This is a genomic window from Flavobacterium dankookense (assembly GCF_004362665.1).
In the GTDB taxonomy this organism is placed as follows: Bacteria; Bacteroidota; Bacteroidia; order Flavobacteriales; family Flavobacteriaceae; genus Flavobacterium; species Flavobacterium dankookense.
Map to the genome: position 1 here is coordinate 230,687 of NZ_SNXR01000013.1, position 57,671 is coordinate 288,357.

At 32.9% G+C, this 57,671-nt stretch carries 47 protein-coding genes and 1 other RNA gene (2 of these 48 running past the window's edge); 24 read left to right on the plus strand and 24 right to left on the minus strand.

What is annotated here, in order from left to right; translation table 11 throughout:
• The 7 genes in view from creD to BC748_RS07665 are tightly spaced (at most 53 nt apart) and all read right to left on the minus strand, a layout consistent with a single transcriptional unit that may run on beyond the window.
• Positions 1–1,106, minus strand: partial view of a cell envelope integrity protein CreD gene (creD, locus tag BC748_RS07635; protein ID WP_133532887.1) — the 5' portion only. Its footprint begins 250 nt before the window's first position; 1,106 of the gene's 1,356 nt are visible here — the first part of the coding sequence; it begins with the start codon at positions 1,104–1,106; its stop codon lies off the left edge, out of view.
• Positions 1,107–1,127: 21 nt separating this feature from the next.
• Positions 1,128–1,439: a hypothetical protein gene (locus tag BC748_RS07640; RefSeq protein WP_133532888.1), complete on the minus strand. Its 312-nt coding sequence runs from the start codon at positions 1,437–1,439 to the stop codon at positions 1,128–1,130.
• A gap of 7 nt (positions 1,440–1,446) precedes the next feature.
• Positions 1,447–2,097, minus strand: a complete 651-nt coding sequence (locus BC748_RS07645) for a DUF1361 domain-containing protein (RefSeq protein WP_133532889.1) — start codon at positions 2,095–2,097, stop codon at positions 1,447–1,449.
• A 1-nt stretch (position 2,098) separates the two neighbouring features.
• Positions 2,099–2,554 carry a hypothetical protein gene (locus BC748_RS07650; protein WP_133532890.1) on the minus strand — a complete coding sequence of 152 codons (456 nt, stop codon included), beginning with the start codon at positions 2,552–2,554 and terminating at the stop codon, positions 2,099–2,101.
• Positions 2,555–2,607: 53 nt separating this feature from the next.
• The gene (locus BC748_RS07655; protein ID WP_133532891.1) at positions 2,608–2,904 is read right to left on the minus strand and encodes a winged helix-turn-helix domain-containing protein; all 297 of its coding nucleotides are present in this window, start codon (positions 2,902–2,904) and stop codon (positions 2,608–2,610) included.
• A 3-nt stretch (positions 2,905–2,907) separates the two neighbouring features.
• On the minus strand, positions 2,908–3,570 hold the full coding sequence (locus BC748_RS07660) for a YiiX family permuted papain-like enzyme (RefSeq protein ID WP_133532892.1): 663 nt from the start codon (positions 3,568–3,570) through the stop codon (positions 2,908–2,910).
• Positions 3,571–3,574: 4 nt separating this feature from the next.
• Positions 3,575–4,198 carry a hypothetical protein gene (locus BC748_RS07665; protein WP_133532893.1) on the minus strand — a complete coding sequence of 208 codons (624 nt, stop codon included), beginning with the start codon at positions 4,196–4,198 and terminating at the stop codon, positions 3,575–3,577.
• A gap of 84 nt (positions 4,199–4,282) precedes the next feature.
• Here BC748_RS07665 and BC748_RS07670 point away from each other — a divergent pair, with 84 nt between their 5' ends.
• Entirely contained in the window at positions 4,283–4,633 is a 351-nt protein-coding gene (locus BC748_RS07670; protein WP_133532894.1) for a DUF1801 domain-containing protein, read from the plus strand.
• Between the two features lies 1 nt (position 4,634).
• On the opposite strand, the gene lpdA is transcribed toward BC748_RS07670, so the two are convergent.
• Both lpdA and BC748_RS07680 read right to left on the minus strand, forming a co-directional pair.
• The gene (gene lpdA / locus BC748_RS07675) at positions 4,635–6,038 is read right to left on the minus strand and encodes a dihydrolipoyl dehydrogenase (RefSeq protein ID WP_133532895.1); all 1,404 of its coding nucleotides are present in this window, start codon (positions 6,036–6,038) and stop codon (positions 4,635–4,637) included.
• A 95-nt stretch (positions 6,039–6,133) separates the two neighbouring features.
• Positions 6,134–6,592, minus strand: a complete 459-nt coding sequence (locus BC748_RS07680) for an Lrp/AsnC family transcriptional regulator (protein WP_133532896.1) — start codon at positions 6,590–6,592, stop codon at positions 6,134–6,136.
• A gap of 164 nt (positions 6,593–6,756) precedes the next feature.
• Here BC748_RS07680 and BC748_RS07685 point away from each other — a divergent pair, with 164 nt between their 5' ends.
• From BC748_RS07685 to BC748_RS07700, 4 genes are read left to right on the plus strand one after another with little or no spacing between them, the layout of a single operon-like run.
• Complete coding sequence (locus BC748_RS07685) at positions 6,757–7,959, plus strand: aminotransferase class I/II-fold pyridoxal phosphate-dependent enzyme (protein ID WP_133532897.1); 1,203 nt, start codon at positions 6,757–6,759, stop codon at positions 7,957–7,959.
• A 55-nt stretch (positions 7,960–8,014) separates the two neighbouring features.
• Positions 8,015–10,516 (plus strand): DUF7619 domain-containing protein, encoded by a 2,502-nt coding sequence (locus BC748_RS07690; RefSeq protein ID WP_133532898.1) that lies wholly within the window; start codon positions 8,015–8,017, stop codon positions 10,514–10,516.
• Between the two features lie 4 nt (positions 10,517–10,520).
• Positions 10,521–11,855, plus strand: coding sequence for a T9SS type A sorting domain-containing protein (locus tag BC748_RS07695; RefSeq protein WP_133532899.1), 1,335 nt, complete (start codon positions 10,521–10,523; stop codon positions 11,853–11,855).
• Positions 11,856–11,888: 33 nt separating this feature from the next.
• A complete protein-coding gene (locus BC748_RS07700; RefSeq protein ID WP_133532900.1) occupies positions 11,889–13,175 on the plus strand; it encodes a hypothetical protein in 1,287 nt (428 codons plus the stop codon).
• Positions 13,176–13,220: 45 nt separating this feature from the next.
• Here the strand turns inward: BC748_RS07700 and BC748_RS07705 are convergent, their stop codons facing one another.
• Positions 13,221–14,891, minus strand: coding sequence for an amino acid permease (locus BC748_RS07705; RefSeq protein ID WP_133532901.1), 1,671 nt, complete (start codon positions 14,889–14,891; stop codon positions 13,221–13,223).
• A 197-nt stretch (positions 14,892–15,088) separates the two neighbouring features.
• On the opposite strand from BC748_RS07705, the gene katG reads away from it, so the two are divergent.
• The 4 genes from katG (at position 15,089) to BC748_RS07725 (ending at position 19,014) form a co-directional block, all read left to right on the plus strand.
• Positions 15,089–17,275, plus strand: a complete 2,187-nt coding sequence (katG, locus tag BC748_RS07710) for a catalase/peroxidase HPI (protein ID WP_133532902.1) — start codon at positions 15,089–15,091, stop codon at positions 17,273–17,275.
• A gap of 347 nt (positions 17,276–17,622) precedes the next feature.
• Positions 17,623–18,258: a peroxiredoxin gene (locus BC748_RS07715; RefSeq protein WP_133532903.1), complete on the plus strand. Its 636-nt coding sequence runs from the start codon at positions 17,623–17,625 to the stop codon at positions 18,256–18,258.
• A 93-nt stretch (positions 18,259–18,351) separates the two neighbouring features.
• Positions 18,352–18,660 (plus strand): thioredoxin family protein, encoded by a 309-nt coding sequence (locus BC748_RS07720; RefSeq protein ID WP_133532904.1) that lies wholly within the window; start codon positions 18,352–18,354, stop codon positions 18,658–18,660.
• A gap of 96 nt (positions 18,661–18,756) precedes the next feature.
• Positions 18,757–19,014 carry a DUF6952 family protein gene (locus BC748_RS07725; protein WP_133532905.1) on the plus strand — a complete coding sequence of 86 codons (258 nt, stop codon included), beginning with the start codon at positions 18,757–18,759 and terminating at the stop codon, positions 19,012–19,014.
• Between the two features lie 249 nt (positions 19,015–19,263).
• Here the strand turns inward: BC748_RS07725 and BC748_RS07730 are convergent, their stop codons facing one another.
• On the minus strand, positions 19,264–20,157 hold the full coding sequence (locus tag BC748_RS07730; protein ID WP_133532906.1) for a DUF4349 domain-containing protein: 894 nt from the start codon (positions 20,155–20,157) through the stop codon (positions 19,264–19,266).
• A gap of 201 nt (positions 20,158–20,358) precedes the next feature.
• On the opposite strand from BC748_RS07730, the gene BC748_RS07735 reads away from it, so the two are divergent.
• The 5 genes from BC748_RS07735 (at position 20,359) to BC748_RS07755 (ending at position 27,694) form a co-directional block, all read left to right on the plus strand.
• The gene (locus BC748_RS07735; protein ID WP_133532907.1) at positions 20,359–21,645 is read left to right on the plus strand and encodes an anthranilate synthase component I family protein; all 1,287 of its coding nucleotides are present in this window, start codon (positions 20,359–20,361) and stop codon (positions 21,643–21,645) included.
• 76 nt (positions 21,646–21,721) lie between these two features.
• The gene (locus BC748_RS07740) at positions 21,722–22,462 is read left to right on the plus strand and encodes a hypothetical protein (RefSeq protein ID WP_133532908.1); all 741 of its coding nucleotides are present in this window, start codon (positions 21,722–21,724) and stop codon (positions 22,460–22,462) included.
• A gap of 13 nt (positions 22,463–22,475) precedes the next feature.
• Positions 22,476–23,810 (plus strand): tRNA lysidine(34) synthetase TilS, encoded by a 1,335-nt coding sequence (gene tilS, locus BC748_RS07745; RefSeq protein ID WP_133532909.1) that lies wholly within the window; start codon positions 22,476–22,478, stop codon positions 23,808–23,810.
• Positions 23,811–23,813: 3 nt separating this feature from the next.
• Positions 23,814–25,814, plus strand: coding sequence for a protein-disulfide reductase DsbD family protein (locus BC748_RS07750; RefSeq protein WP_133532910.1), 2,001 nt, complete (start codon positions 23,814–23,816; stop codon positions 25,812–25,814).
• A 113-nt stretch (positions 25,815–25,927) separates the two neighbouring features.
• The gene (locus BC748_RS07755) at positions 25,928–27,694 is read left to right on the plus strand and encodes a carboxypeptidase-like regulatory domain-containing protein (protein ID WP_133532911.1); all 1,767 of its coding nucleotides are present in this window, start codon (positions 25,928–25,930) and stop codon (positions 27,692–27,694) included.
• A 52-nt stretch (positions 27,695–27,746) separates the two neighbouring features.
• On the opposite strand, the gene ssrA is transcribed toward BC748_RS07755, so the two are convergent.
• Positions 27,747–28,144: a transfer-messenger RNA gene (gene ssrA, locus BC748_RS07760) on the minus strand.
• A 92-nt stretch (positions 28,145–28,236) separates the two neighbouring features.
• The gene (locus BC748_RS07765) at positions 28,237–28,614 is read right to left on the minus strand and encodes a hypothetical protein (protein WP_133532912.1); all 378 of its coding nucleotides are present in this window, start codon (positions 28,612–28,614) and stop codon (positions 28,237–28,239) included.
• Between the two features lie 279 nt (positions 28,615–28,893).
• Between BC748_RS07765 and BC748_RS07770 the strand changes: the two genes are divergently transcribed.
• On the plus strand, positions 28,894–32,463 hold the full coding sequence (locus BC748_RS07770; RefSeq protein ID WP_133532913.1) for a T9SS type A sorting domain-containing protein: 3,570 nt from the start codon (positions 28,894–28,896) through the stop codon (positions 32,461–32,463).
• A gap of 143 nt (positions 32,464–32,606) precedes the next feature.
• On the opposite strand, the gene BC748_RS07775 is transcribed toward BC748_RS07770, so the two are convergent.
• The 6 genes from BC748_RS07775 to BC748_RS14350 all read right to left on the minus strand — a co-directional run bounded on the left by BC748_RS07775 (position 32,607) and on the right by BC748_RS14350 (position 37,868).
• Positions 32,607–33,911: an Ntn hydrolase family protein gene (locus tag BC748_RS07775; protein ID WP_133532914.1), complete on the minus strand. Its 1,305-nt coding sequence runs from the start codon at positions 33,909–33,911 to the stop codon at positions 32,607–32,609.
• A gap of 342 nt (positions 33,912–34,253) precedes the next feature.
• Entirely contained in the window at positions 34,254–35,492 is a 1,239-nt protein-coding gene (locus BC748_RS07780; RefSeq protein WP_133532915.1) for a T9SS type A sorting domain-containing protein, read from the minus strand.
• 259 nt (positions 35,493–35,751) lie between these two features.
• Positions 35,752–36,357 carry an XAC2610-related protein gene (locus tag BC748_RS07785; protein ID WP_133532916.1) on the minus strand — a complete coding sequence of 202 codons (606 nt, stop codon included), beginning with the start codon at positions 36,355–36,357 and terminating at the stop codon, positions 35,752–35,754.
• A 210-nt stretch (positions 36,358–36,567) separates the two neighbouring features.
• Complete coding sequence (locus tag BC748_RS07790; protein ID WP_133532917.1) at positions 36,568–36,879, minus strand: hypothetical protein; 312 nt, start codon at positions 36,877–36,879, stop codon at positions 36,568–36,570.
• A 243-nt stretch (positions 36,880–37,122) separates the two neighbouring features.
• Positions 37,123–37,539 carry a hypothetical protein gene (locus BC748_RS07795; protein ID WP_133532918.1) on the minus strand — a complete coding sequence of 139 codons (417 nt, stop codon included), beginning with the start codon at positions 37,537–37,539 and terminating at the stop codon, positions 37,123–37,125.
• 206 nt (positions 37,540–37,745) lie between these two features.
• On the minus strand, positions 37,746–37,868 hold the full coding sequence (locus BC748_RS14350; RefSeq protein WP_281275073.1) for a hypothetical protein: 123 nt from the start codon (positions 37,866–37,868) through the stop codon (positions 37,746–37,748).
• Here BC748_RS14350 and BC748_RS07800 point away from each other — a divergent pair.
• A complete protein-coding gene (locus tag BC748_RS07800) occupies positions 37,868–38,203 on the plus strand; it encodes a ribosomal eL19 family protein (protein WP_133532919.1) in 336 nt (111 codons plus the stop codon). The genes BC748_RS14350 and BC748_RS07800 overlap by 1 nt on opposite strands.
• Before the next feature lie 376 nt (positions 38,204–38,579).
• On the opposite strand, the gene BC748_RS07805 is transcribed toward BC748_RS07800, so the two are convergent.
• The 5 genes from BC748_RS07805 to BC748_RS07825 form a co-directional block, all read right to left on the minus strand.
• Entirely contained in the window at positions 38,580–39,041 is a 462-nt protein-coding gene (locus BC748_RS07805; protein WP_133532920.1) for a GNAT family N-acetyltransferase, read from the minus strand.
• A gap of 172 nt (positions 39,042–39,213) precedes the next feature.
• Complete coding sequence (locus tag BC748_RS07810; protein ID WP_133532921.1) at positions 39,214–39,780, minus strand: DUF6705 family protein; 567 nt, start codon at positions 39,778–39,780, stop codon at positions 39,214–39,216.
• Between the two features lie 24 nt (positions 39,781–39,804).
• The gene (locus tag BC748_RS07815) at positions 39,805–41,247 is read right to left on the minus strand and encodes a hypothetical protein (protein ID WP_133532922.1); all 1,443 of its coding nucleotides are present in this window, start codon (positions 41,245–41,247) and stop codon (positions 39,805–39,807) included.
• A gap of 914 nt (positions 41,248–42,161) precedes the next feature.
• Complete coding sequence (locus BC748_RS07820; protein WP_133532923.1) at positions 42,162–42,413, minus strand: hypothetical protein; 252 nt, start codon at positions 42,411–42,413, stop codon at positions 42,162–42,164.
• Positions 42,414–42,514: 101 nt separating this feature from the next.
• A complete protein-coding gene (locus tag BC748_RS07825; protein ID WP_133532924.1) occupies positions 42,515–43,717 on the minus strand; it encodes a serine hydrolase domain-containing protein in 1,203 nt (400 codons plus the stop codon).
• Between the two features lie 160 nt (positions 43,718–43,877).
• Here BC748_RS07825 and BC748_RS07830 point away from each other — a divergent pair, with 160 nt between their 5' ends.
• The 8 genes from BC748_RS07830 to bglX all read left to right on the plus strand — a co-directional run.
• Positions 43,878–45,080 carry an NAD(P)-dependent oxidoreductase gene (locus BC748_RS07830; RefSeq protein ID WP_133532925.1) on the plus strand — a complete coding sequence of 401 codons (1,203 nt, stop codon included), beginning with the start codon at positions 43,878–43,880 and terminating at the stop codon, positions 45,078–45,080.
• A 59-nt stretch (positions 45,081–45,139) separates the two neighbouring features.
• Positions 45,140–47,887 (plus strand): helix-turn-helix and ligand-binding sensor domain-containing protein, encoded by a 2,748-nt coding sequence (locus BC748_RS07835; RefSeq protein ID WP_133532926.1) that lies wholly within the window; start codon positions 45,140–45,142, stop codon positions 47,885–47,887.
• A gap of 249 nt (positions 47,888–48,136) precedes the next feature.
• Positions 48,137–51,106, plus strand: a complete 2,970-nt coding sequence (locus BC748_RS07840) for a SusC/RagA family TonB-linked outer membrane protein (protein WP_133532927.1) — start codon at positions 48,137–48,139, stop codon at positions 51,104–51,106.
• A gap of 10 nt (positions 51,107–51,116) precedes the next feature.
• Entirely contained in the window at positions 51,117–52,580 is a 1,464-nt protein-coding gene (locus BC748_RS07845; protein ID WP_133532928.1) for a RagB/SusD family nutrient uptake outer membrane protein, read from the plus strand.
• Positions 52,581–52,615: 35 nt separating this feature from the next.
• The gene (locus BC748_RS07850) at positions 52,616–53,524 is read left to right on the plus strand and encodes a LamG-like jellyroll fold domain-containing protein (protein ID WP_133532929.1); all 909 of its coding nucleotides are present in this window, start codon (positions 52,616–52,618) and stop codon (positions 53,522–53,524) included.
• Between the two features lie 81 nt (positions 53,525–53,605).
• Complete coding sequence (locus tag BC748_RS07855; protein WP_211338551.1) at positions 53,606–54,976, plus strand: glucoamylase family protein; 1,371 nt, start codon at positions 53,606–53,608, stop codon at positions 54,974–54,976.
• Between the two features lie 13 nt (positions 54,977–54,989).
• The gene (locus tag BC748_RS07860) at positions 54,990–55,688 is read left to right on the plus strand and encodes a carboxylesterase family protein (protein ID WP_133532930.1); all 699 of its coding nucleotides are present in this window, start codon (positions 54,990–54,992) and stop codon (positions 55,686–55,688) included.
• 6 nt (positions 55,689–55,694) lie between these two features.
• Positions 55,695–57,671, plus strand: partial view of a beta-glucosidase BglX gene (gene bglX, locus BC748_RS07865; RefSeq protein ID WP_133532931.1) — the 5' portion only. The gene runs 324 nt beyond the window's last position; 1,977 of the gene's 2,301 nt are visible here — the first part of the coding sequence; its start codon is at positions 55,695–55,697; its stop codon lies beyond the right edge, outside the window.

Below are 57,671 nucleotides of genomic sequence, written 5' to 3' on the forward strand. Positions count from 1 at the left end.
TGTTCGGTAATTGAAATCAAGAGCGTGTAAAACATAATCAATGCAATTCCAATCATGGAATACTGAAAAATGTGGATATTGATTTTGCTAATCGACTGAATTAAGAAGAAAATCAAGAACGTTAAACCAATAACAAGGAAACCATACTTAGAAACGCGTTCATTTTGCTGATATTCGTCCACTGTTTCAATTAATTTTACGCCAAAGAGATAATCATCCAAATCAGGTAAAACGTTGCTGTATTGCTGCGAAAACGTTCTGTTGATGTCTAAAACTTTCCAATCGGCGTAAAAACCTGTTGCAGAAATACTTTTTGTAGTATCATTTGAGGCAAAAGTTCCTTCAAAACTTGGCGATTGCCAATCAGAATCGATAGAAACGTTTGTTACTTTCCCAATTGGGACAAATTTCAAGCTGTTGCTTCCGTTGTAAACAATGTTGAAATTAAAGTTGATTTTGTCATTGTTTGCCAAATTTTTATAATCAAAAACCGATGTCGAAAGCAAACTATAGTCGGTTTTGTCGTTGTTTTGAGGTTCGAACGAAAGTTTTTGATTGTTTAGTTCTACTTTCAATTCACTTTTGATACTTTTTAAATTGGTTGTTTTTACGATAATTGAGGCTTTATCCCAAAGTATATTTTCGGGAGCAATATTCAACTTTGCAAAATCGGGCGACGTGAAATTCCCTTTAAAATTCATATTTGCCGTAAAGACAATTGGGTTAAAAATACCTCGTTTCAGCGACTCACTCTTCATCACTTTGGACGAATTGGTCAGTTCATTTGGAAAAAAGTAGGCATAATTGGTCGTTGCTTTCTTCTGAATGGTTGTTGCGCCGGTTTTGGTATCGGTAACATTGTAATTGTCATATGAAGTATAAGGAATTTTTAAAATCGGACCATAAAATTGAATATCGCTTCCCCAAAGATTAGAAACTTCTCGTGTGACTTCGTTTTTTCGTTGCGAACGTTCTGTTATTAAATCTTGCACAAAAAATAGCGGAATGAGCAATACTAGGGTTAAAAAACCTACCATAATCATTTTGGCAGTGGTCGATTGAAAGAATGTTTTTGGTTCTTGGTTTTGAATTTCTTGATTTTCCATGATGTTGAGTTTTATAATTGATTAAAATTTGTTAAATACGATGTAGAGATATAAAAGTGCGATTGGAATATTAGCCAACATAATCAGCATTTTGATGGTTAAATCTTCGCGCTCATTAGGTTTGATAAAAAACAGAAAGAGTAAATTCAGAAATACCAGCAGATTGATGAAAAAAGCTAAAATCAAATAGAAATACCCAATGAAATAGAGCAATCCATATTCGGGAAGAGCAAAATGCAATAAGAATAAAAGCGTTCCAATGCCAAAAGAACTAATCGCTAAATAGGTTGAAAATCCGGCAGATTTTTGATTTTCGTGTGAAAATGTTTCCATGAGTGAATTATTTAGAAGTGATATTTTTTTTAATCAAAAAGGCGAAATAGATGAAAATTCCAAACTGAATAGAGAAGAATAACGACGTTTTAGAAGTTGCCGCAGTAAAAAGGTCAACGATTAAATCGAACGGATTGCTAATGATATCCCAACTGTTGTAGCGAAGAATTCGTCCAACATAAATTCCGAAACCGCATAAAAACGAAATACAAAAAAGTGTTATAGAAGCATATTTTTTTGAAATAATCGTTTGGAGTGTTTTTTCAAAATGAGTAAGCGATAACAATCCCAATCCAAAACCAATCAAAGCATACGAACTGATAATGATTAAATCCAACCAAAAAATAAATCCATCCGAATTGTCCAAATGCACCAAATCGGTAATGATGTAAAATGAATTTGGGATAAACAAAAGCCAAATTATCAATAAAGCATAGCGTTTTAATTTGGAATTGTTTTTTGCATCCAATGATTGAAAATAAGAACTCATAACATAGGGAACAAAAGCAAGAAACAGATTCCAAATCAGGAAAAACAAATAGACAGATTGGGTAATTTTGGCTCTTATCAAAAGCAATGAAAGACAATAAATGATGTACAGAAAAAGCGTTTGATTTACTTTTTTGTCTTGATGATACAGTTTTAAGGCAAAGTTCATGTTATCGAATATTAAAGATGAATTGAATTTCTCTCAGCGATTTGTAAAGCATTTTGTCAAAAGCCAAATGGTAAAACTGATGCGCATTTTGACCGCGTTTGTAATAGTTGTAAAACGTTTTCAGTCGGTTAGGGTAGAAAAGCGTTCCAACGAAAATCACCATAAATAGATAAGCGCTTTTTTTGCCGTTGCCTAGCAAATAATATTGCATTCCAATTTCTTCAATAACCGAAACTCCAGTGTTGGTTAACACATGAATGACATCGTGATCTTCCAATTTGGGTTGCATTTCAAAGTTGTATTTCAATAAAAAGCAACCCATGTGAAAGCCCAAACTGTCGTTGGGAAGCAAAATCAATTCTTTTGGAGTAATGTTCCAAGGTTCGTTCTTTTTGAAGAACTTTTGATAAGGTTTTTTACTCCATTCATACATTTTTTCGATGATTAAATCTCTCATAATTAAATTTAAAAGCACTTTGAATTTCAAAGTAAATGAATAAAAAAATAGCGTTAGTTTTTTGATAATAATTTTTCAAGCGCTTCAATATGTTCTTTGAACGCTTTTTTTCCTTCGTTTGTGGCGATGTAGCGTGTATTCGGTTTTTTGCCGATAAACTGTTTTTCGATCATAATATAATTTTCGGTTTCCAATGCTTTGGTATGACTGGCAAGATTGCCATCGGTTACGCCAAGTAATTCTTTCAGCATATTGAAATCGGCACTTTCATTCACCATCAATACCGACATAATGCCAAGGCGTATGCGATGATCAAAAGCTTTGTTGATATTTTGGATGATGTTTTTCAATTTTTAATAAGTGTCAATAATAGTTTCTAAGAAAGTGGAATTTACCAATTGTGATGGTGCAACAACCTTTTCTTCTAATGGAATTTTATTTCCATAACGTTCTTTTAAAATTTTCTTTACTTTTTCGTCTGCTAAATTAAAGCTTTTCAGTTTTTCTAGTGGACAAAGTTCTATTCCAACGCTGTTTTTATAAATTTTCCATACCAATTCGGAGCAATAGATTTTATCGTCTGTCCATTCGAAATATAAATCATAATCTTTTTTGTCAAACTGTTTTCCGTAGTTTTTCATTTTAGAAATAACTTCAGGAGTTAAAATTTCAGAACTATTTTTCAGTCGCTTAACTAAATATTTATTGCCTTCACCATGTTTAATCCATTCGCTCAAAAGAGTAGTTTTAACGGGTTGAACGGCTTCAAATACATATTTCTCACCATTTATAACATAAATAATTCCGCAATGAGAAAACTTGGAATTAGTTGCAATTCGAACTGCTTCACATTGTTTTGATTGGGAAGTCTGAAAAATGATATCGCCATCTTGAACAGATTGTTCGATTTTTTTATTAATTGTAGAAAAAGCTTTTTCAACTTGATTTGAATTGACTTTTGCAAAAACAAAAAAAGCAATCAATAATGTGACGATGAGTAAAATTTTCTTTTTCATAAAATCAATTTCTATCATATTTAAAATACATCAACGCACCATAAACAACGTGACAAACGCCAAAACCTAATGCCCAAAACAATAATCCATAACCTAAAAACCAGGTTGATAATAATCCTAAAATGATTAATGTTATGCCTAAATATCGAACATCGCCAAGAGTATATTTACTCGCATTAAGACAAGCCATTCCATAAAAAATCAGCATTAACGGAGCAACGAGACTTAAAATTTCTTTTTCAATTAGGAAAATGATGAAAAATCCTCCAGTCAATAATGGAATTAAAAAATTGATTAATAATCGTTTTGATGTTGGGTTCCACAAACTTTCATTTGCTTTTTTTGCTTTCTTCAAACTCAAAATCAATCCAGTTACAATTGATAAAACAATTACCGAAGCTGCAATGATGAATAATTTTACCACTGCTTCGTAGGATATGATTAACGTTCTGTATGAACCCATAGTTGAAGTGTCAAAGTAAATGGTCTTATAAGCTAACCATGCGCCAATTAAGGAATAAATCCCAGCCAATATTCCCGATAATCCACTTAATGAAATGAAGCGAGAAGATTGCGACATCATTTGTTTGATGTCTTGAATGTCTTTAAGGTATTTTTCGTTTTCCATTTTAAAGTACTTTGAAAAACAAAGTAAATAATAATTTTTCCTTTGACCAAATATTTTTTCGATTATTTTTGAAAAAAAATCATCGTGAAGCCACAAGACCTTTATATACTGAACCAACCAGAAAAATACCGAGACATTTTATTTCATGTTGTAGCAGTAGTGGAGCAAGTTGTTCCCGAAGCAACTTTGGAATACAAGTGGAAAATTCCTTTTTTCTACCTAGATAAAAAGCCGTTTTGTTATTTAAATGCTAGTCACAAAAAGCAATTTGTGGATGTAGCATTTATGAAAGGATTTGAATTAAAAAAAAATCAGCAACACTTGGTTGCTGATAATGGTAGAAGTATCGTTAAATCATTACGCTATTCAAATTTGGAGGAAATTGATAATGAAATATTAATTTCTGTTTTGAAAGAAGCGTTACTTTTTTATTAAATTAAACATGCAATGCTCTATTATCTGTAGCTGCTAATGCTGCTTCTTTAATAGCTTCTGCAAATGTTGGATGCGCATGAGACATTCTAGAAATATCTTCGGCTGAAGCTCTAAATTCCATGGCAGTTACGGCTTCCGCAATTAAATCGGCACATCGAGCACCAATCATGTGAACACCAAGAACTTCATCGGTTTTTGCATCCGCTAAGATTTTTACAAATCCATCAGTATCGCCACCAGCACGAGCTCTTCCTAATGCTTTGAAAGGAAAACTTCCTGCTTTATACGCAATTCCAGCTTCTTTTAATTGCTCTTCTGTTTTTCCAACAGCCGCAACTTCTGGCCAAGTATAAACTACTCCAGGAATTAAATTATAATCAATATGTGGTTTTTGACCTGCTAAAATTTCTGCAACCATTGTACCTTCTTCTTCAGCTTTGTGAGCCAACATGGCGCCACGAACTACATCACCAATTGCGTAAATGTTAGCAACATTGGTTTGTAAATGATCGTTTACTTCAACCATTCCTCTTTCGGTAATTTTTACTCCAGCTTTGTCTGCGTTCAATCCATCGGTATAAGGACGACGACCAACAGAAACCAAAGAATAATCGCCGTCTAAGGTAATAGTTTCTCCTTTTGCATTTTCGGCTTGAACCGTTACTACATCACCTTTTCTTTCAACTGATTGTACTTTATGCGAAGTGTAGAATTTCATTCCTTGTTTTTTCAACACTTTGGTTAATTCTTTGGACAAAGCGGCATCCATTCCAGGAATAATTCGGTCCATGAATTCAACAACAGAAACTTGTGCGCCTAATCTTAAATACACTTGTCCTAATTCAATTCCGATAACACCACCACCAATAATTACTAAATGTTTTGGAACTTCTGGTAATTTTAATGCTTCGGTAGAAGTGATAATTCTTTCTTTATCAATTTTAATAAAAGGAAGATTTGATGGTTTGGAACCTGTTGCAATTATAATATTTTTAGCTTCAATAACTTCCGATGAACCGTCAGCTTTTGAAACTTTTACATGAGTAGCATCTTCAAATGAACCTAATCCTTCGTAAACAGTGATTTTATTTTTATCCATTAAAAACTTTACACCGCCAGATGTTTGATCAACTACAGCTTGTTTGCGAGCAATCATTTTTTCAAGATTTACTTTCACTTCTCCCGAAACTTCAATTCCGTGATCGGCAAAATGTTGTAATTCTTCGTAATGGTGTGATGATGCTAAAAGAGCTTTTGATGGAATACAACCTACGTTCAAGCAAGTTCCACCAAGTGTTGTATATTTTTCTATAATTGCGGTTTTGAAACCTAATTGTGCACAACGAATTGCCGAAACATATCCGCCTGGACCAGAACCTATAATGACTACGTCAAATGAACTCATAGTTTTTTTGTTTTTAGTGATGCAAAATTACGAATTCAATTTCAATTTTAATATCAAAAATTCAATTCAATTTAATAAAATGTGGTGTAAAAAAACTAAACCGTAAAAACCGTTGTATTTTTCACTTCGCCAATCATGAATGTGCTATGTGTGCTTCCAATATGGTTTAGAGTAGTTAATTTTGTAACCATAAATTCGCGGTATTCTTCCATGTCTTTTACGCAAATTTTTAAGATGTAATCATAATCACCGCTGACGTGAAAACATTCTAAAACTTCATCTAGCTTGACAACTTCTTTCTCAAATTGATTGATGAATTCTTTGGTGTGTTGTAATAATTTCAAATGACAAAAAACAACAAAACCTTTATTGATTTTATTCCGATTTAGAAGCGCAACGTATTTGTCGATGATACCTTCACGCTCCAATTTTTTTATCCGTTCATAAACCGCTGTTACTGATAAATTTAGTTTTACGGCTAATGCTGCGGTGGTTTTTTTGGTGTCGTTTTGGAGTAATTCCAGTAGTTTTTTGTCGATAGCGTCCATTTCAATATTGTTTTAAAATCTATTAAGAATAAAATCTGTATTCAAATTTAGTTTTATTTTCTTTAAAATGTATTTTTTTTAGTTTTTAAATCTAAATAATTTTTAATGTATTGACTTTAAATCTAATTATATTGAATTTTGGAGTAGATAATCATTTAAAAAGTACAACTATGAAAAACTTTAATCCCGCAGACAAAATTCAAGATTTACAATATTTTGGTGAATTTGGTGGTGTAAATCCATCTATTTCAGATAGTTCTACTTATACTTTTCTTTCGGCTAAAACGATGTTTGACACGTTTGAAGGCAATGCTGAAGGTTGTTATTTGTATTCTCGTCATTCGTCGCCAATGAATTTGTATTTAGGGAAAGCTTTGGCAGCAATGGAAGGGACGGAATCCGCAAATGTAGCAGCTTCTGGAATGGGAGCAATTACGCCAGTTTTGTTGCAATTGTGTTCGGCAGGTGATGAAATTGTTTCGAGCAGAACTATTTATGGCGGAACGTATGCATTTATGAAAAACATGTTGCCAAAATGGAATATTCAAACCAATTTTGTTGACATTACCAAATTGGATTTAGTTGAAAAAGCGATTACATCTAATACAAAAGTGCTTTATTGTGAAACAGTTAGCAATCCATTGCTAGAAGTGGCTGACATTGAAGAATTGGCGAAAATTGCTAAGAAGCATAATATAAAGTTAGTAGTTGATAACACTTTTTCGCCACTTTCGGTTGCGCCTGTACAATTGGGTGCTGATATTGTTATTCATAGTTTGACGAAGTTTATCAATGGAAGTAGTGATACTGTTGGCGGTGTGGTTTGTGCAAGTCAAGATTTTATCAATGATTTGAAAAACGTGAACAATGGCGCAAGTATGTTGCTTGGACCAACAATGGATAGTTTTAGAAGTGCAAGTATTTTGAAGAATTTGAGAACGTTGCACATTCGTATGAAACAGCATAGTTATAATGCACTTTATTTGGCTCAAAAATTTGAAGACGATGGATTGAAAATTGTTTATCCAGGGTTAAAAAGTCATCCAAGTCACGAACTTTATTCCAAAATGATTAACAGGGAATATGGTTTTGGTGGTATGATGACTATGGATGTTGGATCGTTAGATAAAGCTAATGAATTGATGGAGTTGATGCAAAACAGAAATTTAGGTTATTTGGCGGTGAGTTTAGGTTTTTATAAAACGTTGTTTTCTGCGCCAGGAACTTCTACATCTTCTGAAATACCTTTGGAAGAACAAAAAACAATGGGTTTGACAGATGGTTTAATTCGTTTTTCTATTGGATTGGATAATGATATAGAGCGAACCTATCAGATGATGAAAGGTTGTATGGTTGAGTTGGGGATTTTGTAGATTTTTAAATTATTCTTACAATTTTTGTTATATTTGAGGTGAAAATCACTTCATTATGAAACAATTATACATTCTTCTGTTTTTGTTTGTTTGTTCAATAAGCATATCTCAGATTATTACTATTCCTGATGCTAATTTTAAGGCGAAGCTTTTAGCAGCAAATACAACTAATCAAATAGCATCGAGTACTATAAATTCATTTACTCCAATGGTTATTGATACTAATGGTAATGGTGAAATTGAGGTTAGTGAAGCACTTTTAGTTAAATGGCTAAATGTTCCTGGTTCTTCTGTTGCTTCTCTTGAAGGAATACAGTATTTTACAAACTTAAAAGATTTTCGTTGTAATAACAATTCTAATCTTACATCACTAGATTTAGGAGAGATAATGACTTTAACTTACCTTGAATGTAGTGGTAATGTTATTTCATCAATAAATATGAACGAAAATGATTTATTGCAAATTGAGGCAAGTTATAATCAGTTACAGAATATTGATTTTTTGCAAAATGCTAATTCAATAGTTAATTTATTTATCGAAAATAATGAGTTTAATACTTTAGATGTTTCTTCATTTTCAACTTTAAAACGTTTACGTTGTGGTTATAATAACCTTTCATCTTTAGATGTTTCAATGTTAAGTTTAACACAGTTAGATTGTTCTAATAATCAAATCACTTCATTGTTGCTATCTTCCAACATGACAGGAATTGATTTTTCTAATAATCTTTTGACATCAATTGATTTAACTGGACAAAATAATCCGAATTTTAGTTATTTAAATATAGCAAATAATTTATTAAATTCAGTTACGTTCCCAACTGTCGGTTTATATTATTTAAACATTTCTGGTAATTTGTATACAAGTATCGATTTACAACCAATAGCTGGAAATAATAATTATCAAATAGAATTTGTTGCAATGAATACTAAACTTACATCTTTGGATGTAAACTTTCCGCTTACTGACGATTCGTATATTTTTAATAACTTAGATTTAGTAAGTTTAAATATTAAAAATGGAAGTTTTGATGGATGCCAATATTATCCTGCCGTAACTTGTACTATATCGCCAAATTATACTGCATCTAACAATCCTAATTTACAATTTCTTTGTGTTGACGAGGACGAAGTCAATCATTACATGGATAATCCTGAATTAGCAAATACATTCATTTCAACTTATTGCTCCTATACTCCTGGAGGAAGTTATAACACTATTTCTGGAAATATAAAATTAGATAATGGTTCTAATGGTTGCGATGCAAATGATGTATCAGCAATTTCAATTCCAATAAAAATAACGTTTAGCGTCTTTTCTTATGGAAATTCATATACAAATCAAAATGGTGATTATGTGGTTTATGTTCCATCTGAAGACAGAATAATTACACCACAATTTGAAAACCCTTACTATACTATATCTCCATCAAATTTTACATCAAGTTTTGTTGGTGTTAATCAAACACAAACCGCCAATTTCTGTATTTCTCCCAATGGAGTTCATCCAGATTTAGAAGTTAGTATTTTGCCAATTTCTCCAGCAAGACCAGGATTTGATGCGACCTATAAAATAATTTTTAAAAATAAAGGAACAGAAACACAATCAGGAACTGTTGGTTTTACATTTATGGATACTGTTTTGGACTTAGTTTCATCAAATCCAATAGTTTCATTACAAGAAGGAAATACTCTTTCATGGGATTTTGTTGATTTATTACCATTTGAAACTAGAGAAATAACAGTGGTTTTAAATGTCAATTCTCCAATGGAAATTCCAGCAGTGAACAATGATGATATTCTAAATTTTAGTGTTTCAATTGTGAGTTCATTAACTGATGAAACTCCAAATGATAATCAAATGGATTTTAATCAACTAGTTGTAGGTTCTTACGATCCAAATGATAAAACGGTACTTCAAGGTTCACAGATTGATATTTCTAAAGTTGGTGATTATCTATATTATATTGTTCGTTTTCAAAACACAGGAACTTATGCAGCTGAAAATGTTGTTATTAAAGATTTTTTAGATATAAAATTGAATTGGAGTTCGCTTCAAATGGTGTCAAGTAGTCATTCGTATCGAAGTAGTTTAACCGAAGGAAATAAATTAGAAGTTTTTTATGAAGGAATAAATCTACCGCCATCAAGTGAGGATGAAGCAGGAAGCAATGGCTATTTTTCTTTTAAAATAAAACCTAAATCAAATGTTGTTTTGAATGATGTTATTGAAAATACTGCTAATATTTACTTTGATTTCAATTTTCCAATCATAACGAATACCGTTTCAACTACGTTTTCTAATTTAAGCAATACTAGTTATGGCAGAAATGAGTTGTTTTCCATTTTTCCCAATCCAACAAAGAATAGTTTAAATATAAACCTATTATCTGAAAATGAAATTCAAAATAGTGTGATTTATAATTTACTTGGTCAAAAATTAATTAGTTCAAAATCACAGCATACAATAGATGTAAGTTCATTACAACAAGGAACTTATCTGATTGAAGTTGAAACTAAAAGTGGAACGGTTACAAAACGGTTTATTAAAAATTAAAGACATGAAAAAAATTGTTTTCATATTATTAATAAGTTATTCAGCAAATTCTCAAATCATTACTTTTCCTGATGCTAACTTTAAAACTCGGCTTTTACAATCCGCAAGTTTTAATGATATTGCAAAAAACGATAATAATATTTCCTTCAAAATTGACAGCAATAACGATGGACAAATTCAAGTAAGTGAAGCTCTCTTAGTTAATGAACTCAATCTCAACTCCTTTAATTTCCCAGTTACGTCTTATATTTCAGATTTAACTGGATTGGAATCCTTTCAAAATTTAAGAATTTTAAATTGTTCAAAAAATAATTTAAATCAATTAAATATACAACCGCTGACGTTATTGGAGGAATTACGAGCAGGAAATAATTTACTTACAACTATAGACATATCTAATTTATCAAATTTAAAAATACTTTCTGTGCATAATAATTTGTTAAGTACTATTATTCAAAATAATAATACTTCACTTGAAGGTATTTTAATTTATAATAATTTATTGGTTAGCTTAGACTTGACTGTTTATCCTTCATTAAGCTGGATTTCCTGTAAGAATAATATGTTAAATTCACTGAATGTTTCTGGATTAACACAAATTGATGAAATTGAATGTGGAAATAATATGTTAACCTCTCTAGATATTTCTGGATTATCAACATTAAGATTTTTAGGTTGTGCATCAAATCAAATTAATACTATTGACTTAAATACATTGTCTTCATTGAATATATTGACATGTGAAAACAATCCGATTAGCACTATTAATTTAAACGGACTTACTAATTTAGGGATGCTTGATGTAAGCAACACATTGTTAACTTCAATAGATGCAAGTAATTCAGGAGTTGAACAATTATTTGTTGTCGATTGCCCAAATCTTCAAACTATAAACGCTCGTAATGGAGCGATATTAGATAGTGATCCAGATTTATTATTTTTTGCATTTAGAATTTACAACAATCCCAACCTAATTAGTATTTGTACAGATGATGGTGAGCAAAACGAATTAATATATACAGATTATAATACAAGTGGCAATGTTTTGGTTTTTAATGGAATTAACTGTAATATTCCTGTTCAAGTTGCTATGAGTGTGACTGAAAATGATAAAGTTGATGTAAAAATTTTTCCTAATCCATCAGAAACAATTTTGAATATTGTTGTTTCTGAAATGGATGTTTTAAAACAAATTGAATTTAAAAATCTTATTGGGCAAATAGTACTTACAGTTAATAATTTAGAAACAATAGATGTAAGTTCATTGCAAAAAGGAACTTATCTGATTGAAGTTGAAACATCTCAAGGAAATCAAACTAAAAAATTCATAAAGATATAAATTATTTTAATTTAAAATTTCAATGTAATCAATATGACAGAAACTGTTTCAACTGAAAAAAAAGAATGGAGTTTATTGAGAAAAACAATAACGCTTTTTGTAGTGTTTTATTTTTTGCTTTACATGTTTCCCGAACCTTTCACGGAAATACCTGGAGTTACAGAATTGCTTTCTGTTTTCACTAAGCCGATGGAATGGTTAATTCTTTGGTTTGGAAAAACCATTTTAGGAATAACAACATTAGAAAAAATTGCCCAAACTGGAAGTGGTGATACTACTTTTGACTATGTTAGATTATTAGTTATTTTTATTATTTCATTGCTTGCAACAACAATTGTTTTATTAGTTAGTAAGAAAAAAGAATTCCAATCATGGTTTAACCTAACTTGGATTTATTCACGTTATTATTTAGGTCTATTTTTGATTGTCTATGGTGTGATTAAATTGTTTGAAGGACAATTTGGACCGCCATATATAGGTCGTTTAGAACAAAATTATGGCGACTCTTCTCCAATGGGATTGTTATGGACTTTCATGGGACATTCAAAAGCATATACTTTTTTTGGAGGTTTGATGGAACTTATCGCTGGTTTATTATTACTTTTTAGAAGAACTACAATTGCTGGAGCATTGATGGCTTTTGGTGTTATGCTCAATGTTGCCATGATGAATTATTGTTATGATGTGTGTGTGAAATTATTTTCTACTCATTTAGTTCTACTTTCTATTTTGATTTTATCGCCTCATTTAAAGAAGTTATTCCAATTTATTTTTCAACAAAAGGCAGTTCAATTAAAAATAGAAAATCTAATTTTTGAAAAAAAATGGCAACGACTTACGCATAAAATTTTTAAAATTATATTATTAAGTCTTTGTGCCGTGATGATTATTGGCATGTCAATAGAAAATGCTACTGAATATGAAGATAAAGATTATTCAAAAAGTTTCGACGGAAGTTATGAAATTAAAACATTTATTAAAAACGGTGATACAATTCCTTTATTAGAAACAGATACTTTACGATGGGCAAAAATTGTTATCGAACAAGGTGTTTTCGGTTTTAGAACAACGAATAAAACAAAAACTCGTTTTTCTGTAAAAACCGATACAATCCATAAGAAAATAACACTTACTTCTTTTGATGACAGTACCAAAGTTTATAAATTTGATTATAATCGATTGCCAGAACAAAGAGTAATTTTCAAAGGGAAATATGAATTAGATACTTTGGAAATAATAACCCAACAGAAGAAAAGGAATGAATACTTGTTGAACAGTACAAGTTTCAAGTGGATAAATGAATACCCATTTAATAGATAAAAAAAAATACCGTTTAAGTTCAACTAAACGGTGTTTTTTTAAATATTATTTATTCAGCTTGCTGTTTTTATAACCATACATGAAATAAAAGACTAGACCAATTAATAACCAAACACCAAACCACATCCAGTTAGAAACGGCCATTCCGGTTAGTAAATAACAGCACGAAACTAATCCCAATAATGGTATTAATGATAAGTTTTTGGTGAAGGATAAAAACGTCATAACAATACAAACCAGTAAGAAGACTAACATCGGCAAGTTGGTTGCCATTTTACCATCTGAAAAATCAAGAATGTCAGTAAAAAAGGTTGGTGAATACTTCATAATCAAAATAACAGCAACTATCATAATTAAAGGAAAAATAAACTTCGAATTCACATACGGAATTCTAAATTTCCCTTTTGTAGCGCGTTCTTCCAATTCAGCTTCGCTTTGTGGAGAAAGCATTAAAACACCTCCGCAAACCAATACAAATGCGAACAAAGTCCCAATACTTGTAAAGTCTAAAACAAAGTTCTCATCAGTAAAGAATATTGGAATTCCAACGACCAATCCTGTTACAATCGTAGCAAAACTTGGCGTTTTATACTTTGGATGAATTTCTGAAAACTTTTTGGGCATTAATCCGTCACGACTCATCGTCATCCAAATTCTAGGTTGTCCCATTTGGAAAACCAATAACACACTTGTCATGGCTACAACTGCGGCAATTGACACAATAAACAACATCCATTTTACACCTTTTAATGCAAAAATTTCAGCCAATGGATCGCTAACTCCAAGTAATTCGTATGAAACCATTCCAGTGATAACTAATGCTAAAATCACGAAAACTACAGTACAAATTACCAACGAATAAATCATTCCTTTTGGTAAATCGCGTTGTGGATTTTTACTTTCTTCTGCCAATGTAGACACAGCGTCAAAACCAATATAAGCAAAGAAAACGGCAGAAACTCCAGCCATAACTCCGCTAAATCCGTTTGGCATGAATGGCGTCCAATTGTCAATATCTACATAGAAAGCACCTACTACAATTACCAAAATAATTATAGCTAATTTGATGTAAACCATTGCGTTACTGAAATTTTTAGATTCTTTTGTTCCGCGGTATACCAGATAGGTAATAAGCAAATTAATGACAACAGCAGGTAAATCAAAGATGACTTTTAAACTTCCAATCATTGGCGCATTCTGCCAAGCGGTTAAACCTTCTCCAACTTTATTTTCAAGAAAAGCGGCATGAGCCGACTTGTAATTTATGGTCAGCCATTCGGGTAAATGAATTCCAAAAGTTTCTAATAAATTGGTGAAATAACCGCTCCATGAAAAAGCGATATAAATGTTTCCTATAGAATATTCCATGATCAATGCCCAGCCAATTATCCATGCAAATAATTCACCAAAAGATACATAAGCATAAGTATATGCACTTCCAGAAACTGGTACACGTGAAGCAAATTCAGCATAACACATTGCTGTAAATCCACAAGCAACAGCACACATAATATATAAAATAACAACAGCTGGTCCACCAGAAAAACAGGCATTACCAATAGCACTAAATGTTCCACCACCAATAATTGCAGCTATTCCGAAAAAGGTTAAATCTCTAACCGATAATACTTTATTTAGTCCAGAATGTTCACCATCGCCGCCTTGTTTTAGTATAACTTCAGTTGATTTTTTTCTGAATAATTTTGATATGTACATTGTTTGATTTTTTAGGTAAAAACAAATATATGTAATTTTAATTTTTATTGTAAAAAATTCATGTATAATAATTAAAAGCTATTGTATTATAAGAAACGAATAGTAAAAAATGATAATCCAAAGAAAACAAAATATATTTTTGTTACTAAATTTATGATAACAAACAGAGTTTATAACCAACAAACAAATTAATAAGTATGGAACATTCAAACGACATTAGTAAATGCCCATTTCATCAAAATCAAAAAAGTTTTAATGATGGAGTAAAAAATCAAGATTGGTGGCCAAAAGCGCTGAACTTAGATATTTTACACCAACATGACTCAAAAACCAATCCACTTGGAGAAGACTTTGATTATGCTGAAGAATTCAAAAAATTAGATTTACAAGCACTAAAAAATGACTTAAAAGCCTTTATGACTGATAGTCAAGATTGGTGGCCAGCCGATTGGGGACATTATGGTGGATTGATGATTCGTATGGCTTGGCATGCTGCTGGAACTTACAGAATTGCAGATGGTCGTGGTGGCGCAGGAACTGGAAATCTTCGTTTTGCTCCACTAAATAGTTGGCCTGACAATGGAAACTTAGACAAAGCTAGACGACTTTTATGGCCTATTAAAAAGAAATATGGCAACAAAATTTCGTGGGCAGATTTAATGATTTTAGCTGGGAATATGGCTTATGAGTCTATGGGATTAAAAACTTTTGGATTTGCTGGCGGACGTGAAGATATTTGGCATCCAGAAAAAGATGTTTATTGGGGTGCAGAAAAAGAATGGTTGGCAAAATCTGGAGGTGAAGGAAGTCGTTACTCTGGAGAAAGAAATCTAGAAAATCCTTTGGCAGCAGTAATGATGGGATTGATTTATGTTAACCCAGAAGGTGTTGATGGACAACCTGATCCACTAAAAACGGCTCATGATGTTCGTATCACTTTCCAAAGAATGGCGATGAATGATGAAGAAACTGTTGCTTTAACTGCTGGTGGACATACCGTTGGAAAAGCACACGGAAATGGTGATGCATCTGTTTTAGGTGCAGAACCAGAAGCTGGAGCAATCGAAAATCAAGGGTTTGGTTGGTTAAATCCTAAAGGAAATGGAAATGGTGCTGATACAGTAACCAGTGGATTGGAAGGTGCATGGACAACACATCCAACTCGTTGGGACAATGAATATTTCGATTTGTTATTGAACCATGATTGGGAATTAAAGAAAAGTCCTGCTGGAGCTTGGCAATGGGAACCAATCAACATGAAAGAAGAAGACAAACCAATCGATGCTCACAATCCATCAATTAGAAAAAATCCGATTATGACCGATGCCGATATGGCGATGAAAATGGATCCAGCTTATAGAGTAATTTCGGAACGTTTTCATCAAGACCAAGCCTATTTTTCTGAAGTTTTCGCAAGAGCTTGGTTTAAATTAACCCACAGAGATTTAGGTCCAAAAGAAAGATATCTTGGCGCTGATGTTCCTTCAGAAGATTTGATTTGGCAAGATCCAGTTCCAAAAGTTGATTACACTTTATCGGAAATGGAAATAGAAGAGTTAAAATCAAAATTATTAAACTGCGGACTAACAAGAGCCGAATTAATCAACACAGCTTGGGACAGCGCAAGAACTTTTAGAGGTTCCGATTTTAGAGGTGGAGCAAATGGTTCTAGAATTCGATTAGAGCCACAAAGAAATTGGGTTGCTAATGAACCGGAAAGATTACATAGAGTTTTGACTAAACTTGCCGAAATTCAAGCTGGTTTAAGCAAAAAAGTGAGTATCGCTGATTTAATTGTTCTTGGTGGAACAGCAGCTATCGAAAAAGCAGCACAAGAAGGTGGATTTAACGTAAAAGTTCCTTTCCATGCAGGAAGAGGTGATGCATCGGAAGAAATGACCGATGTAGAATCGTTTGAAGTATTAGAACCAACAAACGATGCTTTCAGAAACTTTATGAAGTCGAAATACGTCGTACAACCTGAAGAATTGATGTTAGACAAAGCACAACTTCTTGGTTTGACTGCATCAGAAATGACCGTTTTACTTGGAGGAATGCGTGTTCTTGGTACTAATTATGGTGGAACAAAACATGGTGTTTTTACTAATAATGAGGGTGTTTTAAGTAACGATTTCTTTGTGAATTTAACCGATATGAACTACAGTTGGAAGCCAGTAGGCGAGAATTTATACAATATCGTTGATAAAAAATCGGGTGCAACCAAGTGGACTGCAACAAGAGTAGACCTAGTTTTTGGTTCCAATTCAGTCTTGAGAGCTTACGCCGAAGTCTATGCGCAAGATGATAACAAACAAAAATTCGTGAACGATTTTATCAATGTTTGGTCAAAAGTGATGCATTTAGACCGATTTGATTTAAAATAATTATTCTACCATAAATTATTTTTAAAATAACCATTAAGGTATTTAAGTAAAATTAAGTTGAAAACGCTTAATGAAACTTAATTCCTTAATGGTTTTTATTTTTGATTTGCACTAATTAAAAAATCTTTTAATCCTAAATTCTCTTTTTTTCATGATTTTTTATTTACATGAAAAAAATAACAACTAAAAATTATTAAATCTTCAAAAAAAATCACAATTTTTTGTGAGAAATATTTTGATAATTTTTTTCTATTGTCTTATTATAAAAATATAATAAAAGTCATGTTTTTATGCATTTATCGGTTGTAATTTTGCGCTAGAAATTAATAACAAATAAAATAATAAACATGTCATTAGTAGGTAAAAAATTTCCAAACATTACAGTTGATGCAATCTCTCACATGGGAGATAATTTAAGAATTAATGTGCTTGAAGAAGCTACAAAAAACAATCAAAAAGTACTTTTATTTTGGTATCCAAAAGATTTCACTTTTGTTTGTCCAACTGAATTACATGCTTTCCAAACAGCTTTAACTGATTTCGAAAAAAGAAATACTATCGTTATTGGTGCTTCATGTGATACTAACGAAGTTCACTTTGCTTGGTTAAATACGCCAAAAAACAACGGTGGAATTGAAGGTGTAACGTATCCACTTTTGGCTGATACTACAAGAAATTTATCAGCAGCTTTAGATATTCTTGACGCAGAATGGGTTTACGACGCAGAATTAAATGACGAAATCCTTGAAGGATCAAACGTAACCTTCAGAGCGACTTATTTAATTGACGAAACGGGTAAAATTTTCCACGAAAGCGTAAACGATATGCCATTAGGAAGAAACGTAAACGAGTATTTAAGATTAATCGATGCTTACACTCACGTTCAAACTAAAGGTGAAGTTTGTCCTGCAAATTGGGAAGAAGGAAAAGAAGCGATGAATGCTGATCGTTTAAGTACAGCAGCATATTTGTCTCAAAACTAATATAATAACAAATTTTAATTTCAATGTCAAAAGTCAATTACAAGTTTTTAAATTGATTTTTGACGTTGAAATTGACATTGAAATTTTAAAACTATGTTAATCGAATTAAACGAAGATACATTACAAGATTTAGTAAATACCAACAATAAAGTGGTAGTTCAATATTCTGCTTCATGGTGTGGAAACTGCCGTATTATGAAACCTAAATTCAAAAAATTAGCTTCAGAGAATGAAGAAATTACCTTTGTTTTGGTTGATGCAGAAAATGCTCCAGAGTCAAGAAAATTAGCGAATGTTTCTAATTTACCAACCTTTGCAACCTTTGTTGGAGGAAAATTATTGAACGAAACTCAAACCAACAAAGCCGAAGTTTTGGCTGAATTGGTAGAAGAATTAGTCTAATAGATTCTTAGACTAACTTATACATTTTAGATATTTATCCCTCTAAAATTGTGCAATCTAAGAAGTCTAAAATTCTAACTATCTAAAAAATCTAAAATGAAATTACCCGTAATCAAACATTTGACACAATTTATTGAAGAAAATGACCAAGATTATCTAATCGAAACCATAGAAGTTCTCGAAGCTCTAACCGAAATCCCATCACTAAAAGATGAAGAATTAGACGTAATTGGCGAGTTAATTTCCAATATGTACGGCGCTTTAGAAGTCCACAAAATGACTAAAGAAGGCAAAGACAAAAAAGAAGCACTCAACGATTTTATGAAGCGAGTTCTTGGTTCTATCGATAAATAAAACAAAATGTCCCGAATTTCCGGGACATTTTATTTAGTTTAAAAATTTAAGTCTTTGAACGAATCGTTTGGGAATTTTTGCTATCCATTTTCCTGCTTTCCGTTTCAATCTGTCATTGCGAGGAACGAAGACACACGAGCGAAGCGAACTGAGCGTAAGCTAATCTCATAAACAATTTCTGGAGTCGCAATGACAGGATTTGCACTACAATCAGGGTTAGTTGGGATATGTATTGAATTTCAAGAAACATTATTTCTTCAAAAACTTTTTATAAACCAAAAACCCAACAAACCCAATCAAAAACACTGACCAAAGTTGCATCACAAAAGCAATGATTCCTTCCAAAATAAACCAACCCGTTTTCAAACTATCCCAAATTTGTAAACCAATATTTGGACGATATTCATTCACACTTTTTTCATTTGCAATAACTTCCTGTTTCGTCGTTTCTCTTTGATATAAATACATGGTTACAGTGCTAAAATTCACTTGATCTTCCAAACTCAAATTGTTCAAGATTGTAGCATCGCTTTCAGTAGCTTTGTCCAATGCTTTATCTTCGGCAGTAGTAATATCATTCAGTTTTTTGCCTTTGGTATCAATCCCTTTTTCCAATCGAGACTGACTGTTTTTAATGCGTTTTTGCGCCAGTTTATTCGATAAAAGTTGCAACGAAACATCATCAGCTTTAATCAATCGACTGTCCAAAAAATTAATTTCCTTAACCATCGATTTCAAAACTGTGTCCAATTGTGTATTCGGAACTCGAAACGTAATTGTGTTATCAACCGTATATTGTATCGTTTCCAAAATACTATCCTGACTGATTTTTGTTTCCGATTTTTGATTGATGTTGCTTTTTAAATCGGTAAATGTTACAAATCCACCATGTTTTGCAATACTGTTCTCAATTGCATAAGTCGATTTGGCAACATCTTTTACTTTGAATTTAATATCTGCCGTTCGAACAAATTTTCGATTGGAATTTTTGGGTTCCACAGCAGCATTTGACGAAATTACAGAAGTTGAATCAGCAGATACCACACTGGCATTTGCTTCATCAGCGACATAATCAGCTTGTTTACATGCACAGGCAAATCCAAGTAGGAGTAATGCCAAACCTAATTTTGAAAGGTGTTTCATTTTTGATTTTTTTTAAATTGTTAATAATAGAGAACATTTTCTGAGCTTGGTTTTTATCAATAAGCAAAGTGTAGTTTTCTATCAAAAGCAAAAATGAATTACAGGTTTAACATTAATTTTAAAATACTAAAAAGCGTGCCAAACTTAAGAATTGCTTAAAATTATTTTTTTGTCGTAATTTTGAACTCAAATCCAATCATCTTGAGAACGCATTTTTCCAAAGAAATCTCCAATCCCGAAGCCTTCAAAAACCAGTTACTAACTTGGTCACAACAGTTTAGAGAAGTTGTTTTTTTTGATTCAAACAATTACCATCAAAAATATTCCAGCTATGATTGTGTCCTTGCTGTCGATGCTTTTACGTCTTTAAAAACTGATTTTCATAATGCTTTTGAAGAAATAAAACAGTATCAGCAGCAAACCAAAGATTGGTTGTTCGGCTATTTTTCATACGATTTAAAAAACGATACAGAAAAGTTAACTTCCAATAATTTTGACGGATTGCATTTCCCTGATTTGTTTTTCTTTCAACCTAAAAAACTTTTTTTATTGAAAGGAAATCAACTCGAAGTTCATTATTTATTACTGTGTGACGACGAATTTGAATTGGATTTTCAGGAAATTTTAAATAGTAAACATCAACCGGTAACTGGCAACCGACAACCAAAAATAAACCAACGAATTTCCAAAGAAGATTACCTTTCCAAAGTCAATAAAATGTTAGAACACATTCAGCGTGGCGATATTTATGAAGCCAATTTTTGCATGGAATTTTTTGCCGAAAAGGCAATTATTAATCCAGTAGAAATTTATCAAAAACTGAATACCATTTCAAAACCGCCGTTTGCTACTTTTTTCAAAAACAACAAGCACTATTTGCTCTCTGCATCGCCAGAACGTTATTTGAGAAAAGAAGGAAACAAAGTCATTTCGCAACCCATAAAAGGAACAGCCAAGCGATTTTCGGAAGAAGATTTAGACCAAAAATCAAAAACTGATTTAGCCGAAAACCCAAAAGAACGTTCTGAAAATATTATGATTGTAGATTTAGTGCGCAATGATTTGTCCAAAACGGCTACCAAAGGTTCGGTAGAAGTAGAAGAACTTTGTTGTATTTATTCTTTTGAACAAGTCCATCAAATGATTTCTACGATAACATCAACCGTTGCTGAAAATCGTTCTCCAGTGGAAATTATAAAATCTACTTTTCCAATGGGAAGTATGACTGGCGCACCAAAAATTTCGGCGATGAATATTATCGAAAATCTCGAAGAAACCAAACGCGGATTGTACAGCGGTGCAGTGGGTTATTTTTCTCCTGAAAATGATTTTGATTTTAACGTAGTCATTCGCAGTATTTTGTATAATGCTGAAAATGAATATTTATCTTTTTCCGTTGGAAGTGCTGTTACATCAAAAGCGATTCCCGAACAAGAATATGAAGAATGCTTGTTGAAAGCCAAGGCGATGTTTTCCGTTTTACAATAATAAAAGATAGCTTTAAATAGTTTCAAAATAATACTATGAAATTTTTATATTTACATTATTCATAAATTAACAAAAAATGAGAAAATATTCAATCATTTTGCTACTTATCATTTCAAACACCTTATTTTCACAAGATAATCTAGTAAATCTTTCTAAAATAAATTTTTGTCCATTATCATTAGAGGATTTAAAAAAAATGGATACTGAAATAAAACTAGTAGCAATTGAACAAAAGGATTTTTGCGTTGATAGTTATACTGAAGATGGTAGTCCAGAAATTAAATTTGGATATAAAAGTAAATTATTCCCTGGAGTACTATTTTATGAGCCTAAAAATGCTCAAAATTTAATTGAGAAAATACATTTGACTAAAGAATTTAAAGGTTATCTCCCAGATGGTAAATTTATGGAAATAAGAGCTTTAACTGTTGCAAATGCTTTAAAAATGTATGATTCCAAATTCATATTTACACCAAGTAAATGCATGAATTATTTTGAGATGATGAAAGATGATGGTCAGGATATTATTTTGAAAGTTTACAAGACAAATACGCCATTAAATAAAGATTATCATAGTAATGAGGAACAACTAGCTACGCAAGCAATTGACATACTTTTTGAGTGTTATTTTGATTCAATAGAAGAAAAAAATAAACCACTTTATATTGTTGATGGAAAAGAAATTAAAGAAAAAGAATTTTTGACAATAAATCCGGATAATATTAAGTCTTTGAACATTTTAAAAGAAAAAAATGCAGAGCTTAAATATGGTAAAAAAGGGAAAAATGGAGTGGTAGAAGTGATACTAATCAAATAACAATATTTGAATTATGCTTAAAAAACTCCAAAATCATATCAATACAAACTTATCTTTTTTAAAAGAAAAGAAACTCTTGCTTGCCGTTAGCGGTGGAATTGATAGTATGGTTTTAGTGCATCTTTGTCATCATTTGCAATTGGATTTTGCAGTAGCACATTGTAATTTTCAATTGCGCGGAAATGAAAGCGATGATGATGAAAACTTCGTGAAATCACAAATAGAAAACCTGTCACCTCGAGCGCAGTCGAGAGGCAAAATTCCACTTTTCACCCAAAAATTCGAAACAGCAACCTTTGCCAAAGAGCAAAAATTATCCATTCAAGTTGTAGCGAGAAAACTGCGCTATGACTGGTTCTATTCACTTTTAGCCAATCATAATTTTGATTTTATCCTAACAGCACATCATCTGGATGACAGTATAGAAACTTTTTTAATCAATTTTACAAGAGGTTCAGGATTGGATGGTTTAACTGGAATTCCGGAGCAAAACGATAAAAATGTTCGACCATTATTGATTTTTTCTAGAAATGAAATTGAAACTTTTGCTCAAGAAAACAATATCACTTGGCGCGAAGACAGTAGCAATGCTTCCGATAAGTATTTGCGAAATAAATTGCGACATGATGTAATTCCGATATTGAAAGAACTAAATCCCAGCCTACTTTCATCATTTGAAAACACAATAAAAAATTTAAAACAATCGCAGTCATTAGTGGACGATGCTGCAAAAATAGTTTATGAAAAAGTGGCTTCAGAAGAAGAACATCATACTGTTTTTGATTTGACAAAGCTGTTAAAATATCCTAATCATCAAGCGTATTTATTTCGTTGGTTAGCCAGTTTTGGATTTGCTGATTGGAATTCGATTTCCGATATACTAATAGCACAATCTGGAAAACAAGTACTTTCCAACACACATATTCTCCTCAAAAACAGAAATACTTTGTTATTGTTTCCACGACAACAAACAGCAGATGAAGCCATTTTTTGGATTGAAAAAGACCAAGTGGAAGTTAAAGTTCCCTTAAATTTGACCTTTTGTAACCTAAGTGACATTTCGGTTCAATCAACTAATGTTATCTTTGTCGATGAAGAAAAGCTTCAGTTTCCGCTAACGCTTCGCAAATGGAATGAAGGCGATATTTTTTATCCATTTGGAATGAAAGGTAAAAAGAAATTGAGTAAGTTTTTCAAGGACGAGAAGTACTCGTTGTTGGATAAATCCAATGCATGGTTGCTCTGTTCTAATGACCAAATTGTTTGGGTTATTGGAAAACGCCAAGACGAACGATTTAAAACAACAGCAACAACAAAAAATATTTTACAAATTAACTACATCGAATAAGTAATGAAGAAACTACTCTTTTCACTCTTCACATTTTTGGCTTTCGCCAATGGGTTTTCTCAAATAATCAATCCAGTTAAATGGTCTTCTAAAATTGAAAAACTTTCTGATACAGAGTTTAATCTGGTTATGGAAGGAAAAATTGAAGACGAATGGCATGTGTATTCTCAATTTACTCCTGAAAATGGACCATTGCCAGCCGAATTCAAGTTTAAAGATGGTAAAGGCAATTATGAACTGATTGGAAAAGTAAAGGAAAGTCCATATAAGAAACAATATAACGATGTTTTTGAAGTAGACGAATACTATTTTGAAAAGAAAGTAACGTTTACTCAAAAAGTAAAAATTACCAACCCAAAATTGACTTCAATCAAAGCTTCTATTGATTATCAGGTCTGTAAAGAAGTCTGTATCAATCAGGATTATACATTTACATTTGCTTTGCCAAAAATAGAAGTAGCAACGACAGATGCACCAGTTGTAACTACTGATACTGCTAAAGTTGATACAATACAAACAGCAAAAGAAGAACAAATAAAAGTGGTTGAAACAACGAAATCATCTGAATCTAAGCAAGAAGAAGAAAAAGGATTGTGGACGATTTTCTTTTTAGCATTTCTAGGAGGTTTTGCGGCTTTGTTAACACCTTGTGTTTTCCCAATGATACCAATGACGGTAAGTTTTTTTACTAAACAAAGTAAAAATCCAGTACAAGGAAAACGTAACGCAATATTATATGGAATATCTATTATTGCTATTTATGTTGTTCTAGGATTAGTCATCACAGGGATTTTTGGTGCTGATGCTTTAAATGCTTTATCAACCAATCCTTGGTTTAATATACTTTTCTTCGTTTTGTTAGTCGTATTTGCAGTATCTTTTTTAGGAGCATTTGAAATTATGTTGCCAAACTCTTGGGCAAATAAAGTAGATAGACAAGCTGATAGAGGTGGAATCATTGGAATATTATTTATGGCATTGGCATTAGCAATTGTTTCCTTTTCATGTACTGGACCAATTGTTGGAACGCTTTTAGTAGAATCTGCATCCAAAGGTGGAATTGCACCAATTGTTGGAATGCTTGGTTTTTCATCTGCATTAGCATTACCATTTATGTTGTTTGCTATGTTTCCGAGTTGGTTAAATTCATTACCAAAATCCGGTGGTTGGTTGAATACAGTTAAGGTTTCCCTTGGATTTTTAGAATTGGCTCTAGCCTTCAAATTTTTATCCAATGCGGATTTGGTTTTGCAATTACATTTATTAGAAAGAGAAGTCTTTTTAGCGATTTGGATTGCCATTTTCGGAGCTTGGGCTTTATATTTATTTGGCAAAATTACGACACCACATGATAGTCCATTAACCCATATTTCCGTTGGAAGATTATCATTAGCCTTATTGGTTTTGGCTTTCACCGTTTATATGTTGCCAGGATTGTTTGGTGCACCACTAAAACTAATTTCTGCTTTTCCACCGCCACAAACGTATAGCGAAAGTCCAACAGGTTTTTTTGGCAATAATTCTTCTTCTACTTCAAATGAAAAAACTTTGCCCGATGGTGCAAAGGCAGGCGAACACGGAATTATTACTTTCACTGATTATGACAAAGGATTGGCTTATGCCAAAGAAGTTAATAAACCAATACTACTAGACTTTACGGGATTTGCATGTGTCAATTGTCGTAAAATGGAAATCAACGTTTGGTCGGATAAAGAAGTGCTAAGTGTTTTGAAAAATGATTTGGTTTTAATTTCTTTATATGTTGATGATAAACGTGAATTGCCTAAAGAAGAAAAGCACGTTTCAAAAGTAACAGGAAACGATATTGAGACAATAGGCGATAAGTGGACGGAATTTATGATTACACGTTATAAAACCAATACACAACCGTTCTATGTTTTAACCGATGTAAAAGAGCAAAAGCTAAACGAACCAGTTAGTTATACTCCAGATAGTAAAGAATACTTAGCTTGGCTAAAAGACGGAATTTCTAAATTCAACTAATCGAATTCTAATTCAGAATAGTCAAATACTCATTTAAAAGGTTGCTTTTGGTAAAACAAACGCAACCTTTTCTGTTTTTTCCTATCTTTAAAATAAATAAAACCTAACCAGTTATGAAAAATTCAAAAATCACCGCTTTGCTATTACTCTGCGTAATGGCTTTCTTTTCCTGTAATCCTGATGATGGCGGTTCGACCTCTGGACCAGATGACAACACTTTTACTCAAAACTTTGGAGCAATAACCAACCGAGATTTTATCGGTCAGGTAGTGGACGCAGACAATCAACCCATTCAAGGAGTAACCATTAAAATTGGTTCTTCGACTACACTAACGGATGTTAATGGTGTTTTTGTTATTAATAACGCATCAGTTTATCAGAAGTTTGCTTATATCACTGCTAAAAAATCAGGTTATATTGATGGTTCTCGTTCGTTAGTTCCAACTACAGGTAAAAATAATGTAAAAATTATGATGATACCTTTTGCTGCACAAGCAACCATACAATCGGGTGAAGCAAGTGAAGTATCGATTTATTCGGGAACGAAAGTAAAATTTGACGGAGCTTTTCAAGACGAAAATGGAGCTGATTATACAGGTGCTGTTGAGGTAGCGATGTTTCATTTAACACCAACTGATGGTAATATTAGTCAACTAATGCCAGGAATGTTATATGCGCAAACGGAGAATAATCAAGAAGCTATTCTAGAAACTTTTGGAATGATCAACGTAGAACTTCGCGGTTCTGGAGGACAAAAATTAAATATCAAATCAGGTCATACGGCTGAAATTACGTTACGTATTGACGATACGCAATTGGCAACAGCGCCAAATACAATTCCGCTATGGCATTTCGACGAAGTAAAAGGCTATTGGAAACAAGATGGTATTGCTACAAAAATTGGTAATAAATATGTTGGAGAAGTATCGCATTTTTCTTGGTGGAATTGTGATGCTTTTACCGAAATGGTTCGTTTAACGGTAACGATTGTAGATAGCAATGGTAATGAAATTTCTAATGCAGGAGTTGGATTGATAGCTAATGGAAATACATGGCCTGTAATAGGTTATACTACTGGTGACGGACAAGTATCAGGATTAATTCCTGCGAATCAAACACTGACGTTAAATGTTTATTCGACTTACTACACTTGCAATGCCGATAATATTATTTACACCACAACCATTGGACCATTTAGCACCGATACCGTTTTACCTGATGTTGTGGTTGCACTTTCCAGTTCAACTTTAAGCACAACGGTAGAAGGAAATCTACTAAAATGTAATGGAAGCAATGTAACTAACGGTTATGTGTTGCTTAGTCGATATGGAACCTATTCTTTTTCGCCAGTAACGAACGGTGCTTTTAGTTTTAATGAATTGTATTGTAATAACGATACAGAATTTAAATTAAAAGGAGTTGATGTTGAAAATTTGCAAGAGACTGATTCTATTAGTTATAATTTTGTTTCACCAATAACTTCCGTTGGAAATCTTCAAGCTTGTACTGCTATTGACGAATTCATTTCGTATCAAATTGATAATGATCCGACTATTTTTATTTTGTTAGGTTTGAATGGAAGTGCAAATCAAGGTGGAATTCCTGCTGGTATGAGTGTTAACGGATATTCAAATAATATGGGAATATATATTTGGGGAAATACAGCATTGCCTGGAACCTATACCACAGATGTTTTTCAGATTGAAGGTAATGGAGTTGGCTATATTGGACCAGACACACCCAACACGATACAGTTTAACCTAAACCAATTTGGTGCTATTGGCGAGTATATTGATATGACTTTCAATGGAACTTTTCAAGGTGAAAACAATGTCACCCACACTTTGACAGGTACTGTTCACGTAAAAAGAGATAATTAATCGAATAAAATTCAAATAAAAAAAAATGCCTCAAAATATCGAGGCATTTTTTTTGTGGAGTCGCCGAGAGTCGAACTCGGGTCCAAACAAGGAAGCAAAGAGCTTTCTACACGTTTATTTCCTGATTAGATTTTCGATAGTTAGCTAGGTCAGAAACAACCACCAACTACTTAGCTTTATCAGTGTCAAAATGGATTTAAAGCATTACCATTTCTAGGTTTATCTTTACGGTTTACCTTAATCAAACGCCACAAACCAAGGCTTTTGAGGTAAATCTAGCTTCTCGACCTTGTCGAGACTAGGCAAATCTTACTATAATTCAGATTAAGCAGCTAAAGCGTAATTATTTTCGCCGTTTATAGGTTTGTACCTTTGGATTTACGAGCAAAAAGTACAATGCTCGACGTGCTTACTGTCCGTTTCATCTTGCTGTCAAAACCAGTCGACCCCAAAATTGTTTAACTGAATAGCAAAAATCAGACCACAAATATAGTACACTTTTTTGAAAAATCTAACAGATTATTCTTCTCCTTTTTGACTTTCTAATTAAATCGTTTTTCAATAAAGGCAACAAAGTTTTCATCGCTCATTTTGTTCGAAGTACATTCTGTAGCAATAGCGTTTTTATATTGCGGTGTTTCGGCTAGGAACTTCATGAACTGTTCTTGAACTTGACCAGTTCCTGTGAGATGAATTTGGTCAACATTGGGCATTTTACTGGCAATTTCCTTAAAGAACTTTTGCGTTAAGCTAATTTCTTGGTGGTTGGCTGCATTTTCATTGGAATTTTTATCTGGACCAGCATTGCTAACATGTCCTAAAACAATAAAATCACCATTAGCTTCTTCTTCTCTTCCTACGATGGTAGCGTTGTGCGTATCCATCCAAACTCCAAACTGTTTTTTGTTTTTTTCTGACATGACTTTAGTATTTTTTCTAAAGGTAGTCCATCGGCTGGGGGAAAAGTGTTTTTTGTGATAGGATTGTGATTAGTGGTTTTCTTTTGGGTTGTTTATTAGATAATTGCTTTTGTTCTTAGCTACTATTTTAAAGGTCAAACTAAACTATATAACACTTCCAAGATATTTCTCATTACCCAAACCAATTTGTAGCAAACCTCTAAACCCAAAACAACAAATTAAAAAACTTGCTACTGATTGATAATTGTTTAGATTTGTAAATCTTTAAAAAAGAACGCAATGAAATTAAAAATTACCTTTTCAATACTATTATTTTCTATTCTATTTGCTAATGCTCAAGTAGTGTTTGAAGAACAATTGGTTATTGATAATACATTTTATATGCAGAATCCAAATGGAGTTGTGTCTGCAGATTTTGATGGAGATGGTGATCAAGATGTACTATCTTCGGCTTATTTCGGCAATAGGTTAGTATGGTTGGAAAATCTGAATGGAATAGGCACTGAAGTCCAACTTCATTTGATTTCTTCTACTATTCAAACACCTTGGGGAGTTTGTGCTGCAGATTTAGACGGTGATGGAGATTTAGATGCAGTTTCGACTTCATTAAGCGGTAATAATGTTTCATGGTTTGAAAATACCGATGGCAACGGAACATTCGTATACAAACAAGGAATGTTTGCCACTTTGGTCAACAAAGTCATGGCTGTTGATATGGATAATGACAACGATTTGGATTTAGTATGGTCATCGTCCAGCGATAGTGAATTGCGATGGACCAAAAATAATGATGGATTAGGAACTTTTGGTAGTACTGTTATAATTGATGCTAATTCAACCAACTCACCTGGATTTTTTCCTGCTGATATTAATGGTGATGGCGCTATGGACATTATTTCTGGTTTTGGATCATCAACAGGTTCAAATGGATTAACGTGGTTCAGAAACAGTAATAATGGTTTAGGAACTTTGAGTACACGAATATTGATTTCTAATCAAGTTAGTTATCTTACTTCTGTTTATGCTGGCGATTTAGACGGTGATGGTGACATGGATGTTGTATCGGCTTCGTCGATTGATAATAAAATTGCTTGGTATGAAAACACAGATGGCATTGGTACATTTGGTACACAACAAATTTTAACCACTAATGCATTAGCAGCCATTATAGTAAGAATAGCCGATGTTGATGGCGATGGCGATAAGGACGTAGTTTTTGGTTCTAATGATGATAAAAAAATAGGATGGTTTAATAATATCGATGGTTCTGGCACGTTTAGTGAAGAGATTATCATTGCAACACATTCTGGCGATATTAGAGATATTCACTTTTCGGATGTGGATGCTGATGGCGATTTAGATTTTCTTGCCGCTACAAACACCGATAATAATGTTACCTTATATAAAAATACAAACGGTTTAGGTAGTTTTTCATCAGATATTCTAACAAAACACGTTGATGGTGGTCGTATTGTAGTTGCTGAGGATATAGACAATGATGGCGATAAAGATATTTTTGCCGCATCGTATTGGGATGATAAAATTTCGTGGTTTAAAAATCTTGATGGTCAAGGAGATTTCTTTAATTCACAAACGGTTGTAAGTTTAGCAAATAATGGTATAACATCTGTTTTTGTAGGAGATGTTGATGGCGATGGATTTAAGGATTTATTGGCTACAGCTTATCTTGATGGAACCGTTTTTTGGTTTAAAAATATCGATGGTTTAGGCAACTTTGGTCCACAACAATCTATTGATACAAACTTGTATAATTCATCACGAGTTTATCTTTCTGATATTGATAATGATGGCGATATGGATGTGTTTGCTATTGGAACTTCTCGTTTTGCATGGTATGAAAATCTAGATGGATTGGGTAGTTTTGGACCACAACAAACCATTGATAATATCAACAATTTTACTATGTTTGATGTGGATTTTGACGATTTAGATGGCGATGGCGATATCGATATTTCAGTAGCTGGAAGTTATGGAATGCTTCGCTATTTGAATACAGATGGTCAAGGTACTTTTAGCTCCAGAATAATTCTTGAAACTAGTGAATATCGTGCTGTTTCAACAGAAATTGCTGATGTTGATGGCGATGGTGATAGTGATTTACTTTACATGGGTACAATTGGTCAAACATCTTCCAATACTTTCATAGGATGGTCTAAAAATTTGAATGGTTTGGGTAGTTTTGGACCAATTCAAATTATCACTACTTTAGTTCCTACACCAAAAGGTTTGGTTGTAGCCGATTTTGATAATGATGGCGACATAGATATAGCAAGCTCATCTCAAGGAAATGGCGGCGTTATTGCTTGGTATGAAAATACCGACGGTCAAGGAGCATTTGCCAATACACAACAAATTATTTCACAAACATCAAACAGCCCTTTTGATATTTATGCTGCAGATATTGACAATAACAATAAAATAGATATTGTATCTATCTCTAATATTGACGATAAGATTTCATGGCATAAGAATATAGGAATCATAGACTCTAATAGCATTTCGGGCTCAATTCGTTTTGATTTACTAGGAGATGGTTGCACCGAAACAGATGCATTAATGACAGGAATTTTGGTTATTGCTACCGATTCTGCAACTACAAACGCTACTTTCACACAAGAGAATGGACAATTTCAACTTTATACTACTGAAGATGGAGTTGTAACTACAGAGGTAAGTTCGCAACTACCAACTTATTATGCTGCAAATCCACCTAGTGCCCAGTCTAATTTTATTGGCTTAGGCAATAGCAATAACATTGATTTTTGTGTTTCTCCAACGGCTGTTATCAATGAATTATCGGTTTCTGTTTATCCAACTATAAACGATCCGAGACCAGGATTTTTTACTTTTTATCGTATTGTTTATTCCAATAGAGGAACTACTCAATTGAGTGGCGCTATTACCTATGAATTTGATGGAACAAAACTTAGTTTTGTTAGTGCTAATCAAACTACTACTTCTCAAACTAGTTCAATGGTTACTTTTGATTACGCTAATTTAAATCCATTTGAAACACGAACTATCGATCTAGTGTTTTCCATTTTTCCACCACCAACAACTAATATCAACGAAATAATTACAAGTACTGTAACTATAAATCCTATTACCGATGATTTTATTCCAAACAATAATGTCTATTCTCTAAATCAACTTGTCATTGGTTCTTATGACCCAAATGATATTACCTGTCTTGAAGGCGACCAAGTATTGATAGAAGATGCAGATGAATATTTGCATTATCTAATTCGTTTTCAAAATACGGGAACTGCAGAGGCAATCAACGTTTGCGTTGATCATGTTTTAGACGACAAACTAGATTGGACTACTATGCAACTAGAAAGTTTAAGCCATTCTGGTCGTGTTACAATCAATAATGGTAGCGACGTAAGCTTTATTTTTAACAACATCAATTTACCTGATAGCACTAACGACGAACCGAACTCACATGGTTTTATTACCTATAAAATAAAACCAAAAAACAATGTGGCATTAGGCGATATCATCAATGCATCGGCAGCTATTTATTTTGATTTCAATCCACCGATTATAACTAATACTGCGGCAACAGAATTTGTTGAAACTTTAGCAACAGGTGATTTTGAAGTAGGGAAAGTGTCCGTATATCCTAATCCAACTAATGGTATTTTGAATATTGCAACTACTAGTACCATTACTGAAATTAGTTTATACAACCAACTCGGGCAATTGGTGCTTTCGGCTAAAGATACAACTAGTATTGATGCTTCCTCTTTGCGCTCTGGCGTTTACTTACTATCGATAAAAGACGCAACAGGTGCTACAGTTATTAAACAAATTAGTAAGCGATAAAAAAAAGTTAACCTCATTTATGCTCTGGTGTTTAGAGATAAACGAGGTTGGGTTTTTATAATTTGTAATTTTATGGTTAGGAATGTTGGTTGTGCAAAGGTTTCTCTTCATTTTAACGCTTTTCTTTTCCAACCCTTCACTTACTAGAAAACATCATAAAATCGCCAATGCACAAACAACCCTATGAGAATAATGTAAATAAGATTATTTAAAGTAAATAATCCTTTGGCTAAGAAGCTCCAACTATTTTCCTTAAAAAGTCTGTAATTAATAACAGAAAAAGGAAATATAAGCACCAATAATAGAAAGGGTAGGTATGAAGTCAAACTCACAAAAACATTTGTCGGGTCTTTGTATGGCGCAGGAAAGTAGAATACGTTAACACTACCGCTCAATACAATCATATAATAAAACAAGAATAAACCATTTGGAACCAGCACCAGTGGAATATAAGCGTACTTTAAAGTCTTTTTTCTTCTGAAATAGTGAATTAGAAAGAAAATAGAAGTCAATAAAAAAAATCCAGCAGATGCCACTATAAATAATCCAATTGCAATACTATCCTTTGGGGTTTTGAAATGGCGCAATTTTTCAAATTCAGCATTGTGCGGAAATAAGGTTTCTATCGCAATACTATGGTCGCCTTTTTTTAATTCTTCGCTTACGTTGAATTGAACCGTTGTTTTGTAGTCGTGATAAAAATATAAGTTCACAGTCTTATTTTTTAAATCCCAAATAGAAGAGAGTAAAGTGCCATCGCCAATTTTTTTTCTACAAACGTGCATCTTGTCTGATAGCGCTGTACAATAGGCTAATGAAGTGTCAAAACCGTTCTTTAAAAAGGCTACGCCGTTTCGGTATCTATCAAGTTTATTAGCATTTTGTTCAAGAGTTATCGAAGGACAAAAATTTGAAATCACATATGTCGGTTCGTTTCCTATAGTCAAAGTATAGGGTTCAACAATCAAATACTTCCCCGATTGGTCAACATAGATAAAAACATCTTCAATAAAATAGCTATGGTCATAGTTACTTATAAACGCTCTAACTTCTTCTACAGATTTACACGAATGAAGAATGTCTTTTAAATACTTTGTAGGGTTAGAAATGGTCTTTCTGTTTGCGAAATTTTCTTTAACAGGATGATGAGAAGCAAGTCTTTCAAAAGCCAAACCCATTTCATTCATTCCAGATTGTGGTGCATAGCCGTTGGCACCATCATATCGCGAACCTGTAAAAGCGGCACCATATAAACCGTTGCCTTTGCCTTTTTCGAACCAAATATGTGGAGTTACTCTCCAAGCATCTTCATTGCTTCCAAGTATCGTTTTATCACCACTCGTAATTTTATAACCACTGCAAGCACCACTTTTTTGTATAAATACAAAAGATAAAATCGTAAATAAAATAAGTTTTACGAACAGCGTTTTCTTTATTCCTCTCATCATATAGTTTCTAAGGTGACAGTTGTTTTTTTATTGTTCGTTCAGCTTGCAGTTGTTGATCTTACTATATAACGTTAGACTTTGAAAAATAGTATAGTCCTTCCACCAAATATACTAAAAACAGTTCAGACCCAACAGGTTTTTAAAACCTCTCAGGTCTTGTGTTGGTTTTATGTAATGGATTATTAGTTCAAGTTTGTGGGCACGGATTTCAAATCCGCGCGATTTGGGATTGTGATTAGTGGTTTTCTTTTGAATTACAACTTCAAAACAAAACCTCTTTTAATAGCTTTAAAAGAGGTTTTATTATAATTATTTTTGAAGGATAAAGTATCTACAATTATACTATTTTTTTATAATTTTTTCAGTAGTTCTATTTCCTTGAATATCTGTAATCATTACTAGGTAAATACCAGAACTTAAATCACCCAAGTAAATTCTGTCTTCCGTAAAGTTTACATTATTTAAAACCCTGCCGTTCAAATCTGAAATATTTACTTCTTTTAAAGCTATATCACTTTTTATATTTAAAAAATCTGATGTTGGATTTGGATATAAGGATAGTTTACTTCTTGAATCATTATCAGATAATCCTAGTGTTGAATCATTTATTATTACAACTTTGTTATCAGTAGTGTTAAAAGCGTAACATCCATTACCACATGTTATTATGTTTTTTACATTGCCAAAGGCTTGTGTGATTGATAGACTATCAAACAGCAAGAAAGTAGTCGGGTTAAATCTTTTAAAAGTTATGTTTCCATTCCAATCATAACTTGCGTAACAAACTCTATTGTAATAATCATCATATACAACTGGACCAGAAACGTTTGAAAATTGTCCACTTACAAAAGGAGCTGAGGACATGTCTACAACTGTTCCATTAGTTGCATATAGTGTATTGTTTTTATATACAAAATCTAAACCAAAACCAGTTAAAACACCTGCATTCACACTTGAATTAGAAACGCCACCGGCATTTACGCTTAATCGTCTTAAACCATATTCGGTGCTTTCTGTATTATAACCTACCAAAGTAGTAGCACTTGTAAACTCAAATACATTACTGCCTGTATGGTCTGGCGTAGTGGTTGGTCGCATCACACTATCATCATAAATGGCAACTCCACCGTGGGTTGGCGATACGTTTGGTCTTCTTCTTGACACTGCAATCGTATTTGGACTTCCAGGCATAACTTCGATATCTTGAGCATAAAAGGAACCAAAAAAGGGATCGCTACCCAAACTAAATTGAAGCCCTGCAGTTTGGTTAGCAACATCAAAACGTCTAATAGTCGATGTTCCAGTAAAACCTGCATAAACATATTGTCCATTATCAGAAATTGCAAGTACAGATGGCTCACTACCAATAAAAACGGTATTTTCTAAAGTTTTTGTAACTGGATTTATAACGCCAATACTATTTCCATTTGCTCCATTTGCACTTGGTATACTTGCATAAATTTTATTAGTTACAGAATCATAAACTAAATCATTTACAGTTAAATTTAGCGTTTGTACTTGTAGTTGAGCAAATGTTATAGAGTTGCTTCCAATTAGTAATAAAAATAGAATTCTTTTCATATCAATTTATTAGTTATACTGTATTTATGGTTGACAAAACTACAAAAGTTTTTTAATAGCTTACTTCTTTGTTTAGTAAAAAAACTACTTTTTTTGAATACTACGCATCAAAAAATGTATCAAACCGTTGTTTGATGCAATGCTTTAGAGCGAAACAGGTACTAGTGGTGGTTTTATGAAATAGATTTTAAATTCGGTTGATTGAGTAGAAAATAAAAGTAGCTATTGTGCCGAACCAATGTTACCTGACGTTTCTTTTTTAGTTTCTGTATGTTACTTTTTTTTCAACGTTCCACTTTTTAGTAATTTCTGAGTAAGAATATGTAATTCCTTCCTCTGATAAACTATTCACTCTAACATAAACGTGAAGAGTTTTCTTTTCACTGTCTATGTAATCCGGAAAGTATAACATTTGGTGAGATAAATATTTGTCAAGAACAAATTGTTGGTTTTCATTTTGAATGTAAAAATTATAAATTGGTCCACCGTTTCCACCTTCTTCACGTTTTATTGCGATATCTTCTTTTCCATCAAAGTTTAAGTCTGTAACTATCAAATCTCCAAAGTCATTCTCATTTGATTTTAAAAATTCATTTGCAGAATATTTTTTATTGTTAAGACATTCTTTGAAACTTTTAGATTTCAAAATAAATTCACTTTCTATTTTTATCCTTTGGATTTTTTTTAGTTTTATTTTATCATGAATTCCAATTATTATTTCAGCCTTTCCCAAATCTTTATCGTCTTTTGATACTAACATAATATCAAAGTCATAAGTTTTAGAAAGATCGAATTCAAGACAATTTTGAGCATTACCAAAATTGAAAATTATAAATCCAAATAATAAGAATAGTTGTTTTTTCATGTCGGGTTCTTAAATGCCACACAACCCCAGACTGCAAAAACCTCACACCCGAGCACTAGCGAATTGACAAAGCAATCCTTCCACCAAATATACTAAAAACAGTTCAGACCTGACAGGTTTTTAAAACCTGTCAGGTCTAGTGGTGGTTTTATTTAAAATCTAGTTTTTTGAAGGAGTTGAGCAACATTTATAGCTGTTATAGACAGTGTCTTAACTATTTTCATTTTCAATTTGGGAAATCCATATTTTCAGTCTCTTTATTTGCCTCTCTTTTTTACTGATTGAATTATAATAAACAGAAATATACATCAGGGAAAACAATACAAAACATATAATTATAGAAATTTCATAAGGAAAAACTTCGATCATTTTTTTTCCTCTTAAGGGAATTGTAGGAATTAAAAACGGAAATAAAATAACGGCTGCAATTCCAAATGGTCTCATTTTTTTCAATTTGTTAATTGAATTTTCATTCTCTATAATATCAATTTTATATTTTTCAACTGTCTCTTTTTCGGTCATTATATTTTCTATTTATAGAGTTTTTCAAGGACATTGCACATAACCCCAGACTACAAAAACATCACACTCGAGCGCTAGCGAATTAACGAAGTAATCCTTCCACCAAATATACTAAAAACAGTTTAGACCTGACAGGTTTTTAAAACCTGTCAGGTCTAGTGGTGGTTTTATGAAATAGATTATTAGTTCAAGTTTGTGGGCTCTGATTGCAAATCCGCGCGATAGGGTTGCGAATTTCTATTTTCAATGAGCAAAACGCATTAATTGTTGTAATGAGTTTTGAATATTCCGTATTTCGAGTGGCAAGTTTTTATTACAATGTTCTGCAAATTCAATCAATTCCAAAATTCTTTCATTCAATTTTGTATTAGATTTTATGCGCTGAAACATTTGACTTTTATTTTTTGAAAAAGAAACTTCTGAAAGCAAAATGATAATGTAATTGAGTATCTGTGAATCCATTTTCTCAAGTGTAATTTTTAGCACATCAAATGAACTTTCGGAAACATCAAAAATTGAAATATTAAAATCCTTTTTTATATTTAAATCTAAATCGATTAATTTCTTCACTAAGGTTTTCTCTCGCTTTTGAAATATCCATTCAAGAAATTCTGAAAACTTCTCAATCAACAATCCTATTGCTAAATTACCTGCTTGCATTTTATTTTTATAATTTATTCCGAGCTCGTTTTCACGCATTGCCTATAACCCTAGACTGCAAAAACCTCACAATCCTTAAACCAAATATACTAAAAACTGTTCAGACCTGACAGGTTTTTAAAAGCTGTCGGGTATAGAGGTAGTTTTTTTAAATAGATTATTAGTTCAAGTTTGTGAGCACGGATTGCAAATCCGCGCGATAGGGTTTATTCTGCTTTCGACATTGTCTTTTTCGATTGTGCGGAAGCTTTGTTCGCTTTAGACATTACTTTGTTTAGTTGAGACATTGTTTTGTTCAGTTCAGCCAAAGCTTTGTTCGATTCGGACATTGTCTATTCTGTTTGCGCCAATGCTTTGTTCGATTGCGCCAACGTCTTGTTCGGTTGTGCCAATGCTTTGTTCGATTGCGCCAAGGTCTTGTTCGAATGCGCCAATGCTTTGTTCGATTGCGCCAAAGCTTTGTTCGATTGTGCCAACGTCTTGTTCGATTGTGCCAACGTCTTGTTCGATTGCGCCAAGGTCTTGTTCGATTGCGCCAATGTCTTGTTCGATTGAGCCAAGGTCTTGTTCGAATGCGCCAAAGCTTTGTTCGATTGCGCCAATGCTTTGTTCGATTGCGCCAAGGTCTTGTTCGATTTTACCAAATGTTATTCTATTTCGATAATTCGATTACTTTTTTCGGTTGCGTTTGTTGATTTTCTGCACGATTTGTCATTTTGAGCAATTTCCTAAAAACTATCAGCTAACGTTTTGCAGCTTGGCGAAGTAGCGGACTTTGAAGCACTTACTTTCAATTTAGCACTAAATATCATTTGATAACCGAATGTTCAATTTAGCACTAAACCCGCCATTTTGCCAAACTGCTGTTAGCTGTTGTTTTTCTTTTTCGCAATAATTGAATAAACCGTTGCAATTTTGTCTTCCAAATGTATTTTAGCTCTATTATTGCAAGATTGTCGATTTATTTCAATATAGTTGTTTTCATTATTCATTCTTTAAATGTTTATAAACAGATGATTTAAAAGTCGAATGCTTTTAATTTAAATTTCTAAAATCATATCGTATCTATGCATTCCGATTTCATAGTAATCATTTGTTATTTTTGTTACTTTAAATCCGTACTTTTCAAAGAAACCATATGAATATTGTGTAGTATCAATGATTATAGGAAACTTTGGCTTGAGCAGTTTTATTTGTTCAATTCTATAGTTTAAAAGCTTTTCACCATAACCCATTTTATGAAAATCTTTATGAATTAATCCCCAAGCCAATGATATAATTCCATTGTTGTCTTTATCTCCAAACCCACCACAACCAATTGTTTTGTTATTATAATTAATTACATAAAATTGAGTTTTGTTATTGACGCTTTCAAGTCTTGTTAAAAAGGCTTCGAAGTATTGTATCTCTTCATTTGTGAAATACGTAGGGACATTACTCTTAAAAGCTTTTATGCAACTAAGTCTGTCTGTATTTAAATATTTTTTTATTTGTACTTCCATTTTTTTAACAGTTTACGTTTTTCAAAATAACAGCTAACGTTCTGCAGCTTGTAGCAGTAGCGTTTAAATTTACCAAAACTTTTGATTAAAAACTAACCAATACAATTACAAAAGCGATTTTCAGTAATGCCCGAAAGCCGCTATTGCTACAAACTGTGGTTGCAAGAGGTTTTTATTGTTTAGTTAATACCATATTGGCAGGAGTTTTGAAAGGTGTTGTGTCAAATGGATAACAATCTGCACCACCATTAAAATCTACTCTATTCCAAGTCAATTTTTCCACACCATTGTTGTTAGAATAAGTTAAATCAACATCTCCAATAATTCTTCTTCCACAAGGATTGTCAGTTGGTTCATCAAAATATATACTATTTCTATTCGAAAACGAACCATTGTTGCTGCTAACAAATTTATCGTTGGTTACATTATAGATTTCTACACCGTTTAATTTATATTGATAAAGACCAATAATTCTATCGTTATAGATGGTAATTTTTTTATTAGCAATTGGGGTTTCTCTGTAATACGTTTGTTTATAAAATTGTATTTTAAAATAATGTGTACCATCATCAAAAACCCAAGTACCAACATATTTGTTTAAAATGTTATTAAAATCTTTAAAATAAACATGTTTATTTTCATCAGGATTAAAGAATGTCTCAAGAGGTTTTTCAACAATAGTTTGTGAAAATCCAGATAAACCAAAATATAAGAATAGTATTTTTATTAGATTTTTCATTTTGTGATTTTTAAAGTTAAACGATTATTTTTTTTTCCAAGTATAATCTCCATTTGGACTTGATGGGTGAGGAGCAAAATAAAAATCAATACCCCATGCAAATCCATTAATAAATACAATTAAATTATTTAGTAATAATTGATTAGCTTCTGCATCGCTACAAGTACCACCGCATTCATCTATTGATTTTTTTATGACTTGACTTTCATATGCTTTTTTAAATTCTTTAAAACTACCTTGATTTATTTGATATTCATTATATAAATCTTGTAAATCGGCAACACTGCTAACTCTCAAAGCATGAACACCACTTACTGAAACTAATATTGAGCTAATATTAGTGTTTTGTGGCGAACTAGGATTTAAATTTTGTTTTTCAAGATAAAATCTTACCATCCCTATGATATCTTCGGCACTAAATATTGGGTCTAAACCTGTATGGTGTTTATGCATTCTTATTAGAGGATTATTCGTGCTAACCGGGGGAAATTGTATGCCATCAAAACCAGATGGCATTGGAAATGGTGTATATGTATCATCTGAATTTAAACTAAACTCAATTCCTTCTTCAGAGCCATTATTCAAATTAGATTTCATTTGGTCAATGGTATTTCTTAAAATGTTAGTACCATTTTCGTTTTGAGTTGTAATTTTATTTAGTTCGGGTAAACTTAAATCAATTAAGTCTCCATCGGTTGTGATTGGAGTTGTTATGATTGGTGTATTTGTATTCGTACCACCTGTGTTATTACTTCCACCTCCTCCTCCGCCACCTATGTAACCTCCAGTATTACCACTTCCAGTACCTCCTGATGATGAGCCACCTCCGCCGCCTCCTACCCAAAAACAATCTTCAGCACTAAGAACCCAAGCCTCCTCATATCCAAAATTTCCGGTAAGATCTCCTTGATCAATAGGTACCATCATTAACTCCCATGTTTGGACACAAACCAATGAAGGTAAACTTTCTGTTTGATTGTTGTAAGTTGTATATTGAACATTTCGATTTGGAATTTCCTCTTTACCAAGATTTTTGATTTCATCATAAGTGATATCATAAGTAACAATTAGAGTTTCAAAATCGCCATTAGAGTTACTTTTGAAAACAATATTTTCTAGTTTATCCTCTGTGCCAGTTCTTCTTATTCTAAATGTATATGATTGACTTCCGTCTTTTTCAATAAAAACACCATTTTCATCATCAATATACAAACCATATTGTTCATTATAAATAAGTTTTGCTTGTGTATTTTGCTTGTTTTTAGACAATGCAAATTCTTTAAAATCAGAAATAGGTTTTCTTACATTTTTGTGTTCAGGCTTTTGCATAATATCTTTGACAGATACTTTTTTGATTTTCATTTCAGATTTGTACTCAACAAAATCTTCTTGAACCTCGCAACTAAATAACATAAAAACTATGTTAAATAGTAATAAATTTTTTAAAATTCTAATTTTTTTCTTCATTTTAAACGTTGTTTTTGGTTAATGAATTTTTAGTTTTATACTACTTTTAAGCGGTATCTGGGCTAAAATCTCTTTCAACTTGTTCATATCCGAAACTAGTTTCGCTTTTATTCAATAAAAATGATTGCCAAGCAAATCTTTTTCAATTTCTCAAATATACAAATATCCTAATTTCCTCAACTCCGTATTTATACGTATTTTTTACAAACTTAAGATATATAAATTCCTACTCTTATTTTTACTAAAGCAAGCTTGTTTTACATTAAAACACATCTGCAACAACAAAAAATCGCTTTGCAAACATCAAAAACATATCTGCACAGCTTCAAAACCTCTTTGCATGCAACGAAAACATATCTGCACAGCTCCAAAACATATCTGCACAGCATCAAAACATATCTGCACAGCATCAAAACATATCTGCACAGCGTCAAAACATATCTGCACAGCATCAAAACATATCTGCACGGCGTCAAAACATATCTGCACAGCTCCAAAACATATCTGCACGGCATCAAAACATATCTGCACAGCATCAAAACATATCTGCACGGCTCCAAAACCTATTTGTTTTTTTGCATTTATGTCGAATGTTCGACACGCTATGTCGACTAGTTGCGGTAGATTGTTAAATTTTGGTATATCATACTTCTCTCTTCATACCTTAAATGCTCTTCAATGCCTTATATGGTAAAAAAAACACAGTAAAACCTCGTACCTCGTACTTCAAACCTCGTACTTCAAAAAATTAACCATCCCTTTTGTCATGTTGACGAAGGAAACATCACACACCACTTTCCCAAAACCTAAAAACACCAAACTTAAATGCCCTTCAATACCTTATATGGTTCAAATTATTTATAAAACATAGTAAAACCTCGTACCTCGTACTTCAAACCTCGTACTTCAAAAAATTAACCCAATCTTCCACCAAAAAAACGCAAACGTTCATAAAAGAAATGCAAACGTTCACGAAAGAAACGCAAACGTTCATCAAAGAAATGCAAACGTTCATCAAAGAAATGCAAACGTTCAGCAAAGAAATGCAAACGTTCATCAAAGAAATGCAAACGTTCACAAAAGAAATGCAAACGTTCAGCAAAGAAATGCAAACGTTCAGCAAAGAAATGCGTTCTTCCAAGAAAGAAATCGCTTCTGTTTTTCAATAAATTCGAAATGTTTAGAATAAAAAACGTGCTAAAACCCCAGTAAAACCAAGACTTCAACCCAAAAAGAAGAAAAATTCAAGTAAAACAACCCTCAAAAACTACTCGTCGCCATCATTTTGCAACTTAAACGGATAATCCCCAAAAAGCGATGCCAATTTTTTAGACTGATACGTCTTTTTAGTGTATTTGTTAGAAAGCGTAATGATAGTTACTTTCTCTTTTCTAAGGTTGATAAAAGAAGAAGTGTTCCCATGCCACCAACCATTATGAAAATAGAACGGTTCGCCTTCTTCAAACTCCACCATTCGGATGCCCAAACCATAGTTTTTCAAACCTTTGCTTTCATAACTATAACCTTGGTAGATTTTTTTAATCAAATCAGGATTCAAAAAGAAATCAGCATAGCGCGCCGTGTCAAATTTCAGCAAATCTCTCGGAGTAGAGTAGATGTTTTTATCACCATAAACCCCGTCCAAATAATCCAATCCAATCTCCATATTGTTGCCCTTATACGATGGTGCTACAGTGCCTTTGTGCTCCTCTATTTCAAAAACAAAAGTGTTGTCCATACCTAGTGGTTTAAAAATCATTTCGCTCATCGCTTCCGCAAAAGTCAATCCGGTAATCTTTTCGATAATTAATGCTAAAACAGCATAATTAGTATTGTTATAACTAAAACCCGTATCGGTTTTGCGCTCCAACGGAATTTCTTTTTCAACCATCACTTTGATAATATCGGCGTTGGTCAGCGTTTTTTTCTTGTCCCAATTGTTGTTTTCAAACGTAAAATAAGCATAATTTTTCATCCCACTACGGTGATTGAGCAACGTTTGTATCGTAACATCAGGATAAGGAAAGTTTTCGATGATAGTAGTTACTTTTTGATCCAACTTCAGCTTTTTAGCATCAACTAGCATAAGTGTAGCCGTAGCCGTGAGTACTTTACTTACTGATGCAATGTGAAGCGGTGTTTCTCTCGTAATTTTTTCGTCAGTACTTTTGTTTGCAAAACCCATGTAGTTCTCATAAATGATATGTCCGTTCTTTGCCACTAGGAAACTAACGTTATCATTCTTCTCTGACCAAATTTTATCAAAAAACAACGACGCGCCATATTTCTTGTCTTGAACAAAAGCAGCCGAAAGTTGAGGTAATTCTTCGGGTAGTGGTTGCATTATTGGAAGACCATTCTCGTTTATTTTAATTATTCCTTCTTCGGTCTTTTCTTGCTTAGAACAAGCAACTGCGGATAGAATTAAAACTACAAACAAAGATATATAGAGAGAGAAGCGGCGTGTCATTTTATTAAATTTTTGTGGAAAGCAAATATAATTATTCAAGATTTGGATATCGAATTAATACGACAAAGCTATCAACATCTTTTTCACAATTTTATTTTTTAAAAAAAGTTTTGAAAACGTTTTCGTTACAACTACTTTTGGCACACTCAAAAAGCATGACATGAAATTTGGAATTATAAAAGAGCGAAAAAATCCTCCTGATAGACGCGTAGTATTCACCCCAGAAGAACTTGTACGACTACAAACCGAACATCCAGAGGCAATTATAAAAGTAGAATCGTCCGACATCAGGTTTTTTACGGATGAAGAATATGCTTCAAAAGGAATAACTGTAGCCGAAGACATTTCGGATTGTGATGTTTTCTTTGGTGTAAAAGAAATTCCAGTTGATTATTTAATTCCGAATAAGAAGTACTTCTTTTTTTCGCATACGATTAAAAAACAAACCCACAATAGAAAGTTACTACAAGCCATTCTAGAAAAAAACATCGAACTCTATGACCACGAAACGATTGTTGATGCAAATAACAAACGCTTAATCGGTTTCGGACGCTATGCAGGAATTGTTGGAGCTTACAATGGTTTCCGCGGATTTGGTATAAAATATGATTTATTTACGTTGCCAAAAGCGGAAACACTAAAAAGCAAAGATGATTTAATTGTTCGACTAAAAAGACAGCTTCTTCCACCAATAAAAATTGTGTTAACCGGTCACGGAAAAGTTGGAATGGGAGCAAAAGAAATACTTGACGGCATGAAAGTAAAACAAGTTTCCGTTGATGACTTTCTAAACAAAAAATACAGCGAAGCGGTTTATACTCAAATCGATGTGTTAGATTATAACAAACGATTGGACGGAAAACAACTCGACAATACCGACTTTTATAAAAACCCACAAGACTATACATCCAATTTTGAGCGTTTTTCAAAGGTTGCTGATATCTTCATGGCAGGACATTTTCATGGAAATAATGCGCCTGACATACTTACTAGAGACATGCTCAACGCTCCAGATTGCAAAATAAAAGTAGTAGCCGATATTTCTTGCGATGTAGATGGACCAATTGCTTGTACGATCAAAGCGTCTACTATTGCCGATCCTTTTTTTGGCTATTTACCATTTGAAAACAAAGAAGTACATCATACGCATCCTGGTTCAATCATGGTGATGTCGGTGGATAATCTTCCGTGTGAACTTCCAAAAGACGCCAGCGAAGGATTTGGGGAAATGTTTATGGAGCATGTTATTCCGGCATTTTTTAATAACGATAAGGATGGCATTTTGCAACGCGCAAAAATCACCGAAAACGGAAAACTAACACCACGATTTGCCTATCTTCAAGACTATGTTGATGGAAAATAACGCATGAGTAGTTATAAAAGAAGTAAGTTTTTTTATTTTTGGATAATAATCTTCCGAAAGTGAAACATACAATTGCTTTTTTCTTCTTTTTACTTTGCTCTTGGGCTTCGGCGCAGGAGTTACTTCCGTTTGTGGAAAACTTTACAAAGAGCAACTATAATGGTGATAATCAGGTTTGGAGTGTAGCACAAGGAAGTGACAATGCATTTTATTTTGCCAACAATCATTATTTATTGCGCTACAACGGCGTTCGATGGGAAAAGTACAGTTTGCCAAACAAAACCATTATTCGTTCGGTTTTTTCAGATGGTGATAAAATTTACTCAGGTTCTTATAATGAGTTCGGCTATTGGATTAGAAAAAACGGAACGCTTCATTATACTTCGCTAACCAAAGGCAAAAATTTCTTTAGAGGTTTGTCCATCAACGAAGAAATCTGGAAAATTTTCAAACACGACAATAAAATTTACTTTCAGTCGTTCAATGATTTGTATGTTTTAGAGAATACGACCATTCGGAAAATTAGAATTCCGTTTCAGGTTTCCTATTGTTTTTTAGTGGAAGATAAAATTTATGCCGCTTCGGTAAAAGATGGTGTGTTTTTGTTTGAAAACAATAAGTTTACCAAAATAGAGAAGTGGAATTTACTCGAAAATAATATCATTCATGCCATTGATAAAGCTAAGAACAAGATGTTTTTCTTCACGCAAAAAAATGGCGTTTATTATGAGGAGAACAATACGCTAAAACCTTGGCTTCATCCAATAAACGAATTGTTGAAAAAGGAAACGATTATTACCGCTAAAGCCATTTCAAACAATCGATTGGTTATTGGAACTGCATTTCAAGGTGTGTATGTTGTTAATTTAAATGACAATTCGTATAACAACATTTCGAGAAAGAATGCATTGAAGAATAATTCTATTTTAAGCATTGGTACTGATAAAGAAAACGATTTGTGGCTCGGATTAGACAATGGAATTTCACATATTGAGATTAATTCGTCCTATAAAATATTTTCAGACAACACTGGGATTTTGGGTTCGGTTTATACTATGGCACCATTAAATAATGGTTTGCTTTTGGGCTCCAATCATGGTGTTTTTAAATACCAAAATAAGGAGTTGACTTTGCTTCCCAATTCGCAAGGACAAGTTTGGGACATACTTAAAGTAAAAGATAAGTACTTAATAGGACACAATGACGGCACTTACATTTATGAAAATAATGATTTAAAGAAAGTGAATTCCATTTCTGGTGGATGGAAGTTTTTGAAAAGCAATTTTCATGACGCTTATTTTTTAGCCAACTATTCAGGAATTGTAATTTATGAAAACCCCAACGATTTTCAGAATTTTAAACGATTTTCAAACCTTACTAAACCCATAAAAAATATTATTCAGAACAAAGAAAACGAACTTTGGGCTGTGGATAATTATAGAAGTTTGTATCGATTGCTTTTTGACGAGGATTTTAAAGTTAAAAAAGTAGAAAACATCACGCAAAAGAATAAAATCCTCAATGATTATGGTGTTAAAATGGTTAGTTTCAATAACGAAGTACTGTTTTACATCAACTCAAAATGGTATAATTACAATGCAATTTCGGATAAACTGGAGTTGAATACTTATTTTAACAACTCCTTTGCTAACATTTCAGAATTGATTTCAATTGATGATGAGAATTTTATTGTTTTAAAAGAAAAGTCACTGTTCTTAATTAATAGAGTGAACAATAAGTTCGTTTGGAACCTAATACCTGAAAAATATTATGAAGGGAAAATCATTAATCAAGATTCTAAAGTCTTCAAAGTTGGTTCTCAAATTTTATTAAATCTTGATGATGGTTTCTTTGCTTTTGAACTTCAAAAATCTAAGTTTAAACCAAATAAAAACAGCGTTAGAGTTGAAGCTATGGTTGATGGTGTTTTTATTGAAAGATCAGCAACTATTGGTCATAACAAATCAATAAATCTGGATATCATATCAGAATTTTATGGAAATTCTAAACAAGAGCTTTTCTACACTCTGGATGATACTAAAGACTTTAATTCGCTCAAGAATTCGAACATTGTTTTAAATAATTTATCAAGCGGAAGTCATGAACTTGTTATTTATTATAATGATGGTGAAAATTACGTTCAGTTATCGTCCTTCAATTTTAGAGTTGATATGCCTTGGTATATTTCTATTTGGATGATTTTAATCTATTTGTCGATAATTGGTGGTGCTTTTTATTTGTATTATAAATGGAATAAAATCAGATACATAGAAAAACTAAAACTCAAAGAAGAAGAACTCAAGCACCAAAAAGAAATTCTAAAACTTGAAATGGATGCACAAAGCAAACTGAAATTGCAAGAGTATGAAAAACATATATTAGAAGTTCAAATTCAAGCCAAAGCATCAGAAGTTGCAGGAAAATCACTTTCTATAGCCAAACAATCTGAAATGATTGAAAGCATCCAGAAAGCGTTGGAAACAGAGAATGATATGAGTAATTTGAAAAGCAGTATCAAGAAATCAATTAAAATAAATGCTATAAATAAAAACGAATGGCAGAGTTTTGAGAAAAACTTACTTCAAAGTAATGAAGAATTTGTGCAACGACTTACAAAAAAATATCCAGTACTAACTTCAAAGGATATTAAGCTTTGCATTTATCTACGAATGAACCTTTCTTCTAAGGAAATTGCTCCGTTAATGAATATCTCTTTCCGAGGTGTTGAGCTACATCGTTATCGATTAAGAAAGAAAATCGGTCTAACTGCTGATGATAGTTTATCTAAATTTATGATTAATATATAATTTTAGTTTATTTTTTATCAATACAATAATTTTAATCCTATAATTTTATTAATTATTAACTCATCACTACTACATCATTTATGATAAGTAACGATGAGTTTTTTGTGTTAAAAAAATATTTTAAACTATTAAAAATCAATTTAATGCATTTTTTTATATAAAAAATGATGTAGTAATGTAGTAAAAATACAATGTTACTATAACGATTTAGTTCACTACATTAGCTAAAACAAAATAACATACCCGAACATGAAATTTTATTTAGCTTATTTTTCATTTCTCATTACTTGTGTCTCATCTTATGGACAAGATATAAAAGGACAAGTAAAAGATGATAATGGTTTGCCATTACCAGAGGTAAACATTGTCGTAAAAAACAAAAATATATTTGCCAAAACCGATTTTGATGGAAACTTCACCATCAATGCTGAAACAGGAGATCTCATTGAATTTTCTTTCTTAGGTTATGATAATTTGACATTGCCAGCAAAACAAGGAATGATAGTAACTTTAAAAGAAAGTAATCAGCAGTTACAAGAAATTGTTGTTATTGGTTATGGAACTAAAAAAGCAGGTGCAATTACTGGTTCTGTTGTACAAATTAAAGCCAACGATATCATCAAAACTCCAGCTCAATCTGCTATTCAATCCATTCAAGGAAAAGCTGCTGGTGTTAATATTGTAACCAATGATGAGCCTGGTGCTAGTCCAACGATACAAATTAGAGGTTTAGGAACTTTATTAGGTGGTCGTACTCCTTTGTATGTTATTGATGGAGTTGAAGCCAGTAGTATTAGCAATTTAAGTCCGAATGAAATTGCAACTATGGATATTTTGAAAGATGCTTCGTCCTTAGCTATTTATGGACAAAAAGGTGCTAACGGAGCAATTATCATTACAACCAAAAAAGGGAAAGTAGGTAAGGTAAAAATATCGTACGATTCTTATTTTGGCGTAAAACAAATCCAACGAGAAGTTGAAATGAGTGATACTAATTTTTATACTTATTACAATAATGTTGCGTTGGGTTCAACAACCTATTTTAATTCTTCTCAACCTTATAATACAAAATGGCTTGATGAAATTACCTCATTAGGACAAGTTACCAATAATTTTATTTCGTTATCAGGCGGAAATGACACAGCAAATTACTACTTAGGATATACCAATTATGCTGAAAAAGGTATTTTAGATGGCACTGAGTTTAAAAGAAATAATATCAATTCACGAACTCAATTTAAACTTTTGGATGATAAACTAAAAATCACTCAAAGCACTAATTTAGCTTTTACTAACAGCACTCCAAAGCCTTTAAGTGCTTTTACAAATGCTTACAAACAGTCACCAATTGTACCTGTTAAATTTCCAAATGGTCGTTGGGGCGTTCCATTACGTAATCCAGCTACAGGACAAATCGATATAAACGGAAGTGATCGATTTAATAATGTTGGAAATCCAGTAGCACAATTGTTTTATACTAATGAACAAAATAAGAGTTTTAGTTTGCTAGGTTCTATCATGGCTGAGTTAAAAGTTCATAAAGACATAACTGTTACTTCTTCATTTGGAGCAACTTATGATGTTACAAAAGGTTTTACATACACGCCATTAGCCGATATTTTCTTATCACAAAACCCTACTAGCACTTTGGAAAGTTATGAAGCTACTTTTGGACCAAAAACGCCATTATACAATTCATTATCGCAAAGACGTTCTGAATCTTATATCTGGAATTGGGATAATTTTGTGACTTACAATAAAGATTTTGGAAATCATTCGATAACCGTTTTAGGTGGTATGTCGAGAACAACAAAGAATAATTTTGAAAATCTTTCAGGAAATCGTTTTAATGTTCCTGAACAATCGAATTATTGGTCATTAAATTTTTCGTCAAATAATACTTTGATAGATCCATCACAAGTAGTTCAAAATTTCAGATTAACTCCAGTTGTATCCATTGCTTATTTTGCTAGAGCAGAATATGATTACAAGGATAAGTATTTATTATCTGTAGTAATGCGAAGAGAAGGAACCAGTGTTTTTCAAAATTCTAAAAAATGGGGATTATTTCCAGCAATATCAGCTGGTTGGGTGATTAGTGATGAAGATTTTTTCAAAAATATTAAGACAATAAACAGTCTTAAATTTAGAGCAGGTTACGGTGAAGTAGGTAATAGTAATACCGGAAATGCTACAAACAATATTGTGTTTAATCCAGGTGTAAATTACACTTTTGGTGCAGATCAAGCTATATTTCCCGGTTCAGCAGTTCCTTATGATGTAGATCCAAATTTAACTTGGGAAACGATGAGAGAATTTGATTTTGGTATTGATTTTTCTATGTTAAACAGACGTTTAACAGGTTCAATAGAATATTATAATCGTCAGTCAACTGATATAATATTGCCTGTAACTATTCCAAGAGTACTTTCTTCTCAATCGGTTTACGTTAATTCAGGAACAGTTAGTAACATTGGTCAAGAATTAACATTACGTTGGGCAGATGAAATTAATGATAATTTTAATTATTGGATTGGAGCCAATTTTTCAAACAATAAAAACAAATTAGAAAAAGTTGACAATTCATTCTTTGCTAATTTTATTGGTGGTGATTTAGGAAATGGTCAATTTACTAAGCAAGTATTAGTTGGAGAAGCTTTGGGTAGTTTTTATGTGTATCAAGTAACTGGTTTTGATGGTGATGGTGCATTTACCTATAGTGACGAAAGAGTAAATGCTGGAAGTTATATCCCAACCTATACGTATGGTTTAAGTTTTGGTGGTGGATACAAACAGTTTGATTTTTCTGTCGATACTTATGGTGTTGGTGGAAACAAAATATATAACGGAAAAAAAGCACAACGTTTTGGTGGTGAAAATGTAGAAGTAGAAGTATTAGAAAACTTCTGGTTACCTAACAATACAAATGCTACAAATCCAAAACCATTTAATAGTGTTCCAAGAGCTTCAACCTATTACATTGAAGATGGTGATTATTTTAGAATTAACAACATTACAGTAGGTTATACATTCAAACAATTTTATGATAAAATAGATAAAATTCGCTTGTTTGTTACAGCAATCAATCCATTTATTATTACAAAGTACTCTGGATATTCACCAGAAGTAACTGGTGATCCTCTTGGTCGTGCAGGTATTGAGTTAGATGCCTATCCAACCAACAGAACTTTCCTAATCGGATTAAATGCTTCATTTTAATAAAAAGAATATGAAAAATATAAAATATTTTAAAGCGATTGCATTAGTAGTTTTTAGTTCAATTTTATTTTCCTCTTGTGAAGAAGATTTAAACGTTGAACCAAATGATACTATCAATGAAATAGATTTTTTAAACAATCCAGATAATGCCATAAAACTCGTTAATGGTGTTTACAACAAACAATTGGATTTTGAAATGTATTCTTTTTCATGGATAGGTATGACTAGTATAACATCTGATGATGCCGATAAAGGTTCATCCGTTAGTGATACTGGAGCAGATAAAAATAAAATGGACAATCTTACTTTCGAGGCTAATGATATTTCATTTCGTGAAGTTTGGCAGGGAAGATATGATGGAATTGGTAGAGCGAATAATGCTTTGTTCTATTTAGAGCAACTACAAATTGATCAAACCTTAAAAAACAGATTAATTGGTGAGGTGAAATTTTTAAGAGCCTTATTTTATTTTGACTTAGTTCGATGTTTTGGAGGAGTTCCATTAGTAACTTCAAAAATAGATATAAACGACTCTGAATTAATCAATCAAGTAGTTTTTACCAGAAAAACAAAAGAAGAAACCTATGCACAAATAGAGGCAGATTTATTAGATGCCATAGAACTACTTCCTCTAAAAGGACAATATAGTTTGAATGATTTGGGTAGAGCATCAAAAGGTGCTGCTGAAGCTTTATTAGCAAAAGCCTACTTATATCAAAACAAATGGCAACAAGCATTTGACATGTCAGGAAATGTTATTGGTTCAGGTCAATATGGTTTGTTGACCAATTATCAAGATGTTTGGCGCGAAGTAGGAGAAAATAAATTAGAATCTATTTATGAAATACAATCCTCTTCTGGAAATGCACTTAGAAGTTATTCTTATGTTCAAGCACCAAGAGGAACACCCGATTTGGGTTGGGGTTTTAATACACCATCTACTTCATTAGAAAGTGCTTATGAGCCAAATGATTTGAGAAAAAGTGCAACAATATTATATAGTGCTAATACACTTTGGGATGGTTTTCCTGCATCTCCAGGTTGGTCAAATCCTCGCTACAACTATAAATCCTATCACAGTTCCATACAAGAAACATGGAATGGTGACAGAGAGCAAACAGGGAAGAACTTGAGAATTTTGAAGTATAGCGATATACTATTAATAAGAGCTGAAGCCGCTTTAAATTTAGGAAATACTTCAGAAGCTTTAGAAAAAGTAAATCTTTTACGCGTTCGAGCTGGTTTAACAGAATTAACAAGCATAACAATGGATCAACTATTACACGAAAGAAGGCTAGAAATGGCAATGGAACACGATCGTTGGTTTGACCTTGTTAGAACAGGAAAAGCAGTTTCCGCCATGGCTGCCGTTGGAAAAACATTTATTGTTGGAAAACACGAACTTTTTCCAATTCCAGAAAGTGAGATTATCCTAAGTGGAAATCGATTGATTCAAAATCCTGGCGGCTATTAAAAATTAGTAATTAACCTTAAATTAAATATTTTATTATGAAAACAAACAAAATTTTATTGAATTCGATGATTTTATTATCATCAGTGGCTTTCGTTGCTAGCTGTAGTGATGACGATGGACCATCTTTACCTCCAATTGGTGGATATGATTCCGCTAATGACGTTGGTGCTGCTGATTTAGTAGCTTATTGGCCATTGAACGGAAATGGTAAAGAATCATTATCCAATACAAATCCATCTAGTAGTGTTGGAGCCACTTATGAAGCAGGTGCAAAAGGACAAGGAGTTAAGTTAGCAAATGGTTATTTGGCTTACCCTCAAATTACGGCACTTGGTTCAACTATGCAAAACGTGACTATAAGTCTTTGGGCTAAAGTAACTAATAATGGTGGACCAGGTTCAACAACAGGAAGACCAACTATGTTATTTAACCTTGACAGACAAAACGAATGGGCAGGAAATATTAACTTATTTGCTGAAACAGGATGGTACGCTTCAACAAATGATACATTGGTATTGAAAGGACTAGCGGTAATTAAAAACTTGGATGGTTCTGCTAATTTCCAAGATGTTATTAATTCTCCAAAACCTTCTGCAGCAGATATTGCTAATGGTCATGTAGGTAACGCAAACAAAAACGGAGCGAAATGGGCTCATTATGTAGCAACATGGGAAGCAAGTACTGGAAAATTCTTGTTGTACGCTAATGGTCAAAAAATATCTAATCCAGCTTTTGAAGTAAGAGGTGGCGGAAACCCATTACCACTAAACTTTTTTACACCTACAAAACCAATAATTGGAACTTTCCAAACAGTAGTTGCTGGAAATCCAGATGCATGGCAAACTCCAGCAGAAGCTAATATAGATGAGATCCGTGTGTGGAAAAAAACATTAAATGCTGCTGACATCAATGCGCTTTATGAACTAGAAAAAGCAGGAAGATAATTCATGTTTTAATATAAATTTTATAAAAGTCTGGCGGTTAGCCGTCAGACTTTTTAATTCAATTATCTTTATTCATCAATCATGAGATACTTTTCAAAAATAATAAGCCTTTTACCATTTTTATTAATGTCTTGTTCTTGTTCGGATAAGTCAAACGGTCAGCCTGAACCTGAACCAATTCCACAACTTTCTGACGAAGAGTTAATGACAAAAGCACAGCAAGATGCCTTTAAGTACTTTTGGGATTATGCTGAAACCAATTCAAAACTAGCGCGCGAACGCTATCATGTCGATGAAACTTACGTTGATGCAAATCTTGTTGCCACAGGTGGTTCGGGATTTGGATTAATGAATATCATAGTCGGTATCGAAAGAGGATTTGTGCCTAGAAGTGAGGCAATAGCAAGATTAGAAACAGCACTAACGTTTCTTGAAAATGCAGATAGATTTCATGGTGCTTGGCCACATTGGTTAAATGGAACCAACGGGAATGTTGTTCCTTTTGGAAACGATGATGATGGTGGTGATATTGTTGAAACTTCCTTTTTATGTCAAGGATTAATTTGTATTAGAGAATATTTCAAAGATGGTACTATTCAAGAACAGGCATTAGCTCAAAAAGCCGATGACTTGTGGAAAGGCGTAGAATGGAGTTGGTACACCAAAGGTGAAAATGCAATGTATTGGCATTGGTCACCAAATTATGAATGGATAAAAAATTTCAAATTAGAAGGTTACAACGAATGTTTGATAACTTACATAATGGGTGCAGCTTCACCAACACATCCAATTCCATCGGAAGCCTATCATCAAGCATGGGCAAGAAATGGAAATATTGTAACCGCAGCTTCCAATTATGGGTTTCCAAAAGTATTTAATTACAACGGTTCAAGTATCGTTGGTCCAATGTTCTGGGCGCATTATTCTTATTTAGGTCTTGACCCAAGAGGTTTAACCGATCAATATGCTAATTATTGGACGTTAACTCAAAATCATACTAAAATTATGCATGCGTATTGTGTTGCTAATCCTTTAAGCTACACTGGTTATGGTGAAGATTGTTGGGGATTAACAGCTAGTTATTCAAGAAATGGCAATGGAACAGTTGGGTATACCGACCATAAACCAGGAAATGATAGAGGTGTAATTTCACCAACAGCAGCTTTGTCATCTTTTCCATATACACCAGTTGAGTCAATGAAAGCACTTCGCTTTTTCTATGAAAATGCTGATTGGAAAGACAGACTAATCGGAGTTGCTGGACCGTATGATGCTTTTTCACCACACTTTAATTGGTTTACAAGACGCTATCTTGCTATTGATCAAGGAACCATAGCACCAATGATAGAAAATCATAGAACTGGTCTACTTTGGAATTTATTTATGCAAGCACCTGAAGTACAGCAAGGTCTTCAAAATTTAGGATTTGCTTCGGCTCAGCACGGGTTTTAAAATTTGTTAAATCATGAAAATTAAAGCAGTTCTTGTTACTTTTTTTATAATTATGAAGTTTAGTAGCTTTTCTCAAGAAATTCAAGGTAGTTTTTCAAAAGAAATAAAAACTAAACTTGAACTTAATTACATTCTTCAATTACCAACCAACCAAAAAGAAAAGTTTCCATTACTAATTTTTCTTCATGGTTCTGGTGAAAGAGGAACAGATGTGAACTTGGTTAAAAGCCATAGTCCTTTTACTTATCAAAATTTAATAAAATCACCTGTTGCAATACTAGCACCACAATGTCCTTCGGATGTTTGGTGGGACACAACAGCAGTATATGAGCTTATTCAAGAAACCATTTCAAAATATAATATTGATAAATCCAGAATCTATATAACTGGGCTAAGCATGGGCGGTTGGGGAACATGGAAATTAGCCACTGAACATCCAGATCTTTTTGCAGCAGTTGCCACAGTTTGTGCGCCTGTAGATGTTTTAATGCTCATTAATGCGTCTAAATTAAACATGCCAATTCGTATTTATCATGGTGCTTTAGACGATGTTGTTCTAGCAGAAGACTCGATACTAATGCATCAAGAACTAAAAAAAGAAAATAAACAATCGGAATTATTTATATTTCCAAACGACAATCATAATAGTTGGGATTCTACTTATTCCAACCCTGAATTTTATAAGTGGTTATTCGCACAGCAAAAAAAGTAAATTATAATGAAGCCTACCAAAAACCTATTACTATTGTTTTTGTTCCTGTCAGGAATAAGTTTGAATGCGCAAAAGAAAGCAACAAAGACAATAGCTCCAAAAGAACAATTTATAGCAGAACTAATGGCAAAAATGACTATTGATGAAAAGATAGGTCAGTTGAATTTGCCAACTTCTGGCGATATTACTACTGGACAAGCCAATAGTTCAAACGTTGCTAAAAATATAGAACAGGGAAAAGTAGGAGGTTTATTCAATATCAAATCGGTTGCTAAAATTAAAGAAGTTCAAAAGATTGCAGTCGAAAAAAGCCGTTTGAAAATTCCATTACTTTTTGGAATGGATGTTATTCACGGATATGAAACAACATTCCCAATTCCGCTTGGTTTGTCTTGTACTTGGGATATGAACGCTATCAAAAGAAGTGCTCAAATTGCTGCTCAAGAAGCGAGTGCTGACGGAATTAACTGGACATTTTCGCCAATGGTTGATATTTCTCGCGATCCACGTTGGGGAAGAGTTTCAGAAGGTTCAGGAGAAGATGCTTATTTAGGAAGTCAAGTCGCCAAAGCGATGGTAACTGGTTATCAAGGTGATGATTTGTCAAAAAATAACACCTTACTTTCTTGTGTAAAACACTTTGCACTTTATGGTGCGCCAGAAGCTGGTCGTGATTACAACACCGTTGACATGAGCCGAATTAGAATGTACAACGAGTATTTCCCGCCATACAAAGCGGCTATCGATGCTGGTGTTGGTTCAGTAATGGCATCATTTAACGAAATTGACGGAATTCCAGCCACTGGAAATAAATGGTTAATGACAGATGTTTTACGAAAACAATGGGGTTTTAAAGGCTTCGTTGTCACTGATTATACTGGTATTATGGAAATGGAATATCATGGTGTTGGCGATTTGCAAACGGTTTCAGCTTTAGCACTAAAAGCAGGAATAGAAATGGATATGGTGAGTGACGGTTTTCTTGGCACATTAAAAAAATCTCTCGATGAAGGAAAAGTAACTATTCAAGAAATTGATCGTGCAGTTCGTTTAATCCTTAATGCAAAATACGATTTAGGTTTGTTTCACGATCCATACAGATATTGTGATGAAAAAAGAGCCAAAACCGAAATCTTTACAACCTTAAATAGAAGTGAAGCTAGAAAAATTGCAGCCCAATCATTGGTTTTGTTAAAAAATGACAATCAACTACTTCCTTTAAAAAAATCAGGAACAGTTGCTGTGATTGGACCATTGGCTGATGCCAAAGAGAATATGGCTGGAACTTGGAGTGTAGCAACTAAACAAGAAAACTCTATTTCTTTACTAGCTGGAATACAGTCTGTCGTTGGAACATCTGCGAAAGTATTATACGCCAAAGGAAGTAATTTAGATTATGATGAACAGTTGGAAGAACGCGCAACGATGTTTGGAAAAACGTTACATCGTGACAAACGAACTAAAGAGGAATTGCTATCAGAAGCAGTAAAAATAGCCAATCAATCCGATGTGATTATTTTAGCCATAGGAGAATCAGCGGAATTTAGTGGCGAATCGAGTAGCAGAACAAATATTAAAATACCACAAGCACAAAAAGACTTATTAGCAGCATTACAAAAAACAGGAAAACCAATTGTATTAACCTTATTTACTGGTCGTCCTTTGGATTTAACGGATGAAAATGCAACTGTTCCTGCGATTTTAAATACGTGGTTTGCCGGAAGCGAAGCAGGTTATGCTATAGCCGATGTATTATTTGGCAACGAAAATCCATCAGGTAAATTAACCATGACTTTTCCTCGAACGATTGGTCAAATTCCGATTTATTACGCTGCAAAAAATACAGGAAGACCTTTAGGTAACAAAGAAGGAAAATTTGAAAAGTTTAAAACTAACTATATCGATGAAAGAAACGAACCCTTATTTCCATTTGGATTTGGATTAAGTTATACTACTTTCAGCTATGGCAATCTTTCTATTTCA

Coding starts and splice junctions, on each gene's coding strand:
- BC748_RS07640 (WP_133532888.1), bottom strand. CDS start 1,439: ATGGAAACATTTTCACACGAAAATCAAAAATCTGCCGGATTTTCAACC.
- BC748_RS07645 (WP_133532889.1), bottom strand. CDS start 2,097: ATGAACTTTGCCTTAAAACTGTATCATCAAGACAAAAAAGTAAATCAA.
- BC748_RS07650 (WP_133532890.1), bottom strand. CDS start 2,554: ATGAGAGATTTAATCATCGAAAAAATGTATGAATGGAGTAAAAAACCT.
- BC748_RS07660 (WP_133532892.1), bottom strand. CDS start 3,570: ATGAAAAAGAAAATTTTACTCATCGTCACATTATTGATTGCTTTTTTT.
- BC748_RS07665 (WP_133532893.1), bottom strand. CDS start 4,198: ATGGAAAACGAAAAATACCTTAAAGACATTCAAGACATCAAACAAATG.
- lpdA (WP_133532895.1), bottom strand. CDS start 6,038: ATGAGTTCATTTGACGTAGTCATTATAGGTTCTGGTCCAGGCGGATAT.
- BC748_RS07685 (WP_133532897.1), top strand. CDS start 6,757: ATGAAAAACTTTAATCCCGCAGACAAAATTCAAGATTTACAATATTTT.
- BC748_RS07690 (WP_133532898.1), top strand. CDS start 8,015: ATGAAACAATTATACATTCTTCTGTTTTTGTTTGTTTGTTCAATAAGC.
- BC748_RS07695 (WP_133532899.1), top strand. CDS start 10,521: ATGAAAAAAATTGTTTTCATATTATTAATAAGTTATTCAGCAAATTCT.
- BC748_RS07700 (WP_133532900.1), top strand. CDS start 11,889: ATGACAGAAACTGTTTCAACTGAAAAAAAAGAATGGAGTTTATTGAGA.
- BC748_RS07705 (WP_133532901.1), bottom strand. CDS start 14,891: ATGTACATATCAAAATTATTCAGAAAAAAATCAACTGAAGTTATACTA.
- katG (WP_133532902.1), top strand. CDS start 15,089: ATGGAACATTCAAACGACATTAGTAAATGCCCATTTCATCAAAATCAA.
- BC748_RS07715 (WP_133532903.1), top strand. CDS start 17,623: ATGTCATTAGTAGGTAAAAAATTTCCAAACATTACAGTTGATGCAATC.
- BC748_RS07720 (WP_133532904.1), top strand. CDS start 18,352: ATGTTAATCGAATTAAACGAAGATACATTACAAGATTTAGTAAATACC.
- BC748_RS07725 (WP_133532905.1), top strand. CDS start 18,757: ATGAAATTACCCGTAATCAAACATTTGACACAATTTATTGAAGAAAAT.
- BC748_RS07730 (WP_133532906.1), bottom strand. CDS start 20,157: ATGAAACACCTTTCAAAATTAGGTTTGGCATTACTCCTACTTGGATTT.
- BC748_RS07740 (WP_133532908.1), top strand. CDS start 21,722: ATGAGAAAATATTCAATCATTTTGCTACTTATCATTTCAAACACCTTA.
- tilS (WP_133532909.1), top strand. CDS start 22,476: ATGCTTAAAAAACTCCAAAATCATATCAATACAAACTTATCTTTTTTA.
- BC748_RS07750 (WP_133532910.1), top strand. CDS start 23,814: ATGAAGAAACTACTCTTTTCACTCTTCACATTTTTGGCTTTCGCCAAT.
- BC748_RS07755 (WP_133532911.1), top strand. CDS start 25,928: ATGAAAAATTCAAAAATCACCGCTTTGCTATTACTCTGCGTAATGGCT.
- BC748_RS07765 (WP_133532912.1), bottom strand. CDS start 28,614: ATGTCAGAAAAAAACAAAAAACAGTTTGGAGTTTGGATGGATACGCAC.
- BC748_RS07770 (WP_133532913.1), top strand. CDS start 28,894: ATGAAATTAAAAATTACCTTTTCAATACTATTATTTTCTATTCTATTT.
- BC748_RS07775 (WP_133532914.1), bottom strand. CDS start 33,911: ATGATGAGAGGAATAAAGAAAACGCTGTTCGTAAAACTTATTTTATTT.
- BC748_RS07780 (WP_133532915.1), bottom strand. CDS start 35,492: ATGAAAAGAATTCTATTTTTATTACTAATTGGAAGCAACTCTATAACA.
- BC748_RS07785 (WP_133532916.1), bottom strand. CDS start 36,357: ATGAAAAAACAACTATTCTTATTATTTGGATTTATAATTTTCAATTTT.
- BC748_RS07790 (WP_133532917.1), bottom strand. CDS start 36,879: ATGACCGAAAAAGAGACAGTTGAAAAATATAAAATTGATATTATAGAG.
- BC748_RS07795 (WP_133532918.1), bottom strand. CDS start 37,539: ATGCAAGCAGGTAATTTAGCAATAGGATTGTTGATTGAGAAGTTTTCA.
- BC748_RS14350 (WP_281275073.1), bottom strand. CDS start 37,868: ATGTCCGAATCGAACAAAGCTTTGGCTGAACTGAACAAAACAATGTCT.
- BC748_RS07805 (WP_133532920.1), bottom strand. CDS start 39,041: ATGGAAGTACAAATAAAAAAATATTTAAATACAGACAGACTTAGTTGC.
- BC748_RS07810 (WP_133532921.1), bottom strand. CDS start 39,780: ATGAAAAATCTAATAAAAATACTATTCTTATATTTTGGTTTATCTGGA.
- BC748_RS07815 (WP_133532922.1), bottom strand. CDS start 41,247: ATGAAGAAAAAAATTAGAATTTTAAAAAATTTATTACTATTTAACATA.
- BC748_RS07825 (WP_133532924.1), bottom strand. CDS start 43,717: ATGACACGCCGCTTCTCTCTCTATATATCTTTGTTTGTAGTTTTAATT.
- BC748_RS07830 (WP_133532925.1), top strand. CDS start 43,878: ATGAAATTTGGAATTATAAAAGAGCGAAAAAATCCTCCTGATAGACGC.
- BC748_RS07840 (WP_133532927.1), top strand. CDS start 48,137: ATGAAATTTTATTTAGCTTATTTTTCATTTCTCATTACTTGTGTCTCA.
- BC748_RS07845 (WP_133532928.1), top strand. CDS start 51,117: ATGAAAAATATAAAATATTTTAAAGCGATTGCATTAGTAGTTTTTAGT.
- BC748_RS07850 (WP_133532929.1), top strand. CDS start 52,616: ATGAAAACAAACAAAATTTTATTGAATTCGATGATTTTATTATCATCA.
- BC748_RS07855 (WP_211338551.1), top strand. CDS start 53,606: ATGAGATACTTTTCAAAAATAATAAGCCTTTTACCATTTTTATTAATG.
- BC748_RS07860 (WP_133532930.1), top strand. CDS start 54,990: ATGAAAATTAAAGCAGTTCTTGTTACTTTTTTTATAATTATGAAGTTT.